This window comes from Flavobacterium agrisoli (assembly GCF_016522065.1).
Classification (GTDB): domain Bacteria; phylum Bacteroidota; class Bacteroidia; order Flavobacteriales; family Flavobacteriaceae; genus Flavobacterium; species Flavobacterium agrisoli.
The window spans coordinates 692,055-749,725 of record NZ_JAEHFV010000001.1 but is presented as its reverse complement, the minus strand read 5'-3'; the positions used below and the strand labels follow the sequence as shown (position 1 = coordinate 749,725).

50 protein-coding genes (2 of these 50 cut by a window edge) are annotated in these 57,671 nt (G+C 33.0%); 35 read left to right on the top strand and 15 right to left on the bottom strand.

Annotated features, from left to right (window positions below; all coding sequences use genetic code 11):
• Positions 1–21, top strand: partial view of a helix-turn-helix domain-containing protein gene (locus I5M07_RS03100; RefSeq protein WP_200104725.1) — the final stretch only. It extends 183 nt beyond the left edge of the window; only the last 21 of its 204 coding nucleotides appear in the window; the start codon falls outside the window, past its left edge; its stop codon occupies positions 19–21.
• Positions 22–125: 104 nt separating this feature from the next.
• Here the strand turns inward: I5M07_RS03100 and I5M07_RS03095 are convergent, their stop codons facing one another.
• The gene (locus tag I5M07_RS03095; RefSeq protein WP_200104724.1) at positions 126–596 is read right to left on the bottom strand and encodes a UpxY family transcription antiterminator; all 471 of its coding nucleotides are present in this window, start codon (positions 594–596) and stop codon (positions 126–128) included.
• A 518-nt stretch (positions 597–1,114) separates the two neighbouring features.
• Here I5M07_RS03095 and I5M07_RS03090 point away from each other — a divergent pair.
• The 24 genes from I5M07_RS03090 (at position 1,115) to I5M07_RS02975 (ending at position 27,197) form a co-directional block, all read left to right on the top strand.
• Positions 1,115–1,540, top strand: a complete 426-nt coding sequence (locus tag I5M07_RS03090) for an adenylyltransferase/cytidyltransferase family protein (protein ID WP_200104723.1) — start codon at positions 1,115–1,117, stop codon at positions 1,538–1,540.
• Between the two features lie 10 nt (positions 1,541–1,550).
• Positions 1,551–2,540 carry a mannose-1-phosphate guanylyltransferase gene (locus tag I5M07_RS03085; protein WP_200104722.1) on the top strand — a complete coding sequence of 330 codons (990 nt, stop codon included), beginning with the start codon at positions 1,551–1,553 and terminating at the stop codon, positions 2,538–2,540.
• Positions 2,541–2,557: 17 nt separating this feature from the next.
• Positions 2,558–3,511 carry a GDP-L-fucose synthase family protein gene (locus I5M07_RS03080; protein WP_200104721.1) on the top strand — a complete coding sequence of 318 codons (954 nt, stop codon included), beginning with the start codon at positions 2,558–2,560 and terminating at the stop codon, positions 3,509–3,511.
• Positions 3,512–3,606: 95 nt separating this feature from the next.
• Positions 3,607–4,731 carry a GDP-mannose 4,6-dehydratase gene (gmd, locus tag I5M07_RS03075; protein WP_200104720.1) on the top strand — a complete coding sequence of 375 codons (1,125 nt, stop codon included), beginning with the start codon at positions 3,607–3,609 and terminating at the stop codon, positions 4,729–4,731.
• Positions 4,732–4,780: 49 nt separating this feature from the next.
• The gene (locus I5M07_RS03070) at positions 4,781–6,226 is read left to right on the top strand and encodes a nucleotide sugar dehydrogenase (protein ID WP_200104719.1); all 1,446 of its coding nucleotides are present in this window, start codon (positions 4,781–4,783) and stop codon (positions 6,224–6,226) included.
• Between the two features lie 18 nt (positions 6,227–6,244).
• The gene (locus tag I5M07_RS03065; protein WP_200104718.1) at positions 6,245–7,177 is read left to right on the top strand and encodes a hypothetical protein; all 933 of its coding nucleotides are present in this window, start codon (positions 6,245–6,247) and stop codon (positions 7,175–7,177) included.
• A 99-nt stretch (positions 7,178–7,276) separates the two neighbouring features.
• Positions 7,277–8,578: an MATE family efflux transporter gene (locus tag I5M07_RS03060; RefSeq protein ID WP_200104717.1), complete on the top strand. Its 1,302-nt coding sequence runs from the start codon at positions 7,277–7,279 to the stop codon at positions 8,576–8,578.
• 121 nt (positions 8,579–8,699) lie between these two features.
• The gene (locus I5M07_RS03055; protein WP_200104716.1) at positions 8,700–9,677 is read left to right on the top strand and encodes an exostosin domain-containing protein; all 978 of its coding nucleotides are present in this window, start codon (positions 8,700–8,702) and stop codon (positions 9,675–9,677) included.
• On the top strand, positions 9,674–10,756 hold the full coding sequence (locus I5M07_RS03050; RefSeq protein WP_200104715.1) for a glycosyltransferase family protein: 1,083 nt from the start codon (positions 9,674–9,676) through the stop codon (positions 10,754–10,756). Before I5M07_RS03055 ends, I5M07_RS03050 begins: the two co-directional genes overlap by 4 nt.
• Positions 10,753–11,991 carry a glycosyltransferase family 4 protein gene (locus tag I5M07_RS03045; protein ID WP_200104714.1) on the top strand — a complete coding sequence of 413 codons (1,239 nt, stop codon included), beginning with the start codon at positions 10,753–10,755 and terminating at the stop codon, positions 11,989–11,991. The genes I5M07_RS03050 and I5M07_RS03045 overlap by 4 nt, the downstream gene beginning before the upstream one ends.
• Before the next feature lie 11 nt (positions 11,992–12,002).
• Positions 12,003–13,310 carry a hypothetical protein gene (locus I5M07_RS03040; protein ID WP_200104713.1) on the top strand — a complete coding sequence of 436 codons (1,308 nt, stop codon included), beginning with the start codon at positions 12,003–12,005 and terminating at the stop codon, positions 13,308–13,310.
• A gap of 69 nt (positions 13,311–13,379) precedes the next feature.
• Positions 13,380–14,543 carry a glycosyltransferase gene (locus tag I5M07_RS03035; protein ID WP_200104712.1) on the top strand — a complete coding sequence of 388 codons (1,164 nt, stop codon included), beginning with the start codon at positions 13,380–13,382 and terminating at the stop codon, positions 14,541–14,543.
• Between the two features lie 52 nt (positions 14,544–14,595).
• Positions 14,596–15,669: a glycosyltransferase gene (locus tag I5M07_RS03030; RefSeq protein ID WP_200104711.1), complete on the top strand. Its 1,074-nt coding sequence runs from the start codon at positions 14,596–14,598 to the stop codon at positions 15,667–15,669.
• Between the two features lie 16 nt (positions 15,670–15,685).
• Positions 15,686–16,237, top strand: coding sequence for an LbetaH domain-containing protein (locus tag I5M07_RS03025; protein ID WP_200104710.1), 552 nt, complete (start codon positions 15,686–15,688; stop codon positions 16,235–16,237).
• 103 nt (positions 16,238–16,340) lie between these two features.
• Positions 16,341–17,234: a glycosyltransferase family 2 protein gene (locus tag I5M07_RS03020; RefSeq protein WP_200104709.1), complete on the top strand. Its 894-nt coding sequence runs from the start codon at positions 16,341–16,343 to the stop codon at positions 17,232–17,234.
• Positions 17,235–17,343: 109 nt separating this feature from the next.
• The gene (locus tag I5M07_RS03015; protein ID WP_200104708.1) at positions 17,344–18,321 is read left to right on the top strand and encodes a UDP-glucuronic acid decarboxylase family protein; all 978 of its coding nucleotides are present in this window, start codon (positions 17,344–17,346) and stop codon (positions 18,319–18,321) included.
• Between the two features lie 412 nt (positions 18,322–18,733).
• Positions 18,734–19,480, top strand: a complete 747-nt coding sequence (locus I5M07_RS03010; protein ID WP_200104707.1) for a glycosyltransferase family 2 protein — start codon at positions 18,734–18,736, stop codon at positions 19,478–19,480.
• A gap of 129 nt (positions 19,481–19,609) precedes the next feature.
• Complete coding sequence (locus tag I5M07_RS03005; protein ID WP_200104706.1) at positions 19,610–20,383, top strand: polysaccharide biosynthesis/export family protein; 774 nt, start codon at positions 19,610–19,612, stop codon at positions 20,381–20,383.
• Between the two features lie 79 nt (positions 20,384–20,462).
• A complete protein-coding gene (locus I5M07_RS03000; RefSeq protein ID WP_200104705.1) occupies positions 20,463–22,793 on the top strand; it encodes a GumC family protein in 2,331 nt (776 codons plus the stop codon).
• Positions 22,794–22,828: 35 nt separating this feature from the next.
• Positions 22,829–23,272 (top strand): VanZ family protein, encoded by a 444-nt coding sequence (locus tag I5M07_RS02995; RefSeq protein ID WP_200104704.1) that lies wholly within the window; start codon positions 22,829–22,831, stop codon positions 23,270–23,272.
• The gene (locus I5M07_RS02990) at positions 23,256–24,656 is read left to right on the top strand and encodes an exopolysaccharide biosynthesis polyprenyl glycosylphosphotransferase (RefSeq protein WP_200104703.1); all 1,401 of its coding nucleotides are present in this window, start codon (positions 23,256–23,258) and stop codon (positions 24,654–24,656) included. The genes I5M07_RS02995 and I5M07_RS02990 overlap by 17 nt, the downstream gene beginning before the upstream one ends.
• An 18-nt stretch (positions 24,657–24,674) precedes the next feature.
• Positions 24,675–24,866, top strand: a complete 192-nt coding sequence (locus I5M07_RS02985) for a hypothetical protein (protein ID WP_200104702.1) — start codon at positions 24,675–24,677, stop codon at positions 24,864–24,866.
• Positions 24,867–25,110: 244 nt separating this feature from the next.
• A complete protein-coding gene (locus I5M07_RS02980) occupies positions 25,111–25,563 on the top strand; it encodes a hypothetical protein (RefSeq protein WP_200104701.1) in 453 nt (150 codons plus the stop codon).
• 350 nt (positions 25,564–25,913) lie between these two features.
• Positions 25,914–27,197 (top strand): esterase-like activity of phytase family protein, encoded by a 1,284-nt coding sequence (locus I5M07_RS02975; RefSeq protein ID WP_200104700.1) that lies wholly within the window; start codon positions 25,914–25,916, stop codon positions 27,195–27,197.
• 113 nt (positions 27,198–27,310) lie between these two features.
• Here I5M07_RS02975 and I5M07_RS02970 read toward each other — a convergent pair whose 3' ends face one another.
• The gene (locus I5M07_RS02970; protein WP_200104699.1) at positions 27,311–28,159 is read right to left on the bottom strand and encodes a DUF4861 family protein; all 849 of its coding nucleotides are present in this window, start codon (positions 28,157–28,159) and stop codon (positions 27,311–27,313) included.
• A 176-nt stretch (positions 28,160–28,335) separates the two neighbouring features.
• On the opposite strand from I5M07_RS02970, the gene I5M07_RS02965 reads away from it, so the two are divergent.
• Positions 28,336–28,695, top strand: coding sequence for a hypothetical protein (locus I5M07_RS02965; protein WP_200104698.1), 360 nt, complete (start codon positions 28,336–28,338; stop codon positions 28,693–28,695).
• Between the two features lie 8 nt (positions 28,696–28,703).
• Here I5M07_RS02965 and I5M07_RS02960 read toward each other — a convergent pair whose 3' ends face one another.
• Entirely contained in the window at positions 28,704–29,306 is a 603-nt protein-coding gene (locus I5M07_RS02960) for an RNA polymerase sigma factor (protein ID WP_200104697.1), read from the bottom strand.
• A gap of 237 nt (positions 29,307–29,543) precedes the next feature.
• On the opposite strand from I5M07_RS02960, the gene I5M07_RS02955 reads away from it, so the two are divergent.
• The 7 genes from I5M07_RS02955 to I5M07_RS02925 all read left to right on the top strand — a co-directional run bounded on the left by I5M07_RS02955 (position 29,544) and on the right by I5M07_RS02925 (position 43,301).
• Complete coding sequence (locus tag I5M07_RS02955; protein ID WP_200104696.1) at positions 29,544–30,710, top strand: FecR family protein; 1,167 nt, start codon at positions 29,544–29,546, stop codon at positions 30,708–30,710.
• 194 nt (positions 30,711–30,904) lie between these two features.
• Entirely contained in the window at positions 30,905–34,414 is a 3,510-nt protein-coding gene (locus I5M07_RS02950; protein ID WP_233621925.1) for a SusC/RagA family TonB-linked outer membrane protein, read from the top strand.
• 18 nt (positions 34,415–34,432) lie between these two features.
• A complete protein-coding gene (locus tag I5M07_RS02945; protein WP_200104694.1) occupies positions 34,433–35,836 on the top strand; it encodes a RagB/SusD family nutrient uptake outer membrane protein in 1,404 nt (467 codons plus the stop codon).
• Between the two features lie 67 nt (positions 35,837–35,903).
• Positions 35,904–37,103, top strand: a complete 1,200-nt coding sequence (locus tag I5M07_RS02940) for a TlpA disulfide reductase family protein (protein ID WP_200104693.1) — start codon at positions 35,904–35,906, stop codon at positions 37,101–37,103.
• A 78-nt stretch (positions 37,104–37,181) separates the two neighbouring features.
• The gene (locus I5M07_RS02935) at positions 37,182–38,315 is read left to right on the top strand and encodes a TlpA disulfide reductase family protein (RefSeq protein WP_200104692.1); all 1,134 of its coding nucleotides are present in this window, start codon (positions 37,182–37,184) and stop codon (positions 38,313–38,315) included.
• Between the two features lie 63 nt (positions 38,316–38,378).
• Positions 38,379–41,168 carry a M16 family metallopeptidase gene (locus I5M07_RS02930; RefSeq protein ID WP_200104691.1) on the top strand — a complete coding sequence of 930 codons (2,790 nt, stop codon included), beginning with the start codon at positions 38,379–38,381 and terminating at the stop codon, positions 41,166–41,168.
• Between the two features lie 111 nt (positions 41,169–41,279).
• Positions 41,280–43,301 (top strand): protein-disulfide reductase DsbD family protein, encoded by a 2,022-nt coding sequence (locus I5M07_RS02925; RefSeq protein WP_200104690.1) that lies wholly within the window; start codon positions 41,280–41,282, stop codon positions 43,299–43,301.
• A 9-nt stretch (positions 43,302–43,310) separates the two neighbouring features.
• Here I5M07_RS02925 and meaB read toward each other — a convergent pair whose 3' ends face one another.
• Complete coding sequence (gene meaB / locus I5M07_RS02920) at positions 43,311–44,387, bottom strand: methylmalonyl Co-A mutase-associated GTPase MeaB (RefSeq protein WP_233621923.1); 1,077 nt, start codon at positions 44,385–44,387, stop codon at positions 43,311–43,313.
• Between the two features lie 154 nt (positions 44,388–44,541).
• Here meaB and I5M07_RS02915 point away from each other — a divergent pair, with 154 nt between their 5' ends.
• On the top strand, positions 44,542–45,453 hold the full coding sequence (locus I5M07_RS02915; protein ID WP_200104689.1) for an AEC family transporter: 912 nt from the start codon (positions 44,542–44,544) through the stop codon (positions 45,451–45,453).
• A gap of 100 nt (positions 45,454–45,553) precedes the next feature.
• Positions 45,554–46,192, top strand: a complete 639-nt coding sequence (locus I5M07_RS02910; RefSeq protein WP_200104688.1) for a peroxiredoxin — start codon at positions 45,554–45,556, stop codon at positions 46,190–46,192.
• Between the two features lie 54 nt (positions 46,193–46,246).
• On the opposite strand, the gene nudK is transcribed toward I5M07_RS02910, so the two are convergent.
• From nudK to I5M07_RS02855, 11 genes are all read right to left on the bottom strand, one after another.
• Entirely contained in the window at positions 46,247–46,825 is a 579-nt protein-coding gene (nudK, locus tag I5M07_RS02905) for a GDP-mannose pyrophosphatase NudK (protein WP_200104687.1), read from the bottom strand.
• Positions 46,826–46,883: 58 nt separating this feature from the next.
• A complete protein-coding gene (locus tag I5M07_RS02900) occupies positions 46,884–48,155 on the bottom strand; it encodes an adenylosuccinate synthase (RefSeq protein ID WP_200104686.1) in 1,272 nt (423 codons plus the stop codon).
• Between the two features lie 69 nt (positions 48,156–48,224).
• Positions 48,225–48,686, bottom strand: coding sequence for a Fur family transcriptional regulator (locus tag I5M07_RS02895; RefSeq protein ID WP_200104685.1), 462 nt, complete (start codon positions 48,684–48,686; stop codon positions 48,225–48,227).
• 87 nt (positions 48,687–48,773) lie between these two features.
• Entirely contained in the window at positions 48,774–50,993 is a 2,220-nt protein-coding gene (locus I5M07_RS02890) for a RelA/SpoT family protein (RefSeq protein ID WP_200104684.1), read from the bottom strand.
• Between the two features lie 146 nt (positions 50,994–51,139).
• A complete protein-coding gene (locus I5M07_RS02885) occupies positions 51,140–51,925 on the bottom strand; it encodes a TrmH family RNA methyltransferase (RefSeq protein ID WP_200104683.1) in 786 nt (261 codons plus the stop codon).
• A gap of 154 nt (positions 51,926–52,079) precedes the next feature.
• The gene (locus tag I5M07_RS02880; protein WP_200104682.1) at positions 52,080–52,715 is read right to left on the bottom strand and encodes an HdeD family acid-resistance protein; all 636 of its coding nucleotides are present in this window, start codon (positions 52,713–52,715) and stop codon (positions 52,080–52,082) included.
• Positions 52,716–53,055: 340 nt separating this feature from the next.
• A complete protein-coding gene (locus tag I5M07_RS02875) occupies positions 53,056–54,387 on the bottom strand; it encodes a DUF58 domain-containing protein (protein ID WP_200104681.1) in 1,332 nt (443 codons plus the stop codon).
• Positions 54,388–54,489: 102 nt separating this feature from the next.
• Positions 54,490–55,497 (bottom strand): AAA family ATPase, encoded by a 1,008-nt coding sequence (locus I5M07_RS02870; protein ID WP_200104680.1) that lies wholly within the window; start codon positions 55,495–55,497, stop codon positions 54,490–54,492.
• Positions 55,498–55,511: 14 nt separating this feature from the next.
• Positions 55,512–56,711, bottom strand: coding sequence for a DUF4350 domain-containing protein (locus tag I5M07_RS02865; protein ID WP_200104679.1), 1,200 nt, complete (start codon positions 56,709–56,711; stop codon positions 55,512–55,514).
• The gene (locus tag I5M07_RS02860) at positions 56,704–57,438 is read right to left on the bottom strand and encodes a DUF4129 domain-containing protein (RefSeq protein WP_200104678.1); all 735 of its coding nucleotides are present in this window, start codon (positions 57,436–57,438) and stop codon (positions 56,704–56,706) included. The genes I5M07_RS02865 and I5M07_RS02860 overlap by 8 nt, the downstream gene beginning before the upstream one ends.
• A protein-coding gene (locus I5M07_RS02855) for a hypothetical protein (RefSeq protein ID WP_200104677.1) crosses the window boundary here: on the bottom strand, positions 57,431–57,671 show its final stretch. The gene runs 707 nt beyond the window's last position; only the last 241 of its 948 coding nucleotides appear in the window; its start codon lies beyond the right edge, outside the window; its stop codon occupies positions 57,431–57,433. The genes I5M07_RS02860 and I5M07_RS02855 overlap by 8 nt, the downstream gene beginning before the upstream one ends.

Sequence of the window (57,671 nt, the reverse complement as noted above, 5' to 3'; positions counted from 1 at the left end):
ATATTTCAACTTGAAAATTAAAAAGAAACAAAATTGTAAACAATTTTAGTAATAGAAGAAGAAAAAACAAAACTCAAAAACAAATAACCAAAGTAAGAAAGTGGGATTTAAAAATCCCACTTTTTTTATGCTTTATGTTTTACTTTTAAAACATAACCTAAGGTTTCTAAAATTAAAACATAGTGGGTTTTGGTTATATCTTTTACGACAGCATTTTGATGGCAAAACGGTCCTGAATTCAAATGAATTCGATCTCCAATTTGATACTGCATAACCGAAATTTCTGAAGCCGTATCGCTAGTATCCAACCATTCTTTTATGGTTTCAATTTCATGGTCTTTTACAATCGCATGTCGGCCAAGCCAAAACAAATAGCGGACAACTCCAGGTGAATGAAATACTTTGTTTCGGTCTTTTTCTGCCAATTGTACAAAAATGTAATGACTAAACAAAGGAACCTCAACTTTCACTTTCCTATCCGAACGTTGTTGCACTTTTTTAATAACTGGGCAATAACAATTAATATTTATTTTACTTAATTGATCTGCCGCTCTTTTTTCCCATTTAGGTTTGGTGTATACAACATACCATTTCATACTCTTATAATTTAATTGTTTGGTAAAATTTAATTTGATTTTTTCTTACATATTATTATTAACTACTGCATCTTTATAATCATAAATATGCTATAATATTATATAGGTATTTAATCATTCAATTTACTTCAGAAAATGGAGCTGCGTTGTGTGTTTTGTAGCTAAAAGTCCTTAATTAGGTTATTTAGTTACTAAATTGAAGGGTTTGACTTAAAGTATTCTTATAATTTTAACATAAATTAACATAGCAGGATAAGTTCTGTTTTTAAGTGTTCGATTTCAATTTTAAGTAGAATAAAAGGAAATCATCTTAATGAAAAAGAGAAGACCTAAAGTTTAATTTCTTACTTTTTTTATTTCTTTTTTGAGTAGTTAAAATGCAACTATTCACGGGGAACCCCTATCCAAATTGCAAAAAAAGCCCTAAAAATAAGCTTAACAAAGTATCATTTTGATACCATTTACAGATTAGTCAATCTTAAATATTAAATCATTTATTAATTTAAAAAAGTAAACAAATGAGAACTGGAATTACCTTTAGCGCTTTTGATTTGCTACATGCAGGTCACGTAAAAATGTTAGAAGAAGCAAAATTACATTGCGATTATTTAATTGTAGGCTTACAAACTGATCCTACTCTTGATCGTCCAAACAAAAACAAGCCAACCCAAACCGTAGTAGAACGATACATACAGTTAAAGGCTTGTAAGTTTGTTGACGAAATTGTTCCTTATGCTACCGAGCAAGATTTAGAAGATATTTTAAAATCATTTGCCATTGATATTCGCATTGTTGGCGATGAATACAAAGACAGAGATTTTACCGGCAGAAGTTATTGTGAAGAAAAAGGTATCGAACTTTATTTTAATAGTAGAGACCACCGTTTTTCGAGCACTAATTTGCGTCACGAAGTGTACCAAAGAGAACTATTAAAAGTAATTTAAAAATAAAGGTATGGTTACTCATGTAGTTTTAACTGGCGGAATAGGAAGTCGTTTGTGGCCACTTTCCCGAAAAAGAATGCCCAAACAATACATTTCGCTTTTTGAAGGCCAATCGCTTTTTGAGAAAACCGTTGCTCGTAATGAAAATCTTGCCGATAAAATGATTGTGGTTGGAAATATTGAAAATTACAAAATGAGTAATACCATTATGTCAAAATTCGATAGACCATTCACGCATATTGTCGAAGCAGTTCCTCGAAATACGGCAGCTGCAATTGCCTTTGCAGCCTTTGCTTCGGATCCCGATGATATTTTACTCATTACACCATCCGATCATATTATTGAAGGGGACGAATTATACGAAGCAGCTTTAAAAAGAGCCATTGCCTTAGCGCAAGATGATTATTTGGTGACTTTTGGCATCAAACCTACAAAGCCCGAAACAGGTTATGGTTATATAGAATTTGAAGAGGAAAATGTAATTGCTTTTCATGAAAAACCCGATTTTAAAACAGCAAGGGAATATCTTTCATCGGGAAATTATTTTTGGAACAGTGGTTTGTTTTGTTTTAAAGCCAGTAAATTTTTAGCCGAATTGCAAGCACAAGAACCGGTAGTTTATGAAACAGCTAAATTGGCTTGGGAATCAAATAAAAACGGCTTTTTGAATTTTGAACTTTCGCTTTTAATTCCTTCTATAAGTATCGATTATGCTGTGATGGAACGAAGTAAAACGATTAAAGTTGTTCCTACCCGTTTTGAATGGTCCGATTTAGGCTCATTCGAGTCGGTTTATGAATATTTAGTGCAAAAAAACCATCCGGTTGATGCCAACAAAAATATTGTTATCGGAACATCGTTACACACCACTTTTATCGGAGTAAAAAATTGCATTCTGATTTATACAGATGATGCCTTAATGGTTTTACAAAAAGAAAATTCGCAAGAAGTCAAAAACGTTTACCAACAATTAGAGGCAATTGCTTCACCATTACTTTAATCTTTAAAATGTATAAAATGATTGATATCAATTCTAAAATTTATATTGCCGGACACAAAGGAATGGTTGGTAGCGCGATATGGAGAACGTTAACAGAAAAAGGATATACCAATTTAATAGGTGCTTCGAGCCAAGAATTGGATTTAAAAGACCAAAAAGCAGTTCAGGATTTTCTAGTAAAAACAAAACCCGATGTCATTATTGATGCGGCAGCCAAAGTGGGTGGAATTTTAGCCAATAACGATTTTCCATATCAATTTTTGATGGAAAACATGCAAATTCAAAATAATTTAATTAGCCAGGCACATCAGTTAGATGTCGAGAAGTTTATTTTTTTAGGAAGTTCTTGCATCTATCCAAAATTAGCACCTCAACCTTTAAAAGAAGAATACCTACTTACATCGGCTTTAGAAACTACTAATGAATGGTATGCGGTTGCCAAAATTACTGGAGTTAAATTATGCGAAGCCATTCGCAAACAATTTCAAAAAGATTTTGTGAGTTTAATGCCAACCAATTTGTACGGCATTCACGATAATTTTGATTTGAGCAGTTCGCATGTTTTACCTGCCATGATTCGAAAATTTCACGAAGCTAAAAACAGTAACAATGCGCCCGTTATTCTTTGGGGCTCTGGTAAACCGATGCGCGAATTTTTATTTGTAGATGATTTGGCGGCTGCGGTGGTTTTTGCTCTTGAAAACGAATTACCAGAGCATTTGTATAATGTGGGTACAGGCGAAGATTTAACTATCAAAGAACTCGCAACAACTATCCAAAAAATTGTGGGGCATACTGGCAATATTATTTGGGATGAAAACAAGCCCGATGGTACGCCACGAAAATTATTAGATGTTTCTAAAATGCACCAAATAGGTTGGAAGCACCAGGTGAATTTAGAAGAAGGAATTCAAAAAACGTACGATTGGTTCCTTAAAAACATCGAAACTTTAAAAGAAAAGAGCTATTAAAATTCATTTGTAGCATCTTTTTAAAAATCAGAAACAACACCAATTTTCAACTTTTGCAATAGTGCAATACAATGCCTTGTGCTAAAACGTATCTTATGAATTCATCAAAAAAAACAGCCTTTATTACAGGAGTAACAGGGCAGGACGGTGCTTATTTAACCGAATTTTTATTAGAAAAAGGTTATACGGTACACGGTCTTAAAAGACGTACTTCTTTATTCAATACCGATCGTATCGATCATTTGTACCAAGATCCTTATGTAGAAGATAGAAACTTTATTTTACATTATGGAGATATGTCCGACAGTACTAATTTGACCCGATTAATTCAGGAAATTCAACCCGATGAAATTTATAATCTAGCGGCTATGAGCCACGTAGCGGTTTCGTTTGAAACACCCGAATATACCGGAAATGTTGATGCTTTAGGAACGCTACGCATTTTAGATGCCGTTCGTTTATTGGGATTGGAAAAAAAGACACGTATTTACCAAGCTTCTACATCCGAATTGTACGGTAAAGTACAAGAAGTGCCGCAATCCGAAACGACACCATTTTATCCACGTTCGCCATACGCAGTTGCCAAAATGTATGCCTATTGGATTACCGTAAATTACCGCGAAGCTTACGGAATGTATGCTTGTAATGGTATTTTATTCAATCATGAATCGCCTATTCGTGGAGAAACTTTTGTAACACGTAAAATTACTAGAGCTGTTTCCAGAATTGCATTGGGATTACAAGAAAAGCTTTATTTAGGAAACCTAGATGCGCGTCGTGATTGGGGTCATGCCAAAGATTATGTACGCATGATGTGGATGATTCTACAAGCTGAAGAACCAGAAGATTGGGTTATTGCTACCGGAAAAACGACACCTGTTCGCGAATTTGTTCGAATGAGTTTTGCCGAAGTTGGAGTTGAACTGGAGTTTGTAGGAGAAGGTGTTGAAGAAAAAGGATATGTGGCTTCTTGCAGCAATCCAGATTACCAACTTTTAATTGGAAAAGAAGTTTTAGCGGTTGATCCTAAGTATTTCAGACCGACCGAGGTTGATTTGTTAATTGGAGATCCAACCAAAGCCAAAACCAAATTAGGTTGGGAATGCCAGTACGAATTAAATGAATTGGTTCAAGAAATGATGGAATCGGATTTGCAATTAATGCGCAAAGAACAACTTTTAAAAGAATCGGGTTTTGCCATTATGAATTATTACGAGTAACAGAATAAAAGTAACTGTTGTCAATTTGTCTTTACTAAAAAATAAGTTTATGAAAATTAAAAATATATGTTGTCTGGGAGCAGGTTATGTTGGTGGTCCAACCATGTCGGTTATTGCCTTAAAATGTCCAGAAATTAAAGTAACAGTAGTTGATTTAAACGAAGCTCGTATTGCGGCTTGGAATGATTCAAATTTAGAAAATTTACCTGTATACGAACCTGGCCTTGCTGAAGTAGTTGAAGAGGCAAGAGGTCGAAATTTATTTTTTTCTACAGACGTAGACAAAGCAATAGAAGAGGCAGAAATGATTTTTATTGCGGTTAACACTCCAACGAAAACCTATGGGGAGGGAAAAGGAATGGCAGCCGATTTAAAATTCGTAGAATTATGCGCTAGACAAATTGCTCGAATTGCTAAAAATGATAAAATAATTGTTGAAAAATCTACGTTGCCGGTACGTACTGCTAAAACCTTACAGACCATTTTAGATCATACAGGAAATGGAGTAAATTTTGAAGTGCTTTCAAATCCTGAGTTTTTGGCAGAAGGAACTGCTATAGAGGATTTACTAAACGCAGACCGAGTTTTAATTGGTGGACAACAAACAAAAAGTGGCAAAAATGCAATCCAGGCATTAGTAGATATTTATGCACATTGGTTATCTCCTAAACAAATTTTGACTACTAACGTTTGGTCTTCTGAGTTATCAAAATTAACAGCCAATGCCTTCTTGGCACAACGCATTTCATCAATCAATGCCTTATCTGCATTATGCGAAGCCACTGAGGCTGATGTTGATGAAGTTGCATCGGCAATAGGAACCGATAGCCGTATAGGTTCAAAATTTTTAAAATCATCGGTTGGGTTTGGTGGATCTTGTTTTCAAAAAGACATTCTAAATTTAGTGTATTTGTGCCGTTATTTTAATTTACCTGAAGTAGCTAATTATTGGGAGCAAGTTATCATTTTGAACGATTATCAAAAATACCGTTTTGCTAAAAACATTATTACGTCTCTTTTTAATACTGTTAGCGGAAAAAAAATCGCATTCTTGGGTTGGGCATTTAAAAAAGACACGAATGATACCCGTGAATCTCCTGCTATTTACGTGGCCGAACATTTAATTGAAGATGGTGCCGAGATTCATATTTATGATCCTAAAGTTTCAGCAAATCAAATAAAAGCAGATATGCGTTATCTTTTTGAATTGAAAGGTTTAAATGAAGTAAAAATTGAAGCTAAATTAAATCAAATTCATGCTTATGATTCATATACTGATGCTGTAAATCAAGCACATGCTATTGCCATATTAACCGAGTGGGATGAATTTAAAGATTACAACTGGGAAGCCATTTATTACAGCATGTACAAGCCAGCTTTTATTTTCGATGGGCGTAATATTTTGAATATTGAAAAATTAACCGCTATCGGTTTCCAAATTAAAGGAATAGGAAAAGGACTTGTTCGCCAATTCTATGAAGAGTCTGTTTTTTAATTTTTAATAATTTATTTTTTGAAAAAAACTATTCTAATTTTATTACTACTTGTATTAATTCTTCTTAGTTCGGAACTTTTTTTAAGGCAATATTTTGGATTTTGCGATACTGTTTTGATGAAAGAAGATCCAGATTTTGAATATATTGCTCAGCCAAATCAACATCGTTTTCGATTTCGAAATAATGTAAATTATAATTCAAAATCCATGCGAAGTGATGAAGTTGATACTAAAGCCAATATTATTTTAGGATTTGGAGATTCGATTATTAATGGTGGCGTGCAAACCGATCAAGATTCCTTAGCGACCACTATTTTATCGGATACGTTGAGCAAGATAGCAGACAAAAAAGTGCAGTTCTTAAACATTTCTGCTGGTAGCTGGGGTCCCGATAATTGTTATGCCTATCTCACTAAAAATGGGAATTTTGGAGCCAAATCTATTTTTCTTTTTGTGAGTTCACACGATGCTTATGACAACATGAATTTTGAAAAAATTGTAGGTATAAACGAAAGTTTTCCTAACAAACAGTATCAATTTGCAGTTGTAGAATTGTTTGATCGTTATATTATACCTCGAATCAAAAAAGCTTTTAGACAAAACTTAGCATTTCAAGATAATTTAGGAATAAACAAGAAAAAAGAGTATAGCACTTTTAATAGCGGTTTTCAATCTTTTTTAATTTATTCCAAATCCAATAATATTCCCCTTACACTATTTCTGCATGCGGAGTTAGCGGAAGTAAAAGCTAGACATTATAATGAACAAGGAAAAGAAATTATTCAATTCGCACATCAAAATAATATTCCCATAATTCTTGATTTAGAAAGGGGTTTGGATGTTGAAGATTTCCGCGATGATATTCATGTTAATGCAAATGGACAAAAAAAAATAGCAAGTGCAGTTTTGTATTACATGAAAAATTCAACCTCAGGCAAAAAAAGGATATAGATTTAATTGTATTGCATTTTTTGAATTTACTACATGAATTAATTTAAACGAAATCGTGTTTTTTAAAAACATACTTTGAAGTAATAGAATTTTAATATAATGATTAAAAAAAATAATTTGGTCACTCAGTTTAAACAACACCCTAAGTATGGAGCTGTATTGAATTTAGGCAAAATGATTTCAATTACTGGGGGTGCTCAAATTATTGTACAAGCATTAGGATTTGCTTCAGGAATTTTAATTATTCGATTACTCCCAGTGGAAGAATATGGATTGTATACTTTGGCCAATACATTAATGGGAGCAATGATGGTTTTAGGGGATGGAGGTCTTTCAACGGGGGTAATGTCACAAGGGGCAAAAGTATGGCAGAATAAAGAAAAGTTAGGGGCAGTTTTAGCCACAGGGCTTGATTTGCGACGCAAGTTTGCAATAGTGAGTTTAACAATTTTTATTCCAATATTGATTTATTTGTTAATACATAACAATGCATCTTGGTTAACTTCTATTCTTATTTCTATTTCTTTAATTCCAGGATTTTACGCAGCATTATCAGATTGTTTGATAGAAATGGTACCTAAATTGCATCAAGATATTATTCCTTTACAAAAGAATCAAATTTCAGTTGGAATTTTTAGATTAATTATTATCGGATTAACGATGTTTATTTTTCCTTGGGCTTTTATAGCGGTTTTAGCTAATGGTATACCCCGAATTTTTGGAAACATTAAATTACAAAAAATAGCTGATAAGTTTATTGATAAAACTACTAAGCCAGATCCAGTTATTCAAAAAGAAATCATTAAAATTGTTCAAAGAATCCTTCCTGGATCTATTTATTTTTGTCTATCTGGGCAGATTACGATTTGGGTAATTTCAATTTTCGGAACCACAGTTGGAGTAGCTCAATTAGGTGCTCTAGGAAGGTTTGCAATGTTATTAAATATATTTACAGTATTAATAAATACTTTGATAATTCCCAGATTTGCAAGATTAGAATTAAGAAAAAAAGTTTTACTTAAAGCGTCATTTTATACAATAAGCATCGTTGTTACTATAAGTGTTTTATTGCTTTTGTTTGTGTCAATATTTTCGAATCAATTACTTTTAATTTTAGGGAATTCTTATAAGGATTTGAAAAATGAGATGTTACTGAGTGTTTTAATCGGTTGTATAAATCTAGGGTCTACGATCTTTTCTTACTTATCGTTATCTAGAGGATGGGTTATAAATCCTATTTTAATGATAATTTTTAATTTGTTCGGTAGTATTTTTCCCTTTTTTTTCGTTGATGTTTCAACCTTAAACGGAGTTTTAATGTTAAGTTTATTCAGTGCACTATGTGGATTTTTACTTAATGGGAGTTACATTTTTTTTAAAATTTTAAGGTTAGTTAAGTAATTTCTTTTTTAAATACAATTACTTATTTCCAATGTGTAATAATTTACATCTACAATTGTAATTATAAATATTAAAAAAGTTTTAGAATAATTATTTAAAAGTTGAATAACAAAGAATATTTATGAAGGTATATATATTATCGGCGTATAATGAAAGCAAAGAAAACTTTGCATTTCAAAATTTAAAAAAATCTAGTTTATATGATCCTTTTAAAAAATATGTATTAGTAGATAATCCTAGAATAGCAGATTTAGTAATTTTTGTAGAACATCATCCAGGCAATGATCCTTACTTTTTTGAAGTTTTAAAGCATCCTACTTACAAATTATATAAAAACAAATGTTATTTATATCATGATCATGATAAAAATTTAACATTAATTCCTACAATTTCACCATCAGTCTGTAATTCAACGTTTAATAAAAAATTACACTATCCTTTTCATTATCTTGAACAAATTTCGGCTAATCCTAATGTTAAATATATTCCTGATAATGATAAACAAAAAAAATATCTATTTTCTTTTATGGGGGCTTCTAGAACCTATCCTTCTGCTCGAAAGGAAATCATCAAGTGTTACAAAGGTGATGAAAATATAAATGACACTGGTGAATCAAATTCATGGGAATTAAACGAAGAAGATCGAAAAAAATATTTTGAGAAATATGCTGATATTTTATTTCAAAGTAAATTTATACTGTGCCCAAGGGGTATCGGACCAAGTTCTTATAGATTATTTGAAAGCATGAAAATTGGAATAGCTCCTGTAATAATATCTGATGATTGGGTTGAAACTAAAGGGGTTGATTGGAAAAGTTGTTCCATACGTATCAAAGAAAAAGATGTTAGTAAAATTGAGCATATTCTGAAAAGTAGAGAAAATGAATATATTGAATTAGGAGTCAACGCAAGGAAGAATTATGAAATGTATATGTCATTTGAAAATCAATTTCACTTTCTTTCAGATGCGGCGGCAACATTACATGCTTCGAGAAATCAACTATCTGTTTTTGATTATATAAATGAATATTTAAGGTTTTTTGAACCATATCATTTTAGGAACTTGTTAAGATATTACAAAAAAAAATACATAAAATGAAGATACTTTTTATTTGTGGTTCCGCCGAACAAGGGAAAGATGGTGTGGGTGATTATACAAGACGTTTATGCGGTAAGTTGATAGGATTAGGTCATGATGCACAAATTTTATCTTTATGTGATAGACATGCTCCAAAATTTATAAATGAAAATCAAGAGATTGAAGGAAATAAAATATTTGTTCACAGAATACCTAAAGAGATTGATCAAAATAGACGTTATAATTGGACACAATGTGTTTTAAGAAAATTTCAACCCGACTGGATTTCATTGCAATATGTCCCGCATAGTTTTAATCCCAAGGGATTGCCTTTTTGGTTGCCATCTTTTTTAAAGAAAATTAATAGAGGATATTATTGGCATGTTATGTTTCATGAAATATGGCTAGGAATAGATGTAGAATCTCCTTTCAAGCATAAATTTATAGGGAAATTGCAACAATGGATTGCCAAAAGAATAATAAAAAATACGAGTTCAAATTCAATTAATACTCAAAATAAACTGTACCAGTTTTTTTTGAATGAGCATAATATTAATGCAAAAATTTTACCAATATACAGCAATATACCGTTAAAAACTGTTGAAAAAGACGCTAAATCCCATACACAGTTCGTACTGTTCGGAAGTATTCATCCTCAGGCACCTTTTGAGTGTTTCATTAAAGATTTATTAAAAATACAATCTGTTTTTTCAAAACCTATAAAATTTGTATTTATTGGGAATAATGGTGTTGAACTTTCAACTTATAAAGAAATATTAAAACAACACCAAATTAAATACGAAGTTTATGGAATTCAATCGGAAGAAATAATTTCTAATGTCCTTTTTAATAGTGATTTTGGAATTTCAACCACTCCATATTTTCAAACGGAAAAAAGCGGTGTTTTTGCAGCATATAAAGAACATTTTTTAACTACCATAAGTGTTTCTCGTCAATGGACACCTACTAGAGGTCAATATATTATTCCTCAAATAATTAAGTATGAAAAGAATAATTTAAAACTTTCTTATTTGAATTTACAAACTAACGAAGTAAATAATCTTGCACAACTATTTATTAATTCAATTTCAATATCATGAAATTATTAGTTTCACACCCTACTTTGAATGCGAATTCAAAAAATTTAATTGAGGGATTATTAAATTATAATTTACTTTTTAAATTATTTACTGCTGTAGCAATATTTCCAAATCAGTTGTTATTTAAATTAGGAAATAATCCAAAATTAAAAGATTTAAAAAGAAGAAGTTTGCATAGCTCATGGCAACCTTATACCAAATCAAAGTCATTTTTTGAATTTGGAAGAATTGTTACTTCTAAGTTTAATTTACTTTTTTTTACAAGACACGAAAGTGGATTTTTTTGTATTGACAAAGTCTATGAAAAGCACGATCAATGGGTTTCAAATAGTTTATATAAAGCTAAAAAAAATGGTTTGTTAGGTATTTATGCTTATGAAGATGGTGCCTTGAAAACCTTTAAAAAAGCAAAAGAATTAGGGATAAAATGTATTTATGATTTACCAATTGGTTATTGGAAGAGTGCTCGAAATTTAATGCAAGATGAAATTGATTATAATCAAGAATGGTCCAATACCTTAACTGGTTTTAATGATTCTGATGAAAAATTACATAAAAAAGATCAAGAATTAGCATTAGCAGATGTAATTTTTGTAGCGAGTAGTTTTACAAAAAAAACTTTGGAAGATTACAAAGGGAATCTTCCGGAAATAAAAGTTGTGCCATATGGTTTTCCGGAGGTAAAAAGCAAAAAGAAATATATTCCGTTAAATAATAGAAAACTTAAGGTTTTGTTTGTAGGTGGATTATCACAAAGAAAGGGGATTTCATATTTATTTGAGGCCGTTAAAGGTTTAGAATCAAAAATAGAACTAACCGTAATAGGAAAAAAATCAGTACCAAATTGTAAGGCTTTAAACCAAGCTTTAACTCAACACAATTGGATACCTTCTTTACCGCATGATCAAGTTTTAAAATGTATGCATGAACATGACGTATTGGTTTTTCCCTCGCTTTTTGAAGGATTTGGGTTAGTTATAACTGAAGCAATGTCGCAAGGAATTCCAGTTATTACTACTGATAGAACAGCCGGTCCTGATTTAATTCAAGATGATGTTGATGGTTGGATAGTTCCTGCAGCTTCATCTAATGCTATAAGGAATGTTTTTGAAAGTATATTTAAAAAACCACAAATCTTAGAAGAGTTTGGAAGCAAAGCTCAAATAAAGGCTAATGAACGTCCGTGGTCTGTGTATGGATTGGAAATGGTAAAAGCACTTTCAGCTTTAAAATAACAAAATAAAATATGGATATTACATTGGAACATGTTGACGCTTCAAAGTATAACTCAATAAAAATAGCCATATGGTTATATTTTTTACTTTGGATTTTTGAGGGTGCTTTACGCAAGTGGATTTTACCAGGATTAGCAACACCTTTGTTGGTGGTTCGAGATCCTATAGCCCTTTTTATCATCTTCAGAGCGATTCAAATGAAGGTGAAATTTATTAATAGCTTTTTGATTTTTAGTTCTTTATTTACCATATTAAGTCTAATTGTAACACTAACATTTGGACATGGTAATCTCTTTGTAGGGATATATGGAGCCCGAATAATGTTAGTTAATTTTCCTTTGATTTTTATAATCGGTTCTGTTTTTAATAAAGAAGATGTTTTAAACATTGGAAAATTTCTCTTAGCTGTCAATATCTTAATGACGATAATAGTGTATTTACAATTTAATTCACCAGAAACTTCTTTTGTTAATGTAGGAGTAGGAGGAGAAGGAACCTCAGGATTTGAAGCGGGTGCAATGGGGCATTATAGACCATCAGGAACATATTCATTTATAAGTGGGTTGACGGGGTTTTATACAGCTGTATCAGTTTTTGTATTTTATTTTTGGATATCCAAAGATTATTGCAATAAGTTTTTACTCTTTACAAGTACATTAGTGTTAATAATAGCACTACCTCTAACTATTAGTAGAGGTACAGTTGTTGCAGTGTTATTAGTAGGATTATTTGCAACAGTAGCTTCAACATCAAATTTTAAGATGTTTTTTAAATTTATTTTTATAGTTGTCTTACTAGTTATAACGTTTCTATATCTTCAAGAATACTCTTCAGTTTTTAGGCTAAGCACGGAAGTTTTTATGGCTCGTGTAGATAACGCAAATAAATCTACTCCAGGAGGAAGTTTGCAAGATTCAATTTTGATGCGAGCACTTGACGATTTAACTAAACCGATACAAGAATTATTTAGTAAATCTTTTTTTGAAGGTAATTTAGGTAAGGGAACAAATGTTGGTTCACAATTACTTGTGGGGAAGTCCACTTTTTTAATTTCAGAAAATGAATTTGGTCGTTTAGCTGGTGAACAAGGAATTATACTTGGAGGAAGTATGATTGTATTGAGAATAGTTTTTGCAATAACATTGGCTATTAAATCTTGGTCATTGCCTAATGAGGAGAGATTGTTACCTTTTACTTTGTGTGGTGCTGCTTGTATTGCAATATTGCAAGGTCAATGGCAATACCCCAGTGTGTTGGCTTTTGGGATCATCATGGCAGGCCTCACAACAGTCCCATTAAGTAAAAAGGAAAATCTTTAGACTTATTTTTTTTTCTCTTAAGTTATATATTACTAAATAATTTTGTCTAATATTCCAAAATTTAAAGCCATGCGTATAGTACTTTTTACTCATCCTTTCTTTTTAAATTCGCAAAGTATGCCTCGGTTTGCAAATATGTTGTCAAATGGTATGCTAGAAAGAGGACATGAGATAATCGTTTGGTCTCCAAAAGCTAGATTTTATAAATTATCTTTTGCTAAATTCTTAAAAAAATGGTTTGGATATATTGACCAATATATAGTATTTCCATTGGAGGTTAAAATCAAACTTCTTAATTGTAAAAAAGATACTCTTTTCGTTTTTGCCGATCAGGCCTTAGGACCTTGGGTACCATTAGTTAAAAACAGAAAACACATAGTTCATTGTCATGATTTTTTAGCTTTAAAATCAGCATTAGATGCAATTCCCGAAAAACAAACTTCATTTACAGGTAAACAATATCAAAATTTTATAAGAAATGGATTTTCAAAAGGAAAATACTTTATAAGTATTTCTAAAAAAACGCAAGAAGATTTACACAATCTCCATCGAGACAAAATTTTAGAATCTTCTGTATGCTACAACGGTTTGAATCGTCCGTTTACTCCTTTACAAAGAGATGTATCAAGAAAACTATTACAACAAAAATTGAATATAGATTTATGCAATGGATATATTATGCATATAGGTGGTAATCAATTCTATAAAAACAGAACTGGAGTAATAGAAATTTACACAACCTGGTGTAGTATGTATAATTTGAATATTCCTTTAATTTTAATTGGAGCAAAACCATCAGAAGAGTTAGAAAAACTTCGCAAAGAATCTCTTTATAAAGAAAATATTCATTTTGTTAGTGGTTTATCGGATGAATATATAAATAGTGCATACTCAGGAGCTAATTGTCTATTATTCCCATCATTAGATGAAGGATTTGGGTGGCCAATTATTGAAGCAATGGCATCTGGATGTCCAGTGATAACCACTAATAAAGCCCCAATGAATGAAATTGGAGAAGAAGCTTCTTTTTATGTTGATAGAAAACCTATTGATATAGATGAAGTACAACAATGGAGAGAAGATTCTGCAAAAATTTTAGGAAAAGTTATAAATCTAAATGCATTAGAAAGAGCAGAAGTGATTGAAAAATCAATTAAACAAGCACATAAATTTACTGCTGACTACTCTTTAAATGCTATTGAAACTTTTTATAAAAAAATATTAGCAGTATAAATATTAAAAAAAAATCACAGAATCATACTACTCATAATAAATCATTGAAATAATGAAAGTATTACATATAACAAACTCAATTGATAAAAGTACTGGAGGTCCTTCTTATTCAGTTCCTACAACTTGTATTGAATTAGCAAATCACGGTATTTTTATTAATTTGATTACGCAAGAAAGTACTAATATGGCTGATGTTAAAGAGAGTACGTATCTATCGGTTCATTTTAAATCAATTTGGGAATTATTTATTTATGGTTCAAGATTATCTAATAAAGAAATAGATTTAATTCATCTTCAACATATTTGGAATCCATATATTCAAGTAATGGCATTTTGGGCTTACCGTAAAAAAATTCCATACATTATTACCCCTAGAGGTATGTTAGAACCTTGGATTATAAACCGTAATCATTGGAAGAAGAAAATAGCATTATTTTTTTATCAAAGAAAAGCCATACAAAGAGCAACTTACATTCATGCAACTGCTGAAATGGAAGCTCAAAATATCAAAGCATTAGGGTTTAAAAATCCTATTTCAATAATTCCAAATGGTATTGATTTAAGCGGATTGAATCTGAAAAAATTAAATTTTGGAAATAAAAAAATCGTTTTTTTGTCTCGTATACACCCAAAAAAAGGTATTGAGGTTCTATTAGAAGCTTGGAGAAATTGTAATACAGGAGATTGGATACTTGAAATTGCAGGCAATGGAGATGAATTTTATATAGAAAGTTTAAAACAAAATGCTAAAAATTTAAAAAATGTACATTTCGTAGGAACAAAATACGATCAGGAAAAATGGGATTTTTTAAGATCTGCGGATGTATTGGTTTTACCTACGTATAGTGAAAATTTTGGGATGGTAGTTGCTGAAGCATTAGCTGTTGGAGTTCCAGTAATTACTACAAAGGGAACTCCTTGGGAAGATTTAGAAAAATTTAATTGTGGATGGTGGATTGATTTATCAGTCGTTAACCTTCAAAACATTCTTATAAAAATTTTAAATATTTCTCCATCCATTTTATTTGAAATGGGAGAAAATGGAAAAAAATTAATTTCTGAAAAATATGATATTAAAACTGTTTCAAATCATATAATAGATTTATATAAAAAAGCACTCAATTAAAAAAAACTATAGTCAAATGGATTTAGCCAACTATGATCATTCTTTTAGTTTTAAAAATAAAATATCAAGATTATTTTGGAATGTAGTATATATATTTTTTTTTAGACCTTTTGCAAGTCGTTTATTTAAAAAATGGAGGATTTTCGTGTTAAAATGCTTTGGAGCAAAAATTTGTTGGTCATCTCATATTTATGCTTCTGTCAAAATTTGGGCACCTTGGAATTTACAGTTAGGAAAGAATTCTACTTTAGGTCCAAAAGTTGACTGTTATAATCAAGGATTTATAAATATTGGAAATAATACTGTGATATCTCAAAAAACATATTTATGTGCTTCAAGCCATGATTATACAAAAAATAATTTTCCATTGATTTTGAAACCAATTTTTATAGGGAGTGAAGTTTGGATTGCAGCTGATGTCTTTATCGGTCCAGGTGTTAAAATTGAAGATAATGTTGTAGTTGCAGCTAGATCAGTAGTTGTCAAAAGCGTAGAAAGAAATTTAATTATAGGTGGTAATCCAGCTAAACAAATATTATTTAAAGACAATAAAATACAGATTGATTAATTTTTTTTATTTACATATACAAAAATCTACATTAACTTAAATTGTTATTTTATTTGAGTATCCATTTCTCGAAAATTAATTTGCTGTTTAAAATACAATATATATGCTGAATATTACAACTATAATTCTTACCTATAACGAAGAAAAACATATCGAACGTTGCGTTAAAAATGCGCTAGAGTTTTCAAAAGAAATTTTTGTAGTCGATTCATTTTCTACCGATACTACGGTAGAAATAGCCGAGCATTTAGGGGCCAAAGTTTTCCAACACAAATGGGAGAATAATTATGCCAAACAGTTCAATTGGGGGTTGCAAAATTTACCGATTACAACCCGTTGGGTAGTACGCCTAGATGCCGATGAATACTTTACTCACGAATTAATCGAAGAAGTAAAAGTCAAATTGCCGAAGTTAGCTCCCCAAGTTTCAGGTATAATTCTAAATCGTAAGCAGTATTGTTTTGGTGCTTGGGTGCACCCCCTTAAATTGCTACGCATTTTTGAATATGGTAAAGGATCCTGTGAACAGCGCTGGATGGACGAGCATATCATTATCAGCGATGGTCAAACAATAGAATTCCAACATCAGTTTTTAGACTATAATCTCAATAATTTTGGCTGGTGGATTGAGAAACATAACGGTTATTCCATTCGTGAAGCCATCGATTTATTGGATGTTGAATTAAATCTAAGTAATAAAGTAGTAGCAACACAAAACATGGGTGCCGAAGCCATAAAAAAAAGAGGCAATAAGCTACGCTATGCTCGCTCACCTTTATTCTTACGTTCCTTTTTATATTTTATGTATCGCTATTTATTCAAATTAGGTTTTCTCAAAGGAAAAGGTTTTTTTTTGTGGGATTTCTTTCAAGGTTGGTGGTATCGTACATTAGTAGATGTTAAAATTTATGAAATAAAAAAAGCCTGTGGCAAAAGTCCTCAAAAAATAAAAGCATTTATTAAATCAAATTACAAAATAGATATTGAAAATGTATAAAGAGATAAATTCGCAATCTAAAATACTAAAACAGCCCTAAAATTTTAATGTTTTTTGAAACAGTATATGGAAAAGTTAATACATTATAAATTTTACTCAAAAAGATAATATGAAACGAATATTAGTAACAGGAGGAGCCGGTTTTGTAGGTTCTCATTTATGTAAAAGGTTATTGAGTGAAGGCAACGAAGTAATTTGTCTTGATAATTATTTCACAGGAACCAAATCAAATATTGTCGATTTGATAGATAATCCTTATTTTGAATTAGTACGTCATGATATCACAGAGCCTTATTTTGCAGAGGTTAGTCAAATTTATAATTTGGCTTGTCCAGCTTCTCCTGTTCATTATCAGTACAATCCCATTAAAACCATTAAAACATCGGTAATGGGAGCAATTAATGTATTGGGTTTAGCCAAACGCGTCAATGCAAAAGTATTGCAAGCCAGTACGAGTGAGGTTTATGGAGACCCATTAGTGCATCCTCAAACCGAAAATTATTGGGGACACGTAAATCCAATTGGTATTCGTTCTTGTTATGATGAAGGAAAACGTTGTGCCGAAACCTTGTTTATGGATTACCACAATCAAAATAATGTAGCCATAAAAATTATCCGAATTTTTAATACCTATGGCCCTAATATGAATCCGGCAGATGGTAGGGTGGTTTCTAACTTTATTGTGCAAGCCTTGCAAGATAAAGATATTACGGTTTTTGGAGACGGAACTCAAACCCGTTCTTTTCAATATGTGGATGATTTGGTAGAAGGTATGGTTAGAATGATGAATTCGGATCCTTCTTTTTTAGGACCCGTAAATTTGGGAAATCCGAATGAATTTACGATGATTGAATTGGCACAAAATATTATTGAACTTACTGGTTCTAAATCCAAAATAATTCATCTCGATTTGCCGCAAGACGATCCAAAGCAAAGACAACCCGATATTACTTTGGCAAAAAAACATTTAAACGGATGGGAACCTAATATACAATTAAAAGAAGGTTTGGTGAGTACAATAAATTATTTTGATGATTTATTAAAAAACCAACCTAAATCCAAATTAAACGGCTATGCTTTTGTATAAAAAAGGAAGTTGGTGTATAACACCTTTTATATCGAACTTTCTTTAGAGGAAACTTAATTTCACTCGCATTTTTAAACCGATTTCAAAACGCAATTCGGTTAAAATTCATCAAAATTGACTCAATCCATTTTGTAAACGCTACAGCAAATTCAAATAGAGTTGCAAAACAGTTTTGCTCACTACTTTTTTACTAAAAAACAAAAAAATACATGGCAAAAAAAGTGATATAATTTCCTACATCAGGACATTTTTTCACTTGTAAAATATTGAAAATCAAGATGTTGATTTAATCGAATTTTGCGGTATTTCATCGAAAAACTTACTCTTTAAAATCCTTTTATTTTACTTTTAACATATAATTGTTAAGGGTAATTACACATAACTAAATGTTTAATTTTTAAAAATTATTGCTATGAGAGTTACTATAATCACGGTTTGTTATAACCGAAAAGCAACAATTGGCAAGGCTATAGAAAGTGTGTTGGAACAAAATTACGATGATATTGAATACATTGTAATAGATGGAAATTCTACGGATGGAACGAAAGAAATTATAGCCTCTTATGGTGACCGAATTGATAAATATATTTCGGAGCCAGATAAAGGAATGTACGATGCTATTAATAAAGGATTGCAAATGGCAACAGGAGATGTTATAGGTTTAATGCATTCGGATGATGAGTTTTATGATAAAAATGTAGTTAGGCAAATTGCAAACCGCTTCAAATTGCAAACCCATATAGAAGGCATTTATGGCAATGGGGTTTATGTTTCAAATGATAGAGAAGAACGCCTGATTAGAAACCGAATTGGAGGTCGGTTTAGTCTCAAACGAATCAAAAAAGGTTGGTTGCCGTTACATCCAACGGTTTATTTGAAAAAATCGGTAATTGATCAAAATGGATTTTATAACCTTGATTTTAAAATTGCTTCGGACACCGAGTTTTTACTTCGTTACCTCTATAAATACAAAATCAAAATGGCTTACATCGATATTTACATTGTCAAAATGAGAATGGGCGGAATGAGCACCAGCGTAAAACGTGCTTTTGAAGTGCTCCACGAGGATTATAAAATTTACAAATATCATGGTTTAACCGCAATGCAAACCGTTTTATTAAAAAAAACATACGCTTTAAAACAGTATTTGGCTCATTAATAATATAAACTCAAATTGGTTTAATGCTAATATAAGCCTTAAAATAAGTAAACCCAAATAGGATAAATACTTTTAAAATTGATCGAATTGATTAATATAAAGGTAATACTAATCAAAACCGCAACTAATATGAACAAAATTTTTCTTTATGCCATCGGATTGTGTTTTTTATTGCTACAATCATGTACAACCAAAAAGCAAATGTTGTATTTGCAAGATGTAGATCAGTTTTCAAATTCTAACATCAATTATGGCTCTACTAAAATTCAACCCAACGATATTTTAAAAATAGAAGTTGGCGATTTAAATCCATTAGTTGCCGCTCCATTTAACATCAATAACGGATTAGAAAATAATCAAAATTCGGTTGAAATGATGAAATTATCGGGCTACTTAGTTTCACCTCAAGGTACTATCATTATGCCTATTTTAAACGAAGTAAAAGTGGTTGGTATGACACCGGCTAATGTAGAAACCTTTATTAAAGGGCGATTAATAAACGAAGGGTATTTGGTTAGTCCAACCGTTCAAGTTAGGGTGCTTAATAATAAATTTACCATACTAGGCGAGGTTAATTCACCAGGCGTAAAACCATTTACAGAAGAATCCATTAGCTTGTTGGATGCTATTGGTATGGGGGGCGATTTAACCTATTCAGCTGTTCGACAAGATATTAAGTTAATACGAGAGGCCGACGGAAAAAGAATGGTGTACCATATTGATATTACCACTGCCTCCTGGATTTCCAACCCAAATTTCCGAATCAGACAAAATGATGTGTTGGTGGTTTCACCAAATAAACTCAAAGCCAATAGTGGTGGTTTGATTAAAGACCCCCTTCAATTGTTAGGTATTACAGCTACTATTGCCACACTTATAGTTTTAATAGTAAATGTAAATTAGATGATAGTGAGCCGCTTTTGTGAGCTTATCGACTAAATTATTACACCCAAAGAAATCGTTTAAAATTAATTTATGTATTATGGATTTAAAAAAAACATTTTTAAAGTATTTTCATTACTGGCCTTGGTTTTTACTTAGCTTCATTGTGTTTCTTACTGCAGCTTATGCTTTTATAAGAATTACGCCACCAACTTATGAGTCTACGGCAGTTCTTTTTATTGATAAATTGAAAGATGATAAATCAAAAATAATTACCATCAACAATGAAATTAAATCAAACGAAGAAAAAGTTGAAAATGAAATTAGACTGATTACTTCTAATGAGTTTTTACTGGATGTTGTCGATCAACTTAATCTAAATATTAATTATTTTGAAAAAGTGTATTTGTTGGATAAAGGAGCGTTTTATCAAGTTCCGTTTGTAATTGAGCCAACGATTTCGGCCGATAAATTTCCAGAAGCTACTTTTGATATTAAAATAAATAAGGACGGATTTTTAGTAACCAATCACAAGACTCAAAAGGAATTTGCTATAAAAGGTTATGAAGGTACTGAAAGTTTAAAAGGACTTCCTTTTACAATTAAATTGGCAGGAAAGGCACGTAAAAATCCTTATATCTATTATGAAAGTGATTATAAAGTGAGTCTAACTCCTACCGCGGTAACATTAAAAAATTTAAAATCATCATTAGAAGTTTTGTCAGATGAAGAGTCGGTAGGAACGATCGAGTTAAATCATGTAAGTAACAATCCAATTCAGTCTCGAAAAATTCTGAATGAAATTATTTTTCTGTTAGATGATAATATTGTAACCAACAAGCAAAAAGTTTTTAAAAACACAGTTACCTTTTTAAACCGTAGAATTAAAGATTTTTCAAAAGAGAAAGATTCTATTAAAAGTGTAAAAGAAAAATACTTGCAAGTAAATGATATTAGTGCTTTGGACAATTATATTGTTGAAAAAACGGCCGATAGAAGTCAAAAGATGGAAAATGCCATGCTTAACGAAAAACAAATTCGATTGACCAATTATGCTATTAACGACATTCAAAAATCGGGTATCACCCAAACTTTAGGAACCGATTACAATTTAGAGATTCCAACCGTAAATCAAATGTTATTACGATATAACGAAAAATTGATGGAAGGTCAAGTTATCTTAGAAAGAGCGCAAACTAATAACCCAGCGTATATCACTTTAATGTCGCAACTTAAAATTCAAAGACAAGAAATTTTAAATACACTAAAAGGGTATTTATCTTTTTTAAACCAAACCAACCGTACCTATAAGCAAGAGCAAAATATTGCCGAGGCCAAAGTACGAAGTATTCCTACCAATGATAAAATTTTAGGGAATATTGATAGTGATTTGAGTTTGAAAGAAGAAACCTATACGACCTTATTGCAAAAAAGAGAAGAAGCAGTGTTGAATGGTGCTATTTTAGACTCCAATATTAAAACATTAAATTCACCTGAAACCAATTATGATGCGGCCATTTTTCCGCAACCTAAATCCTTTATGTTAGGTGCTTTTATGTTGGCGTTTTTATTTCCTTTCGGAATTTTATATGCCGGATTTTATTTAAATACCAAAGTGCATAACGGCGAGGATATTACCGAGGTGGTTTCGAATGTACCTATTTTGGGGCATATTCCTAAAATTAATTCTAGCGAAAAATTAGACAATACCGCAACCTCTCATTCCATTATTGCCGAAGCAACACGTGCATTGGTTTCTAATCTGTACTTTTTAATTCCTCGAAATAAAGATAAGAAAGGAAATGTGGTACTTTTTACCTCTTGTATTCAAGGCGAAGGAAAATCATTTTGTGCTTTTCATACGGCCATTACAATTAGTAATTTGAATAAAAAAGTACTTTTAATCGGAGTCGATTTGCGAAATCCACAGCTTAACGATTATTTCAATACCGATAAAAAAGCTGCAGGATTAACCAACTATTTGGCCAATAAAAATGAAGATTGGAAAGGTTTTGTTCAAAATGATAGTTTGTATTCTAAAAACTTGGATATTTTATTCACAGGTCAAACACCACCTAATCCATCGCAATTAATTAGTAATTCCAATTTTGAAACTCTTATAGAAGAAGCCAGAAGTCTATATGATTTTATAATATTAGATTCGGCGCCCGTTCAAATCGTTTCAGATACGCTCAATTTTAGTCCATTGGCGGATGTTACGGCTTTTGTAGTAAAATTTGATTATACCGATAAAAGCAATTTATCCAACATCAATACTTTCATTAAAAATGGTCAATTGAAAAATGTGGGTATTTTAATTAACGGCGTCAATATGAAAACGGCTTATGGTTATGGCTATGGTGTGAACTATGGTTACAAATACCAAGAAATTCAAGAAAAAAAGCCTTGGTACAAACGGAAACAGAGTTAATTTTTTGCACTATTAACAAACTTAAAAAACGAAATATGCAAACAACTAATTCGATTATCAAAATGCCACAAAAATTCATCACACTTTTATTGCTCTTTGTAATAGCGTTGGTTTTTTACTTTTCGTGGCTATCAGATCCCAATTTTTCTAACGAAAACTATTTGCCACGATGGCTTTTAAATTGGAGTAGTCATTATTATAATTTGCGAACAGCAGTTCCTTTTTTGGCTTTGGGTTTTTTATTAGAAATCAACTCAGAGTATAAAACAGATAAAGATGGACATCATAGTACAAAACCCAACTTTATTCAAAATATCGGCATTGCCGGGATAATTGTTTGCCTTGCCGAAGGAGGACAGTTTTTAATTCAAAGCAGAAGTCCGGATTTAGCGGATGTTTTTTACGGAATCATAGGTAGTGTAGTAGGTGCCCTAATGTACCATTTATTGAAAAAATTGAGACATGCGAAACAGACATAAATTTTCGTTTATTATTTCCTGCGCCATCCTTGATATGTTGGCCATGGTACTTGGAACAGTGTTGTTCTTAGAATTTGCAAATGAAGAGAAAATAGGATTGAGTGATTTGTTATTTGATAAAATGATACCGATCACCATTTTGAGCTGGTTATTTACCGTATCTTATTTTCAATTGTATAAGATTGACGTTCTTTTTAATTTAGATTATTTTTTCCAAAATAGCTGGCGTGCCTTTTTTACACAACGCATTTTATGGCACAGTTATCTTTTTGTCTTTCAGGATAATGTATTGTATTTCTTCGGAAGTAAAGCCAATTTAATTCAGCTAAGTTTTTTGTTTAGTTATTTTTTATTTTCTCGAATTCTTTTTACGATAGTTATTTCACGAATCAAATTTTGGGTTTTTAAGCCTTTTACGGTCGGAATTTGGGGATTTAACAAAACGAGCATTGAATTGGCAGCTCATTTAGAATCGAACTCATACTTTATCGACTTTGTTGGAATTGTCAATGAAAATGAAAATGTAGAGATTGGTAGCATCGAAAAGTTCACAGAAGCACTTTCAGAAGCTATCCATAAAGCTTCCGAAAGTGGAATTAATGAATTGTATATTGTAGCGAAACCCGATTTTATTAACGATTTGAATTATTTCTTTGAATTAGGTGATAAACATTGTATGCGCTTGAAATTTGTACCCGATTTTTCGTCAATTTCTAAAAAACATTTCAATTCAACACACTTAAATAATTTTCACGTAATAAAACCACGTTATGAGCCTTTGCAAAACGCGTATAATCGATTGGCAAAGCGTGTTTTCGACTTGGCATTTAGCTCATTAGTAATCGTTTTTATCTTATCATGGCTTTATCCTTTGTTGGCATTTATCATTAAAAAACAAAGTAAAGGACCGGTTTTGTTTAAACAATTGCGAACAGGTAAAAAAAACGAACCCTTTTGGTGCTACAAGTTTAGAAGTATGTATACTGATATGGGCGATGAAACCGAACAGGCCAAAAGAGGCGATTCGCGTATTACGCCAATTGGTAAATTCATTCGAAGAACCAGTTTAGATGAAATGCCACAGTTTTTTAACGTGTTAATGGGTAAAATGAGTGTGGTTGGACCTCGACCTCATATGATTAAACATACTTCAGATTATAATGGGCATATCAACAATTTTATGGTGCGCCATTTCGTAAAACCCGGTATTACAGGGTTGGCTCAAGTTTCGGGTTTAAGAGGCGAAACGAAAAGAGTGGTCGATATGAAACGCCGGGTAACCACCGATATTGAATATGTGCAACGATGGAGTTTAATCAAAGATTTGAAAATTTGCATCTTAACAGTAGTAATTACTTTAAAAGGAGATAAAAATGCTTTTTAACTATTAAAAATAATAATCATGGACTTTACAAATTACTTTATTGGTTTGCTTACAGGCGTTTCTGTGACGGCCTTTTTTATCGGAAAAGAGTGGTATAAATATTATACCAGATATACCATTCAACAAAAACAATTGGATCGTGTTTTAAAACTAAACGACCGAATTAAAAAATTGAAAAATTTGCAACCTACCGAACATTACCAACTTTAAAACTTTGTTTTAGTTTACTTACCTCAAACAACGTATCTAATCGTATTCAATAAAATTCCGCATTCCCCAAAATCATACTAAGCCCCTATGATAATGCAATTCACAATTCGCTTGTCAAAAAAAGCTCGCTCTTTAATTTGTTGTAAAACAGTATAGGCAGATGTCTATTTGTCATTCGAACTCAATATTTACAAGTTGTTAATTTATAAATACCATAAAAATGACAAATACAAATTCTTGAGCGATGATTAAAAAAGAAACGGTTTTAGTTCGTGATAATAAGGGGATTTTTTTAAAAATGTTCAAAAGAAAGTTCAAAAACGATTTTGAATTTTCGGAAGATTCTTTGGTATTAAAAAATCAGTGTAAACCAGCTGATTTTGATTACGCGGTTTTTGTGGTCTATGATTATACCGAACTAGTTGCTTTTTTTGAATTAGAAGTCATTCATACCAATTTTGTGCTCTGTTTGTTCAGTAAACATCTTTATACCAGTTTAAGAATGATAATTGGGATTAAAGAACTCATGTTAATTGATGCATCCAAAACCAAAAACGAAATATGTGATGACTTAAAAGAATATTTTAGTAGTGCGCCAAACTTCGTTCCGAAATTACCACGAAAGAAATTTTTAAAATTTAAACTCTCAAAAAGTCAACTCGAAATGCTTCACAAAGCATTTTACTATATGATGTAATTTTTGATTTTGAGGTGTATTTTGCTAATAGCAAAGAACTTTTTTAAAATTAATAAATTGAAAACCAAAACAATATGAAGATAACATAATTAAAATAGTTAATTACTCGTGTTTTTATTTAAAAAATGAAGTCTACCCTTTTTAAAACACGCAAAAAGGCCTGCAAATTCAACTATTTGCGGGCCTTTTTTTTGGGTTAAAATTAAAAATTGGCTCTTAGCTTGTTGACTCTTTTGGTTAATTAAAAGAGCAACATTTGAAGTTTAAAATTATAATTTTGTTAATCACTCCTTAACAGCCTTCCTGTTTTTACATGGTTATTTTGTGCCTCTAACAAATAACCCATTTTTATGAAATTTATACATTTTACAGTTTGCATGCTTACGGCTGCTTTTATTTCTTCTTGTGATAATAATGAAGATAATAAAGTAGAAAAATTTGTATTACCAACCATTTCTAATGCAGGAATATCGTTGCCTTACAGTGTTTTAGGTACAGGTAATGGAGTTGAAATTCGAAACGGAGGTTTTGGATCGGCCGCATTTGCGCATCCAACCAATGAAGGTGAATTTTATGCCATGACCGATAGAGGACCCAATGCTGATGCGACGGGAGGAAAGTATTTTCCAATACCCAATTATACACCGCGCATAGGTCATTTTAAATTAAACAACGATGGCACCATAACCAAACTTAATGAAATTCTCTTTAAAACACCTACAGGCACTCCCATTAGCGGTAGACCAAATCCAGCAGGATATGGTGCTACAGGTGAAATTCCGTACGATTTAAACAATACAATTTTGGACACCGATCAATACGGACTTGATTCTGAAGGATTGGTAGCCATGAAAGATGGTTCGTTTTGGGTTTCCGATGAGTATGGTCCACACATTGTGCATTATAGTGATACAGGTGTGGAATTAGAACGAATTAGTCCGGTGGGAATTACTACAGGTTCCCGCAAATTACCAGCTGTTTTTGCTAAAAGATGGGCTAATCGCGGCATGGAAGGTTTGGCTGTTACTCCAGATGAAAAAACCTTAGTGGGTATTATGCAATCTCGTTTGTACAATCCTTCGAATGCGGGAGCCATAAATAAAACGTTAACCCGAATTGTAACTTTTGATATTGCTACTGGAAAAACCAAACAATATTTATACAAACAAGAATTAGATAACAATTCAAATTCGGAAATCTGCGCTCTTAGTGCTACTCAATTTTTGCTTGTAGAACGCGACGGTAATTTTAGTGGAGACGGAGTTGTAATGAAACACATTTATAAAATAGATATTAGTCAAGCTACAGATGTTTCTGGAAATGATTTCAATGCAGAAAACGGTCTTTTGGTTAATGGTAAAGCTTTAGAAGCGAATACTTGGGAAGAATTAGCATTGGCTAATATTAAACCTGTTACCAAGACACTTGCAGTAGATGTTTTTAAATATTTAGGAAATTATCCGCACGATAAACTCGAAGGGATTTGGTTAATTAATTCCAATACAATCGGAATTATAAATGATGATGATTTTGGAATTTGGAGTGATGCGTCTAATAAAATAAAAGCGAAAACCCTTTCACCTAGCACCGGAACAGAAAGAGACGGAAATAGATTGTATATTCTTAAATTTTAATTTTCATTGTTTTGTCTAATAAAACCAACGGAAATTCAAATTAAAAAAACAGTATTATAAAAAAATGCGAGATGTAAAAGTCTCGCATTTTTTGTATTAGAAAAAGCTAAAAATTACTTTATAAAAGCTTCTAATTTAGCTAAGGTATTCAATTCTTGTTCTCTAGCACTTGAAGATATAATAGTGGTTTCAAGTGTTTTTGCAGGTTTTGAAATCAATAAATACTGCGTACCATCATCTTTTTGGTCGGCATAATCTTTCGGATTGTATTTAATAGCGGCACCCACTTCGATAATTTCGGCAGCAACATCTTCGGGATGTTTTCCCCAAACAGCGATATAATTGCTTCCTTTTTTAGTTTGAAAATCTTTAAAGTAGTTGATTCCCGTAACAAATTGAACTTTTTCACCAGTTAAACATTCCGCTTCCACTTTGGCATCTCTTTTTCCTGAAAGCACTGTAACACGAACCAAGATATCTACTTTTTTTCCTTTGTACGGAACGCCTTTCGAAATCATTTCCATCCAAGAAGTATTTTCCGTTTTTCCCACACGAGCCAAACGGTTTGTTACTGGATTCAATGGCACAACCTTGTCTCCATCCCAAAGTCGAATTCCACCCAAACCAACAGTAGCGGCTACTTTATAATAATCGGCTCCCCAACCTTCTTTTTGTTGTTCTGGAGTAGGATACCAATTGGCTTTTTTCAACTCTAAACCGGGTTTAGCTTTTGAGTATACGTCTATAGCTGCTTTTTCGCTAAAGTAAATTCGTAAAGCCATCCATTCGTTTTCAATTGCTGGACCATGATGTCCGATGGTTTTGTATAAATCTCCCGAATCAGACCCAATATCACTTAAATAGGTTATTTTATCCGCTTTCATATACAAGCTGGTATCGGTATTGTTTTGCGCTAAACACGAAAATCCAAGTAGAAGGGCAGGTAGTATTGCTAATTTCATCTTTTGTTTTTAAATAGTTACTTTAATTTCCGTAAAAATAAAACAACCTTTTAATATAACAATGCATTTTAAGATTAAGTGTAGAAAATATACTTATCGTAGTTTACTGAAATAATAGTAAATAAATCGACCTTAAAACAACTAACTTTGTACGATTATTTAAAAGAAAACATAAAATGAATCTTCAAGATTTGGTAGGAAGTTATGCTATTGAAGGCCGTAATCAGGATGAAAACCAACACATAACGTATAAAGGAATTTTAAATTTAGAGCTGGATAAAACCAATAGAATTGTAGCGAAATGGTTTATCAACAACGAACAAATTCAAACGGGGAAAGGTTTTTTTAAAGATAATATTTTGGTAATCAATTTTAAATACCAAGGCGAAGACCGCAAAACGTACAAAGGCGTTGCAGTATACCGTTGTATCACTAAAGATGTAATCGATGGATTTTGGTCGGAAAAAGACGGGAATCCTCTTTATTTAGGAACTGAGTATGGTATGCGACTAAAAAGTGCAGAATTGCATACTTAAATTTGGAATTAGTTTGTTGAGTTGGATTTTAGTTTTCCAAAAAATAAAAACAAAATACTGGTAATTTTGGTTTGCAATGATTTTCTTAAAAGTGAAAGTGCTTTGGTCATTTGCGCTTCAACTGCTTTTATAGAAACATCCAAATGTTCGGCAATTTCAATATTAGTTAATCCTTCTTTTTTGCTCATTATAAAGACTTCTTTGCATTTGGGCGGTAAATTCTGAATTTCAAGATTTACTGCATTAATTGCCTGTTGCAAGGATTCAGCGTCTTCTTCCTGAACAACCGAATTTAAGGCTTCGAAATAATTTTTCTCAAGTTCAAATAAAGATTGATTTTTACGATAAGTATCTATAAACTCATTGTAAACCGATTTATATAAAAAACTTTGCAAAGAAAGTCCCGATTTCAATTTTTCGCGTTGTTCCCAAACTTTAATAAGCACATTTTGAACAATATCTTCGGCACTATAAATATCCTTGAGCAAGCTGTTAGCATAAACACAAAGTTTGTTATAATAGGTTTCAGTAAGGTAAATATAGGCTTGCTCATCTCCATTTCGGAGTGAGTTTATTAAAATTTCATTTTCACTATAATCAAGCCTTTTCATAAAAACAAATATATTAAAGTTTAGTTTTTAGGGTTGTTAAAATTGCTTTTTTTAATTTATAAGAAGCAGCAAAGGTAGTTTTATTGTTTTTAATTCTATAGATAAAGTAGTGTTTGAAATTGCTTTTTTTGATACGAATTATAAGCTCATGAAAAAAATACACTAAAATCAAAAAAACATTATCAAATTGTTAGGGTTTTGTTTTTTTGCTTCGTTATAATAGTAAAAAAAGGAAATATGACCTCTAAAAATGCAGAGCGTTTAATCATGAAATTTGTAACCAATCAAGCCGATTTAGAAGAAATCAGCGAACTTACCTATTGGTTATCCTCAAATGAAGCAAACAAAAAAATATTCGAAGATTTTGTAAAAACGAATTATGTGGCCGATTTTGTAATGGCCGATTACGATGTAGAGTCGGCCAAAAAAGTTTTGTTGCAAAAAATTAGAACGACTCGCCCGATTGCTGGTAAGCGTAACCTTACAGCTTATTATAAGTATGCAGCAGTTTTAGTTGTTGGACTTATGATGGTGTATTGGTATACAGCTTCGCAAAATGATATTCAAACAAGCATTGTACAAACCAATCAATTAGTGCCAAAAGAAGAAGCTATTACGTTAGAAACAGAAGATGGAAAGTTGCAAACTATAAATCTGAATCAAACTCAAAACATTACCAATGTGTCAGGAAAAATAGTAGGTAAACAAAACAAAGGTACTTTGGTATATAACGGGACTGATGTTGGCGAAAAACTGGTCTATAATACCTTAAAAATTCCGTACGGGAAACGTTTTAACTTACAACTTTCTGATGGTACAAAGGTTTATTTGAATGCAGGAACAACTTTGCGTTTTCCAGTACATTTTTTAAAAAATCAAGATAGACAAGTGTTTGTGAGTGGCGAAGCATATTTTGAAGTTGCTAAAGATAAAAAACATCCTTTTACCGTAAAATCAACCAAAATGAATGTGGAGGTTTTTGGAACAAAATTTAACGTAAATGCATATCCTGATGATAGTAAAGCCCAAGTTGTGTTAGTTGAAGGAAAAGTAGGTTTGTATCAAGGAACTAAAGTGGACAACGATATGGTGTTTTTGAAACCTGGTTTTATGGGAACGTCTGCTAATGGGCAAAATGCAATTAATTCGCAAGCGGTTTTTACCGAAACCTATACCTCTTGGATTAACGGCGGTTTGGTTTTTAGAAACACGAGCTTTAATGAGATTATCAAAAAACTAGAACGCCATTACAACGTGACTTTTATTAACAACAACAAAACTTTAGGGAAAGAAGTTTTTAACGCCCGTTTTGATAACGAATCGATAAATGAGGTTTTAAAATACTTAGATGAAAGTTTTGCAATCAAATATAAAATTCAAAATAACAAAGTTATAATTCAATAAAATCATTTGCCTATGAAGTAAACAATGTCTTACTAGCGCTTATCTAAAAAAAAACCGGAAAATGCGCCAACATTTCCCGGATGATAATCGTGATATAAAAAACTACACCACAATTCAAAAAACATTTTAAAAGTATGAAAAAACCAGTTAACCTAAAGAGGTTTAACAAACCTTTATTCAATTTTGATTTAAAGATGAAATTAACAACTTTATTTTTATTAACCACCATTACCGTTATGAGTGCCAGCGGACTCTATTCGCAAAAAAATACGATGTCAATTAACGTGGCTGCAACCCCGGTGGCAAAAGTAATTGAACGAATAGAATACACCACCAATTACCGTTTTGTATACAATGTAAAATCGGTTGATTTAAATCGATTGATTGAAGTGAATGCAAACAACGAAAGTATTGAAGGCGTTTTAACTAAAGTCTTTAAAAATTCAACTACTGATTTTAAAATATCGGGCAATCATATTATTTTAACACCTAAAAAAGAGGTTGCTATCAAAACAAATGTTGTAGAAGCGGCTCCCGATTTTATTGTAAAAGGAAAAGTAACCGACGAAAAAGGAATGCCTTTAGTAGGCGCTGCTATTTCGGATAACGGCTCAGGGAGAGGCGTACAAACTGATTTTAATGGCGAATATCAGATTATTGCCGTAAGTGATAAAACTACTTTAGCTTTTGCCTATTTAGGTTATGTGAGACAGGAAATTAAAGTGGAGGGCAGAAGTCTAATTAATGTGGTTTTGAAAGAAGACACATTTGAACTTGGCGAAGTGGTTTTAACTACAGGTTACCAAAACATTTCGGCTGAACAAGCCACGGGTTCTTTCTCAAAATTAAAATCAGAAGATTTTAAAGAGCAACGTTTAAACAGTTTGGATAAAATTTTAGAAGGTCGTATTGTAGGATACCAAGACGGGAAAATTCGTGGAACTACAACAATGAGGGGAACCACAACTCCTTTATACGTTATAGACGGTTTTCCGATTGAAAACACAAAGTATAATGCAACATTTAATTTAGAAGAAAACCTTCCAAATTTAAACCTAGAAGATATTGAAACGATTACGGTTTTAAAAGATGCTGCAGCTTCCTCTATTTATGGTGCGCGCGCCGCGAATGGTGTTGTGGTTATTACCACCAAAAAGGCTAAAGCAGGAAAAACCAATATCTCGTTTTCTAGTAATTTGACCGTAACACCTTATCGAAATTATACAGATAACCTAACCGATTCTGCCGATATTATTGGTTTAGAAAGAGGTTGGGCTGCTAATAATCCTAATTTACAGGGAGCAAATGCAAGCACTTATGCACAATCTTTACTTAATAATGCTGCTTTTACGAGTTTAGGAATGCAAACTATTTTGAAAGGATATTCAGGTGTTATTTCACAAACAGAGGCTAACAATCAACTGAATCAATTGGCTGCTCAAGGTTACAAATATTATGATGATGTGGCGCGATATGCCAAACGCGATCAGTTTGCTACACAACACAATATCAGTTTAGGAAAAGCATCCGAAAGCAATAGTTTTAATGCTTCTTTAACCTACAAAGACAACAAATTAGAAGATATTTATTCTGAAAACCAAACCGTGGGTCTTAACCTTAAAAATTCAACACAAATCAACAGTTGGTTGTCTTTGGATTTAGGAACCTATATGAATTTTGGCACCAGTGATTTTCAGAATTATAATGCTTTTACCCCAGGATTTAAATTTCAACCTTACAACCAATTGGTAAACAATGATGGTTCGTATTTTACTTCTATTGCAGCTTCACGTTATAACAATTTTACGTTGCAATCTATGCAGAATTATGGTTTATATAATATGGACATCACGCCGATGGAAGAATTGGGCAGAAATGTAAGCAATACTAAAAGTTTCATAAACCGAACTTTTGCAAAATTTAATGTAAAATTCAGTCATGCTTTTAGTTATAATGCCATGTTTCAATACGAGTACGGAGTGGATCGTACCAATTATACAAGAGAAAAAGAATCATATAGTGTAAGAAGTCAGGTAAACGGAATGGTAACCATTGCCAATAATGCAGCCGTTTACAACCTGCCTTATGGTGATATTTTAAAAGAAACGAATCAGTTTACCAATGCGTATAATTTTCGTCAACAGTTAAATTTTGAACAAGTTTTTAACGGAAAACACGATGTTTCTGCTATTGCAGGTATGGAAATCCGTCATAACAAAGTAGAATACCGAGATGATACTCGTTATGGTTGGGACGAACAAACTTTGACTTTTAAACCTGTCAATCAATCAAGTTTACTAGGAGTTTACGGAAATGTTTTTAATGGTTATATGTCAATAAATGATTTTTCTAACGAAAAAGAATTGTTAAACCGTTATGTTTCATTATACAGTACTATTGGATATGTGTATGACAGAAGGTTTTCATTTACTGGAAGTTTGCGTTGGGATCGTTCCAATCTTTGGGGAACCGATAATAAGTACCAAAACAAACCAACATGGTCTGCGGGTGCTGGATGGAATATCAACAACGAATCCTTTTTTGATGTAGATTGGGTTAATACTTTAAAATTACGAGGTTCCTATGGTATTGGTGGTAATGTTGCCAAAAATTCGGCGCCATATCTAACCGCTTATTACAACACAAATAACAATGTTGGTGGAGTACAAGGAACAGTAAGTTCCAGACCAAACCCAGAATTATCTTGGGAGAAAACCACGACAACCAATATTGGTCTGGATTTTGCCATGTTCCAAAACCGTTTAAACGGAACTTTTGATGTCTATAACAAAAAAGGAGATGATTTGTTAGCAAGCAGTACCGGAGTGCCTACAGAAGGTTTTGGATATTCAACTTATACAATAAATAATGGTAAAATGACCAACAAAGGTTTTGAAGTAAGTTTAAGTGGAACTATCATTAAAACACCTTCTTTTGCTTGGGATGCCTCTGTTTTATATGCTTACAACAAAAATAAGGTAGATTATGTAGATGTAGAAGCTCCAGTGTATTATTTACAATTGGATTATCCATCAGCTTATCCAAGAGTAGGTAAAAACTATAATTCTATTTATGGTTACAAATGGGCAGGTTTAAGCAGTACTGGTTTGCCTCAGGTATATGATGCTTCGGGAGAGGCTGTCATTTATAACCCGGCCGATTTAGAAGCTATAGAAGATTACGGAACGACAGTGCCAACACAGAGTGGTTCTTTTCATACTGCTGTAAACTATAAAAACTTCTCGCTTTCGGCTTTGTTTATCTATGAATTAGGTCATAAAATGCGTAACACTTTTTTACCAATGTTGAATAATAATTATAATAGTGCTATGGGTGGTTATGTTACCGATATTACTGTGGTTAATAAAGATATTGCAAATCGTTGGCAGAATCCCGGAGACGAAGCTTTTACAAATATCCCGCGTGCGGTATACGAATATGAAGCAGATTTTAATTATGCTTCTCGTGACATTTACCGCTATGCCGATATCAATATTCTGGATGCTTCAAATGTGAGATTGAGTAATATTTCATTAGCTTATCAAATGCCTAAAAACTTGATAAATAAAGTAAAACTAGATAACGTACGCTTCAATTTAAATGCAGAAAATGTATACACTTGGGCTAAAAGTAGAGATGCCAAATACATGTTGGGCGGATTTCAGTCTCCAAGTTTTGTAATGGGTGTAAATGTTAATTTCTAATTTTAAAAAGACTACAAGATGAAAAAAATATATAAAAATATACTTTGCGTTTTAGCATTAGGAGTAGTTTTTGCCTCTTGCGAGAATTATTTGGATGATGTGCCAAAAGGATCTAAAGTACCAACCACATTAGCCGATTACGAGGCATTTATTCGAGATGAATACGGTAATCAAGTGGTGAATGTTGAGCAGGCTTTAACTTTAATGAATGACCGTTTTCAAACGGTGGCAAATTTAGCCTATTACCGTTTAACAAATGCCAATTATTTTTGGGATGAAACTGCAGATCGTATCGATTTAAATCAGGCTGATGAAACTACATACTACAGAAGTTATGCCGGAATTTCATCTTTCAATTTAATTATCGAAAATGTTTTAACGGCAACTGAAGCTACAGATGCAGAAAAAAGAATTGTTTGGGCAGAGGCTAAAATGTTGCGCGCCATGTCGTACTTTAATTTGGTGAATTTTTATGCCGATACGTATACTACAGGAAATGCGGGCAAACTATCAGTTCCGTTGATTACTAGTGCCAGCATTAATGCGCCAAGCAAACAAGTTACTATTCAGGAAATGTATGATTTCATTTTGAAAGATGTTAACGAAGCCATACCGTTTTTGCCAAAGGTTTCGCAAACGGCTTTGCATCCCAATTTAGGAGCAGGTTACGCTTTTTCGGCTCGTGTTTATTTGCAAATGAATAATTATACAGAAGCTTTAAAATTTGCTGATTTGGCTTTGGCTGAAAATAATAAATTGTACGATTGGGTTGGGTTTTATAATACTAATAAGACCATTATTGATACGCCTAATTCCTATACAACAGTAGCTTCTCCGATGGGATATAACTATACCGAAAATTACACGTTTAGACATGGTTCTAGCTATTCGTTGGGCAGAGAATTAAGTATTCCGGTTGATAGAGCAGCACGCTTTGAAACGGGTGATGTGCGCTTTAAATCACGTTGGAAATTAAGAACTGTTGGTGCCGATACGTATTATTATTCTACTTTATCTGGAATGTATAATTTTGGAGGCATCACTACAGTAGAGGTGTATTTAATTAAAGCCGAATGCTTGGCTCGTGCAGGACAAATAGCTGATGCTTTGACGCTTTTGAACACAGTGCGTAAAACCAGAATTTTACCTGCAAACTATGCCGATATTACTACTACAGATAAAGCAACTGCTTTAAATGCCATTTTCAATACCAAACGGAACGAGCTTATTTTAACCTTAATACCTTTTGCAGACGCACGCCGTTTAAATGCCGAAGGGACTTATCCGTTTAGTTTGTCTAAAGTTGAAGGAGGTACTACGTATACTTTATCGGCAACTTCACACATGTGGACGATGCCTTTCCCACAAGGGGCAACAAAAAATCCGGGTAATGGAACCCTAACACAAAATGTAGATAAATAAAAATCACTAAGCTTCCTAAGTAGGATTTTCGAAAGGGAAGCTTTTTTTATAATATATCAATCAAAAAATGAACACAATTAAATTTAAAATAGTAGGATTGTGCATCTGTTTATTTGTTATTTCAAATAATATTCAGGCACAAAAAACAATCACATCAGTTGCTTCTTCGTATACTCTTGAAGCAACCATAAAGGGGCTTGAAGATGGAATTACTGTAAAATTAACTCCAGGTGCAACGCATTCATCAGATCCTGCTGTGGCAGAAACTATTGTTAAAAATGGGAAATTTGTATTTTCAGGAAGCCTTGCCGAACCACGTTTGTATTATTTGGTTTTTGGCAAAAATCAAGGTTTTATTTCGGTAATGCTCGAAAATTCTAAAATGAATCTTACTTCAAATGCAGAGATGGGATCTGATGAAAATAAAAGAATAACATTCAAAAATACCGTTTTTACAGGTTCTAAATCGGATGCATATTTTAAAAAAGAAACGGCTTATCGAGGTGATTTGGATAAAGCCTACGCTGCTTATCATACCAAAGAATCGGATGAAGTAAGCAAATTAATTGGTGAAGCCAGAAAAGAAAAAGAGACTAAAAAGTTAGACTCCTTGCAAAATCTTCCGGTTTGGAAAAAATTCGAGGCCGATGAAAAAGCTTTTTTTACAAATGTTGAAAAAAGCATGACCGATTTAATTGTACGTCATAAAGATTCTTGGTGGGGACCGTTTTTCATGATGTCTCAATTCTCTTATTTAACGCCACAACAAAAACCTCTTTTTGATCAATTCTCAGAAACAGCTAAAAACAGTTATTACGGAAAATTGGCTGATGCTGAGGTAAATCCAAAATCATTGGTAGGAACGAGTGTAGCCGCATTTGAATTAAAAGATAAAGAAGGAAAATCGGTTTCAATTAAAGATATTGCCAATAGGAAAGAATATATTTTAATTGATTTTTGGGCTTCTTGGTGTGCACCTTGTCGTAAAGAAATTCCAAATCTAAAAAAAGCTTATACTGAATTTGCTGCTAAAGGTTTTGAAATTTTAAGTATTTCTACTGATGACAATCAAAAGGCCTGGAATACTGCTTTGACTAAAGAAAATATGTCTTGGCCAAACTTGTTAGACAACGATGTGGTGAGTAAATCGTTTAATGTGAAAGCCATTCCGGCTACTTTTCTAATGGATAAAAACGGAACAATCATAGCTACTGATTTGCGTGGTGAAGCTTTAGAGGCTAAATTAAAAGAGTTATTAAAATCATAATATTGTTTAAGATTAAAAAATTTAAAAATTGAAAGATTGAAAGATTGAAAATTTGCAAAAAAATATAAAAATAATAACATGAAAAAAACAATTTTACAATCAGGTTTATTGGCTTTAGCGCTTGTAACCACTTTTACTTCCTGCTCAAAAAAAGAAGAAGGGTTTACTATCAACGGTAGCATTCCGGGACAAAAAGAAGGAATGGTTTATTTAGAATTTGTTGATGGTGATAAAAGCGTAGTGAAAGATTCTGCTAAAATCGTTGAAGGTAAATTTACTTTTGCGGGAAAAGTCGAAGAGCCAATGCGATATAGCATCAAACTAAAAGGACAGGAGTACGGAAAAATATTTGTTTTATCTAATGAAACAATTGGATTTACGGCACATAAAGATTCTGTTTATATGGCGAAATTATCAGGAGCAACTCAAGATTCTATTTATAGTTCATATTATAAAAACGAGTTTAAAAAGATACAGAATGTTGCAGGCCCTGTTTACAAACTATCTGATTCCTTAACCCAAAACGGAAAAGTAAAACTTACAGCTGAGCAACAAGCGATGATGGATAAAAAATGGAAAGACTTACAGACCATGGCAGATGATCTGACTTTCAAATTTATTACATCACATAAAGATAAGGTTGCCGCAGCATTGGTTTTAGAAGATCGTTTGGTAACCTACGGAACTCCAGAACAGGTAAAAGAATATTTTGCTATTTTGACTCCTGAGATTCAAAAATCTTATTTCGGTAAAAAAATTAATGAAGGAATCAAATTAAACGAAAAAACAGCTGTTGGCACAACTGCACCTGAATTTTCGCAAACTGATATCAACGGAAAAATCGTAAAATTATCTGATTACAAAGGAAAATACGTTTTGGTTGATTTCTGGGCAAGCTGGTGCGGACCCTGCCGAAAAGAAAATCCGAATGTAGTTTTAGCTTACAAAACCTATCACGATAAAGGTTTTGATGTGTTAGGCGTTTCATTAGATGATAAAAAGAATCTTTGGGAAAAAGCCATCGAAAAAGACGGACTAACTTGGACACACGTTTCGGATTTAAAAGGCTGGAAGAATGAAGTAGCCGTTTTGTATGGAGTAAAATTGGTACCAACCAACTACTTAATTGGACCTGACGGAAAAATCGTCGCCAAAAATCTTAGAGAAGAAGAACTTCAATCAAAACTCAAAGAAATTTTTAGTAAATCATAATAACTTTTATGCCCTTTCAAATCATAATAAAGCTGAAAGGGCTAAAAACCTCAATCATAAAAAATGAAAAAATACATCTTTTTGGGCTATTGCTCACTAGCATTCTGCACGCTTATTTCAGCGCAGAACAAATTAGTTAATTTCAAGAAAATAAAAGAGTTAGGTGGTATAGAAGAATATTTGTACCAACCAAACGGAATGAATATTTTGCTTTTGCAAGACAATGCTTCGCCAGTTGCAACGGTTCAAATTGTGTACAGAGTAGGATCAAAACACGAAGTTTTAGGAAACACAGGATCAACACATCTTTTAGAACATTTAATGTTTAAAGGAACTCCAACATTTATTAAAAGCAACAAAGGATCTATAACCGATGTTTTACAAAATACAGGAGCGCAATTAAATGCAACAACTTGGTACGACCGTACTAATTATTATGAAACATTACCAAGTGATAAAATAGAATTGGCACTGCAAATAGAAGCAGACAGAATGCGAAATTCTTTATTATTGAAAGAAGATAAAGAAGCCGAAATGACGGTAGTTCGCAACGAATTTGAGCGAGGCGAAAATAATCCGAACAGTTTACTTGATAAAGAAATATGGGCTTCAGCTTATATTGCGCATCCGTACCACCATTCTACAATTGGCTGGAAATCGGATATAGAAAATGCACCAATCGAAGTATTACGTAATTTTTACAACACCTATTACTGGCCTGATAATGCGACTTTAACCATTATTGGCGATTTTAAAAAAGAAAATGTTTTAGAGCTGATTGAGAAATATTTTGGTAAAATTACGAAAGCGCCAAATGCAATGCCTCAACCTTATACCGAAGAACCAGAACAATACGGGGCACGTAAAATTGTGGTAAAAAAACCGGGTGAATTAGGTGTGGTCAACAAAGCTTATAAAATTCCGGGAGCACTGCATGAGGATTTACCAGCTTTGAATATTTTGGGGCAAATTATTGGCTCGGGACCTTCGGCAATTTTAAACAAAACTTTTGTAGATACCCAAATGGGAATTTATGCGTATGCCAGTGCTACGAACTTTAAAGAAGTAGGTCTTTTTACCATTGGAGTTGGTTTTCCAACCACTTCAAAACATGAAGATATCGATGCAAAAATTAGCGAAGTAATTGCAAAAATTCAGAAAGAAGGCGTTACTCAAGATGAGGTAAACCTTGTAGTGGCCAAAATTAGCGCGCAGACTATTTTAGGTCGTGACGGTTCTGGCGTTATTGCATCAGAATTAAATGAGGCTATTGCTTCTGGTGATTGGACAGATTTTGTTACTGGAGTTGACCGATTGAAAAAAGTAACACCAGCCAATGTATTGCGTGTAGCTCAAAAATATTTAGTAGAAGATCAAAGTACAACGGGTTATTTTATTCCGAAACAAACCGGTTCGCAAAGTCAAGATGCGACTCAGGTAAATAACTTTATGCCTGAAAAAGAACCGTTTTATTACAGACATCCAGAAGATGAACATTCGCATGAAAAAACTTCTTCTGAAATTTTAACACAAAATAGTAATGCATCAGAAATTACTTTTGACGAAAATGTAATTGAAAAAACAGCATCGGCTTTTAAAAGAGAAAAAGTTGCGGGAATAGATGTAGTTTCAGTAAAAACATCGGCAAAAGATTTTGTGACCGTGGCAGCAAGTATTTCTTTAGGGAATTTTGTAAACGAAACCAAAAATCCAATGATTTCGTCATTAACAGCTTCTATGTTATCCAAAGGAACGACGCTTAATGACAAGTTTAAATTTTCTGAAAAACTGCAAAAATTAGGAGTGAATCTAAGTGTCAATGCTTCAACCACCAAAATTAATATTGGTTTTAAATGTTTGAAAAAAGATTTGGATCAGGTTATTGTTTTATTGGCAGAAGAGTTACGTATGCCTTTATTCGACCAAAAAGAATTTGAAAATCTAAAACAGCAGTTCACCGGAAATATTCAGCAAAGTTTAAATGATCCAGGCGAAAGAGGAGGAATCGCTTTATCTCAGGCCATTTATCCAAAAGGAAATCCAAATTACAGTTTAAGTGTTGAAGAAGATTTGGCGAATATCAAAAATGCCACTTTAGAAGAAGTAAAAGCGTTTCACAAAAAATATTTCGGAACCAACTCGATGCATTTGGTAATTGTAGGAGATACCGAAGGAGCTAATTTGAATGCCTCTTTGAAAAAATCATTCAAAAATTGGAACGGTGGTGTAAATGAAACCATAAAAGCTGAAGAAACTTCAAAAGCTGCTGCAAAAACCGAAGTGATTACCATTGCAGAAAAACCAAGTGCAGAGCTGTTTATCGGACAGTACACCGGTTTAAAAAGAGCCGATGTCGATTATATTCCGTTTTACATTGCCAATTACACTTTAGGAGCCGGATTTGCTGGACGATTGATGCAGACCGTTCGTGATAATGATGGATTAACGTATAGTATTTCTTCTAGAATGGGAGGGAATATTACTACGGGAGGTTACTGGTTTGTAAATGCGTCTTTCAATCCCAATTTATTTCAAAAAGGATTGGATGCCACAATGGTTCAAGTTGATAAATGGGTAAAAGATGGTATTACCGCAACAGAATTGGAGCATAAAAAATCAAATTTGATTGGGAGTTTTAAAGTAGGAATGTCTACTACAAGCGGTATGGCCAGAACTATTTTGAGTTTTGTTGAAAGAGGTCTAGAACCTTCTTATATCGATCAATACCCCAAAGATATCGAAAAAGCAACTTTGCGAGAAGTTAATGATGCTATCAAAAAATACATTCAGTTAGACAAAATGATTATCATCAAATCGGGTTCGTTGGACAAAGAAGGAAATCCATTGAAATAATACTTAATTCGAGTCTTTTCCGAATTTATTTTGAATTAGTAATAAGGTAAAAGGCTGTTAAGGGCTGTCTCATTTTTTGGTTTTGAGGCAGCTTCTTTTTAAAATTAAAATATGAAAAAATATCTTTTAGTGCTACTTCTTTTATGTGGTAGTTTGGTTTCGGGTCAGATGTACAATCCAGTGAAATGGGCTACGTCTGTAGAGAAAATCTCAGATACAGAATTTGTTTTAAAAGCAAAAGCAGAAATACAATCAGGATGGCATTTGTATGGGCAATTTATCGAAGAAGGAGGTCCTGTGCGTACTACTTTTTCCTTCTCAAATTCGGAGAAAAAGTATGAATTAATCGGTAAAACTACCGAAGAAAAAGGGCATGAAGTGGTGGATAAAATTTTCGACATGAAAATTAAATATTTTGAAAAAAAGGCTCTTTTTACCCAAAAAATAAAATTGAAATCCGGAATAGTTGCAACAGTTACAGCCGAAGTAGAGTTTATGGTCTGCGATGATAGCAACTGTCTACCGCCATCTACAGAGGAATTAATTTTTAAACTGCCAAAATCGTCAACAACTGCAGTTATCTCAAAAACACCGGTTGTTAAGAGCGAGACCAAAACAGATTCGGTTTCTGTCGTTGAAACTGTCGTTGAGCCGGAATTACAAAAAGTAGTAACAAAAGTTGAAGAAGTCAAAAGTCCCGTTGAGAAAACAGAATCTAGAGGATTAATAGGCATTTTTATTATTGCTTTTTTATCAGGTTTTGCTGCCTTACTTACTCCTTGTGTTTTTCCAATGATTCCGATGACAGTTAGTTTTTTTACCAAGCAAAGTAAAACCAAAGCAGCTGGAATTAGAAATGCTTTGATTTACGGATTTTCAATCGTAATTATTTATGTTTTATTAGGTTCGATTGTAACAGCCATTTTTGGTGCCGATTCACTAAATGCCTTGTCAACCAACGTTTGGTTCAACTTAATTTTCTTTGTTTTATTAGTTGTTTTTGCCATTTCATTTTTGGGTGCTTTCGAAATTATGCTACCAAATGCGTTGGCAAACAAAGTCGATTTGCAAGCAGATAGGGGAGGATTGATTGGTATTTTTTTCATGGCTTTGGCTTTGGCCATTGTATCATTTTCCTGTACAGGACCTATTGTAGGAACCTTGTTGGTTGAGGCAGCCTCAAAAGGAGGTATTGCACCCATTGTTGGAATGTTAGGATTTTCGATTGCTATTGCGCTGCCATTCTCATTATTTGCTGCTTTTCCGGGTTGGCTCAATGCAGTGCCAAAATCGGGTGGTTGGCTTAATACGGTAAAAGTGGTTTTAGGATTTTTAGAATTGGCTTTGGCTTTCAAATTTTTATCGAATGCCGATTTGGTTTTGCAATTGCACTGGCTGGAAAGAGAAGTTTTCCTTGCCATCTGGATTGCTATTTTTGGAACTTTGGCTTTTTATTTATTCGGAAAAATTACACTTCCACATGATTCGCCGCTAAATCATATTTCTGTTGGAAGATTAGGTTTTGGACTCCTTGTCTTGACTTTTACTATTTACCTTATTCCAGGACTTTGGGGAGCTCCTCTAAAGTTAATTAGTGGTTTTCCCCCGGCAATGCACTACAGCGAATCGCCAAATGGAATTGGTGCAAACACGGAAACAGCAAGTAGCGAAACATTGCCCGAAGGTGCAGCATACGGTCCCCACAATATCATAACCTTTCATGATTATGATAAAGGAATGGAGTTTGCCAAAAAAACAGGAAAACCCGTTTTATTAGATTTTACAGGATATGCCTGCGTGAATTGTAGAAAAATGGAAGAACTGGTTTGGTCTGATTCGGAAGTGCTTCGTGTGTTAAATAATGATTTAGTCTTGATTTCGCTCTATGTCGATGACAAAAAAGAGCTGCTGGAAAACGAACAATATGTTTCGGAAACCACAGGAAAAAAAATCAAAACTATTGGAAACAAATGGAGTGATTTTCAAATTAAAACCTATAAAGCCAATGCTCAACCTTTTTATGTACTCGTAGATCATAATAGTGCTAGTTTAACAGAACCTTCTGCTTATAATCCAGATATAACAGAATATTACAATTGGCTGCAAAGTGGTATTAAGAATTTTAAAAATTAGATTCTTCTTTTACTTTTTATAAATTCGAATTAATTCTAGAGCTGCTTCAAAAGGCGATTTTTCGTTGTTTTGAACAGCTTTTTTATTGATTTCGAGTTGGGTTATAATAGCAGGTTGGTTGTAAAATTGATGTAATAATTCATCGTTTATGGTTTCGTACATCCAATCTAAATTTTGATTTTTTCGGTTTTCTTCAAAAAAATGATTTTTTTTGATCGTTTCAAAGTAGGAGGTAAGGGTTTGCCAAATTTCAGTAATACCTTCTTTATGTAAAGCACTGCAACAACTTACAAAAGGAACCCATTCTGAATCTTTTTTCGGAAAAAGAGAAATTGTTTTTTGAATAGCAGCTTGTAATACTTGGGCATTTTGGCTGTTTTCTCCATCAGCTTTGTTGATGATAACTGCATCTGCCATTTCCATAATGCCTCTTTTTATTCCTTGTAAATCATCACCAGCACCGGTAATTTGTAGTAATAAAAAGAAATCAACCATGCGATGAACGGCAATTTCACTTTGACCTACGCCCACCGTTTCAATAATTATCGTATCAAATCCAGTCGCTTCGCATAGTATAATGGTTTCTCTTGTTTTACGTGCAACACCACCCAGATTGCTGCCCGAAGGACTCGGTCTGATAAAAGCATTGGCATCTTGAGCTAATTCCTCCATTCGGGTTTTATCGCCCAAAATACTTCCACTCGATAAGGCGCTACTCGGGTCTACCGCCAGCACGGCAACTTTTTTTCCAAGACTTGTCAAGTGTATCCCCAAAGCCTCTATAAAAGTACTTTTGCCCACACCGGGTATTCCGGTAATCCCAATTCGAACGGATTGATTGACGTGAGGTAAACAACTTTTAATGATAGAATTGGCCTTTTCAATATGAGTTGGATGCGTACTTTCAATTAGTGTTATGGCTCTACTTAAGGCGGTGCGGTTTTGATTTAAAATGCCGTTAACTAATTCTGAAGTCGAAATTTCTTTTTTTCGAAAATGCTGAATTTGTGCTATTGCATTCGGATTAGTTATTTCTGAAAGAGAAATATTTTGAGATGATTTTTTGTTTGGGTTATTCGCTTTCAAAATGAATCATTTTAATAGTAAAAGTAAGTAAAACGCGTGCAATTGCAAAAACATAAAGTGGACACTCTAGATTAAAATTTTGTTCAGAAGAAAATCCAACACTATTCAGTTGGCTTATCCTGATTATAAACTGTATTTTTGTTTTTTGCACTTCATGAAAAATTTAATTGTCATTTTTGTTTGTTTGCTTTTGGGAATTGCATGCCAATTAATTCCGAATTTCCCTAAAAACAGTTATAAATTTTTAAACAAATTCGTAATTTATTTTTGCTTGCCGGCATTGGCTTTGTATTTCATTCCTAAAATTGATTGGGCTCCCGATTTGTTGTATCCTATTGCTGCGGCTTGGATTAGTTTTGCCTTTTCGATTTTATTTTTTACCATGATGGGCGCTTATTTTAAATGGTCAAAAAAGCTCATCGGTTGTTTGATTATTACGGCCGGATTTAGTAATACGTCTTTTTTAGGTTTTCCTATTATCGAAGCTTTATATGGTAAAAAAGGATTAGAAATTGCCATTTTGGTCGATCAGCCAGGGTGTTTTGTGGTCATTTCTACTTTTGGTGTTTTAGTGGCTATTTTTTATTCGAGAGGTACTACTACTGTTGGAACTATCATGAAAAAAATTCTTTTATTTCCGCCTTTTATAACTTTTTGTATCGCTGCTCTGATGAATTTGCTTCATTTTGATTTTACAGATGAATTGCAAGTGGTTTTTCAACAAATAGGAAGTTTAGTTACTCCCTTAGCGTTATTTTCGATTGGTTTACAGTTGAGTTTTGATAGCAAAAGCAAACATTTTAAATTTTTAACCCTTGGCTTGTTTTTTAAATTAGTGTTAATGCCACTTTTGTTATTCGTTTTGTATTTTTTTGTACTGAATCAAAAAGGATTAAAAATGGAAGTTTCGGTGCTAGAAATGGCAATGGCTCCTATGGTAACGGCTTGTATTTTGGCTTCCAATTACGGCCTAAAACCTAAATTAAGTAGCATGATGATTGGTTTTGGTATTCCGATTTCCTTTCTAACTTTAGGATTTTGGTATTGTATTTTAGAATATTTGTAACATAATTTGAGCGTGTAACTTTTGCTTAATTTTATGAATTGCTTTCGATTGAATTGCGAATTTTTGCTTAATTTTAGAAGAATTTTAAAACAAAAATATCATGGCAACATTACGTTTAGGTGACATTGCACCCGATTTTGAAGCAGAAACTACGTTAGGTAAAATACATTTTCACGAATGGTTAGGCGACTCTTGGGGCGTTTTATTTTCGCATCCAGCCGATTTTACTCCAGTATGTACTACCGAATTGGGTACAGTGGCAAATTATTATCCTGAATTTGAAAAAAGAAATACCAAAGTAATTGCGTTGAGTGTTGATAGTTTACAATCGCATTTAGATTGGATTAAAGATATAAACGAAACTCAAGGTGTTACGCTTAATTACCCGATTATTGCTGATGAAGATAAAAAAGTAGCCAATTTGTATGATATGTTACATCCAAATGCAAGCGACAAATTTACCGTTCGTTCGGTTTTTGTAATTGGCAATGATAAAAAAATCAAATTGATGATTACGTATCCCGCTTCAACAGGAAGAAATTTTGATGAATTATTACGTGTCATCGATAGTTTGCAATTAACAGCTAATTACAGTGTAGCAACTCCGGCAAATTGGAAAGATGGTCAAGATGTGGTTATTTCTCCAGCTATTACCGATGCGGATATTCCGGCTAAATTTCCTAAAGGACATACCCCAATAAAACCTTATTTGCGTATGACTCCACAACCTAATAAATAAGAGAAAATAAAAAACAAAAAACTCCGAATATTTTCTATTTCGGAGTTTTTTGTTTTAGACTAGTCCATTTAATTTGGCATGTTGTAATAAAATAATGGTTTTGGCATCGCAAATTTCACCAGTTCCAATCATTTGAAAGGCTTGCTCGAAAGGAAGTTCTAATACTTCAATATGCTCTTGTTCTTCGTCTAATCCGCCTCCTTCGTGTACTTTCATGCTATCATCGTATTCACCGGTAAACAAATATAAAATTTCGGTTACCGCTCCAGGTGACATGTAGGTTTGGAATACTTTTTCCACTTTTTTTAATCGATATCCGGTTTCTTCTTCCGTTTCTCGTATGATGCATGCTTCAGGGTTATCTTTATCTAATAAACCTGCGCAAACTTCAATCATCATGCCGTTATTATTACCATTTAGGTAGGTCGGTAATCGAAATTGACGTGTTAAAATAACTGTTTTTTTGGTCGAATTATAAAGTAAAATAGCGGCTCCATTTCCTCGATCGTAAACCTCTCGAACATGAACTTCTTGTTTTTCGTTTTGATTGTAATTAAAAGTGACTTTGTTTAATACATACCAATTATCCGAAAGGAGTTCGGTTTTGGTAATTTTTATTTCTGGATTATTCATTTGTTTAGTTGCTTTTTTTGAATAAAAAAAAACGCCCATAAGAGCGTTTTAGTTGTTATTATTTTAAGATTGTTTGCTTTCGGTCTGGACCAACCGAAACAATTTTAATAGGCACTTCTAATTCTTTTTCAATGAATTCGATGTATTCTTTTAATTCAACAGGTAATTGCTCATAAGTAGTCATTCCGGTTAAATCTTGTTTCCACCCTTTGAATTCTTTGTAAATTGGTGTTACATTTTCTTCTTCGATATTATAAGGGAAATGCGAAATTGGAGTTCCTTTGTAATTGTATTCGGTACAAACTTTTAGTGTTTCAAAACCAGATAAAACATCACCTTTCATCATCATCAATTGCGTTACCCCATTTACATGTACGGCATATTTAAGAGCCACTAAATCCAACCATCCACAACGTCTTTGTCTACCGGTTACCGATCCAAATTCGTTACCAACTTTAGCCATTGTAGCTCCAACTTCATCAAAAAGTTCAGTTGGGAACGGTCCGCTTCCAACACGAGTTACGTATGCTTTAAAAATTCCGTACACTTCTTTGATTTTGTTTGGTGCAATTCCTAAACCAGTACAAGCTCCAGCTGCCGTGGTGTTAGAAGAAGTTACAAAAGGGTACGTTCCAAAATCAACATCTAACAAAGAGCCTTGTGCGCCTTCGCATAAAATGGATTTTCCTGCTTTTTGAGCTTGGTGCATGTATTCTTCGCTATCAATAAAATCAAGTTTTTTTAATTCTTCTATTGCTTCGAAAAATTCTTTTTCAAGTTCGGCTAAATTATACTGAATGTTTACATCGTAAAATGCAATCATCGCTTCGTGTTTGTCGGCTAATGCACGGTATCTTTCTTTAAAATCAACCAACTCAATATCGCCAACGCGTAGACCATTTCGACCTGTTTTATCCATGTAAGTTGGTCCAATTCCTTTTAAAGTAGAACCAATTTTAGCTTTTCCTTTTGATGCTTCCGAAGCCGCATCTAATAAACGGTGCGTTGGTAAAATTAAATGTGCTTTTCTAGAAATAATTAATTTGGATTTGATGTCTAAATTGAATTTTTCTAAACCTTCAATTTCTTTTTGAAAAACTACTGGGTCAATAACTACTCCGTTACCAATAACGTTTACAGAGTTTTTATGGAAAATTCCAGAAGGAATTGTTCTTAAAACGTGTTTTATTCCGTCAAATTCTAAAGTATGACCAGCATTTGGTCCTCCTTGAAAACGTGCGATAATATCGTAATTAGAAGTTAAAACATCTACAATTTTTCCTTTTCCTTCATCTCCCCACTGCAAGCCTAGTAATAAATCTACGGTCATTCTTTTTTTTAATTTATTTTCGAGACAAGTTGGCTTGTCTGTACTGTTAGTTTATGTTGTGTTTGAATATTATTGTTGATCTTGTTTTTTAGTAGCATAGAAATACAACGAATGGTTGTTGATTTCGATGTTAAAAATTTCTTCGATGGTTTTTTTGATAGTTTGAATTCTGGGATCACAAAATTCGATAACTTCGCCAGTATCGGTCATGATAATATGGTCGTGTTGCTTATCAAAATACGATTTTTCGTAGTAAGCTTGGTTTTGACCAAATTGGTGTTTACGAACCAAAGCACAATCTAAAAGTAATTCGATTGTATTGTAAAGCGTGGCTCTGCTGACACGATAGTTTTTGTTTTTCATTTTGATGTACAAGTTTTCGATATCAAAATGCTCCTCACTATCGTAAATTTCTTGTAATATAGCGTAGCGCTCCGGCGTCTTACGGTGCCCTTTTTGCTCAAGATACATTGTAAAAACATTTTTTACAATTTCTTGATTTTTCGAATTGTCAGTTGAAATCAGTGTCATATCTGGCAAAGATAATTTATTATTTTTAATCAATAAAAGTTTCCTGTTTAAAGTTTTACGTTCAAAATCAGAATTAAAACTTAAAAATTAATTGCTGTAAACCCGTGTTACTTTGTCGACACCATCAATTTTTTTAATATTTTGAATCATTTTCTTTAAAATACTGTTATTTCTCACAATAACCGAAACTTGTCCGTGAAAAATGCCCGCATCGGTACTCAAAGATATACTTTGAATATTCACGTTCATGTTGTTAGATATCACTTTTGTAAGTTGATTTGTTAAACCTAAAACATCCATTCCGGTAATGTTGATGGTGGCTTTAAATTCTTCTTGCGAAGAATCAATCCATTTGGCCGACATAATGCGATAAGCATAATTGGATTGCATACCGATGGCGTTAGGACAATCTTTTTTATGTACTTTAATTCCTTCGTTAACGGTAAGAAAACCAAAAACATCATCGCCAGGAATAGGGTTGCAGCAAGGCGAAAGTTTGTAGTCTAATTTGTCGTGCTCTGTCCCAAAAACTAGCATGTCGTAATTGCTATTGATTTCGGGTTTATGAATATCCGCATCGGCCGTTTGTGGCGTTCTTTTGATTTTATTTTTGAAGAAATTAAAAAACGTATTGTTTTTTTGCGAAGCGTAATCCTTTAACTTTTGGTTGTCGATGGATCCCATACCCACACGATAAAATAAATCCAAACTGGTTTTTAATTTGAAAAAATTAACCAATTCGTTAATAACCTGTTCGTTAACGGTTATTTTGAGGTGTTTTAATTTACGTTTTAAAAGTTCTTTTCCGTCTTCGGCAATGCGTTTGGTGTTTTCATTTAGCACATTTTTGATTTTAGTTCTAGCTCTCGAAGTTGTTACATATTCCAACCAGTTGGCTGTTGGTTTTTGATATTGCGAAGTGATTACTTCCACCTGGTCACCACTTCTAAGTTCGTGGTTTAAGGGTACCAATTTACCATTTACGCGAGTTCCGAGGGTTTTGATCCCAATTTCGGAGTGAATGCTAAAAGCAAAATCTAAAGAAGTGGCTCCTTTGGGCAATGATTTTATTTCTCCTTTTGGCGTAAAAACAAAGATTTCTTTTGAATATAAATTCATTTTAAAATCTTCAACAAAATCAACCGCATTGGTTTCGGCATTTTCTAAAGCTTCTCGAAGTAAATTGAGCCAAACATCAAGTCCGCTTTCTTCGGTAGCACCGTTTTTATATTTGTAATGCGCCGCGTAACCTTTTTCGGCAATTTCATCCATACGCTCGCTTCGCACCTGAATTTCGACCCAACGCCCTTTTGGCCCCATGACGGTAATATGCAAAGCTTCGTATCCGGTTGATTTGGGTGATGAAATCCAATCGCGTAATCGGCTAGGGCTAGGACGATAATGGTCGGTAACAATCGAATAGATTTTCCAAGCCAGAAATTTTTCGTCGTGGGCATTCGATTTGTATACGATTCGCAAGGCAAATTTGTCGTACACTTCATCAAAACTTACATTTTGCGCTCGCATTTTTCGACGAATCGAATAAATGGATTTGGGTCTGCCTTTTATGATGTAATCAATATTTTCCTCGTCTAACGATTTTTTAAGTACTTCCGAAATGGTAGCAATATAAGCATCTTGCTCTTCTTTGGTTTCTCTAATTTTGCTAACAATATCATTATACACTTCGGGTTCGGTGTATTTTAAACCCAAATCCTCGAGTTTGGTTTTGATATTATACAAACCCAAACGATGTGCTAAAGGCGCATAAATATACAAGGTTTCCGAAGCAATTTTTGTCTGTTTGTAATCAACCATCGACTCCATAGTTTGCATGTTGTGCAAACGGTCGGCCAATTTGATTAAAATTACGCGCACATCATCATTCAGCGTCAAAATCATTTTTCTGAAATTTTCGGCTTGTAAAGAGGCGTTTAAATCTTTTTGAACTTTTGAAATTTTGGTAAGACCATCTACCAATTGCGCAACTTTTGAATTGAATAAGCGTTCAATATCTTCTACCGTAATAGGTGTATCTTCTACTACATCATGCAACAAAGCGGCTGCAATAGAGGTAGCGCCTAATCCAATTTCGGAAGCCACAATTTTAGCGACTGCGATAGGATGAAAAATATAGGCTTCGCCCGATTTTCGACGTTGGTCTTTGTGTGCTTCTACAGCAACATCAAATGCTTTCCGAATTAACTTTTTGTCTTCTTCAGTTAAGGTTTGGTAACTAATCCGAAGTAACTCTTTGTATTCTTGGGCAATCGCTTTGTTTTCTTTTTCAATTTCTAACTCAGTCATAATTTTGTGGGATCTTCTTTACTCTAAAAGTACGCAATAGCCCACAAATATACAATAGTTTAAAGTGCTTTGACGGTTTTTGTAAGTGGTAAAAACGTTGTCAAAACTAACTAATGGCAAAATTTTGTTAGAAATATTAAAGGATATTAAAAACCACGTTGGCGTTTGGCTTCAAAAATTAAAATAGCCGCAGCGACGGAAACATTCATGCTGTCAATTTCACCTTGCATCGGGATGATGATATTTTGTTTAGCAGCCTCTCGCCATTCCTCGGTTAAACCAGTAGCTTCGGTTCCCACTACAAGTGCAGTAGGTGAGGTGAAATCTTGTGTGTGATAGGAAGTTGAATTTTGTAAAGTAGCCGCATAAAACTGAATGTTTTTTTCTTTTAGAAAAGCAATAATTTCGGAAGTAGATCCTGTAGCAATTTGACGTGTAAACAAACAGCCCACGCTAGAACGCACAATATTTGGATTGTACAAATCACTTTTTGGATTGGCAATAATCACCGCATCTAAATTGGCTGCATCGGCTGTACGTAATAAGGCTCCGATATTTCCGGGTTTTTCGGGTGCTTCGGCAACTAAAATGAGTGGGTTTTTAGATAACTTTAGATCCGAAAGCTGTAGGGACTTACTTTTTGCAACAGCTAAAATTCCTTCGGTCGTATCGCGATAAGCGAGTTTTTGGTATATTTCTTTTGTAATTTCAATACGATTTAAAGATTGAAAATCAGAAATAGAAAACGATTTTTCGATTAATTCAGGAACAAACAAGATGCATTCCAATTCATATCCGCCTTTTAAAGCAATTTCAATTTCTCGTTGTCCTTCAATTAAAAAAGTACCCGTTTGCTTGCGCGCTTTGGCTTTTTCTTGTAAGAGTACTAACGATTTGATAAACGGATTTTGAACAGATGTAATTTGTTTCATTTGGTAGTAGTGTCAAAGCAACAAATGTAGGAAGTTTTTTTGAAAAAGGAGAAGCAATTAAAAGCTTGTAAGTCAGTTTTTGGTTTCCTTTTTAATCATAAAAAAACCTCGCTTATACGCATAAACGAGGTGTTGAACTTTGTAATAAAAAATATTATCGTTTTAGATGCTCCTTCATTTCTTCTTCTAGATTATCGTAACGGTCTTTTAGCTCGTCAGAAATTTTATTAGGTAAGTCATGAATTTTTTTCAGTTTTATAGCTAAATAAATGCTAAACACACCACTTGTCACTAAAGCTAAACCGGTCCAAAAAACAATGGTCATTCCTGCAAAAACAGGATTCCATAAGAGTAAAAATGAAAATACAATTCCTAAAATTCCTAAAATCAATAAATTATTAGCGTCTTTTATACCGTAATTTTTCAAATCAATAGCATAACTTACTGCTGCAATGGAACGGAATAAAACTAAAAAACCAATGTATAAAGGCAAAGTAACTATAGAAATTTCAGGACGGTTTATTAACAGTAATCCAACTAAAAAAGTAAATATTCCAAAAGTTAAGGTCCAACCCCAATTATCGAGTTCTTTTCGGTTGGATATGGCAAAAATAATTTCGGCACCACCTCCAAACAAAAACGAAAGACTAAAAAATAGCGAAAGAGCTAAATAGGAGGCTAGGGGCGACATAAAAGTATAAATACCAACGGCAATAAAAATAATGCCAACAATTAAAGGCACATACCAATACTTAACTGAATTTTTTACTTTTTTGAAAAAATTACTCATAACAATATCATTTTAAATTTTTGCCTACTCTATTAGGTTTTCGGCTCGTCCTAGAAATTTTTATTTTATAGTAACCAATTTAGGTTGCTTTGTATCTAATTTTTGGAAAATCAAAACAGATTATTTTGACTTGTTTCTTTTTAAAGAAAACCACACGAATGTAAGAAAATAATTCCTAATTATTGGTTTGTTTATATTATTGTTTTTGAGTTTTTTTTGGTTTAATCTATTGATTATGATGTGATTTATTTATAGTGAGTTAATTCATTTAATGAATCCTTTTTCAATTCTCTTGTAATAGAATAAGATTACTTTTTTTGAATCATTTCACTTATCATAATTATAAAATTCCTCGTGCTTTTATTTCGAGGTATTTGTTGATAGAGTCAATAGTTAAATTTTCGGGTTGGGTAAGAAGAGAATGGATACCGTATTTTTTGAGCTCGGCCACAATTAATCGCTTTTCAAAAATGAATTTCTCTGCAATTATTTTATCGTAAATTTCTTGAACTGTTTCACTTTTTTTATAAATAATATTATCGAGTTCGGTATTGGTGAAAAATACCACGATTAGCAAATGGCTTTTGGCAATGGCTTTTAAATAAGGAAGTTGGCGATGCAAACCATCCATCGTTTCAAAATTGGTATATAAAATAAGCAAACTTCTTTGGTTGATGTTTTTTTTGATATCGGCATACAATCGACTGTAATCGCTTTCAAAAAAGTTGGTTTTTACATTGTATAAGGTCTCCAAAATGAGTTGCATCTGTGAGCCCCTTTTATCGGCCACAACTCTGTTTTCGACTTTTTTAGAGAAGGTAAAAAGTCCCGCTTTGTCGTGTTTTTTCAAAATTACGTTGGATAAAACCAAACTCGCATTAATGGCATAATCCAGCAAACTAAGTCCGTTAAAAGGCATTTTCATTACCCTTCCTTTATCAATCATCATGTACACCGACTGCGATTTTTCGTCTTGAAATTGATTAATCATCAAGCTGTTTTTCTTCGCGGTGGCTTTCCAATTGAGAGTTCTAATATCGTCGCCGGGAACGTATTCTTTGATTTGTTCAAATTCCATCGTATGTCCAATGCGACGAATTTTTTTTATTCCGTATTGAAACAAATGATTGGAAAAAGCCATCAAATCATACTTGCGTAACTGAATATACGAAGGATAAGTTGGAACCATTGCTTCGTTTCCAAAAGTATAACGCTTGGCAATAAGTTGCAGTGGCGAAGAAACATACAGGTTTAAATTACCAAAAAAGTATTCGCCTCGTTGGGTAGGGCGGAGTTCATACTGAATTTCATCTTTGCTTGACGATTTTATGCGGCGGTTAATCTTGAAATTTCGGATTTGAAATTGAAACGGAATTTCATCTATAATTCGAACCTGAACTGGAAATGTATAAAGGTTTTCAATATGAATTTCAATAGTATTCAAATCGCCATTGGATAGCTTTTCCGGCGTAATTCGTTGCGCTTCAATTCCAGTTTTATTCGTATACAAAATCAGTATATCGAGCGATAAAAAACCAAATAAAATCAGTACCAAAAACCAAACAGCCGTGTATAAATTCGGAAAAATAAAGGCGCATACAAATAATCCTATAATGCCCAAAAGCAAATAGAAAAATAGGTTGTTAAGGTACAGACTTTTTAGGGTTTTCATTTTTGTAATTTATTCAAATTTGATGTTTTATCTTGTGTCTTCTGTCTTGTGTCTTCTGTCTTGTGTCTTTTTTCTATTCTCTTTTTTCTATTTTCTTTTTTTTTACCTCGGAATTTCTACTGTTTCCAAAATTTGTTTGATAATTTGTTGGCTGTTAATCCCTTCCATTTCGCGTTCGGGTGTTACAATTACACGGTGTTGTAATACGGGAACCGCGGCCTCTTTAATGTCTTCGGGGGTTACAAAATCACGACCTCGAATTGCAGCAAAACCCTTGGCAGCATTTAAAATAGCAATAGAGGCGCGGGGAGAAGCACCTAAATATAAAAAGGCATTTTCGCGTGTATTTACTACAATTCGGGCAATGTATTCCAACAAGTTTTGTTCTACAATTATGGATTTAACCAAGTTTTGGTATTGGATGATTTCGGTAGCAGAAAGTAAACTTTTAATGTTTTCGAGTTTACCGTGATTTTGCAAAGCATGCTCTCTTTGAATAATAGCAATTTCCTCATCTAATTTAGGATAATCAATATTTATTTTGAATAAAAAACGATCCAATTGCGCTTCGGGCAAACGATAAGTTCCCTCTTGTTCTACCGGATTTTGCGTCGCTATGACCAAAAAAGGAGCCTCTAAAATATATTGATGACCATCAATGGTAATTTGGCGTTCTTCCATTACTTCAAACAAGGCTGCTTGCGTTTTGGCTGGCGCACGGTTTATTTCGTCAATCAAAACTAAATTTGAAAAAATAGGTCCTTTTTTAAATTCAAATTCAGAATTTTTTACATTAAAAACAGAAGTTCCTAATATGTCCGAAGGCATCAAATCGGGTGTAAATTGGATTCGACTAAAATCAATATGTAATGTTTTGGCTAATAATTTTGCCGTGATGGTTTTGGCCACACCAGGAACTCCTTCTAATAAAATATGACCGTTGGATAAAATGGCAACTAATAATTGATCAATCATTTTGGTTTGCCCTACAATAACCGTTGCCAATTCTTCTTTTATAGCATTAACGTGCTGCAAAAGAGGTTGTAAATCAAGACGATTTTGAAAATTAAAATCGGAACTAGGATTTTCTAAAGCGTTGTTTTCTTCCATTTTTGGGTTGTTTTTTATAAAATTATTTTCTCGATAGCATTGTTGATTTTGATCAAATCCGATTCAACGCTTCCATGATTCTTTTTTCTGAATTGGGTAATTAAGCTGATAACCGCTTGAATATCGGATTCGCTTTTACCTGATTTTTGATGTAATTTTTGAACAAAATCGTCATCTAACTTTTGAGTATCGATTAAATATTGGTTTCTGATTTTTTCTAAAAAATAAATAATCTTTTTTTCGATGATATTATCGTGGTCGCCTTCTTGGTAATACAAATTCCCGATGGTTTTCGTAAAATCAACCGTTGAATTGGTCAGCGGAGAAATAATCGGAACCACTCGTTGTTTTCGTTTGGCATTAAAAAACATAAAAATTATAATTCCAATTAAACTAAAATACCAAGCCCACTTAAGCGACGGTTGACTTAAAACATAGCGCAAAGGCGAATTGGAAATGGCTTCTTCCGGATTTGATTTTAAAAACCAATACAGGTTTCCTTCTGGGATGTAACTCACCACTTTTTCGGCATATTGATAGTGATTGTTTTTGAGTAAATGAAAGTTGGTAAAGGCCGCGGGTTGTAAGTGCAGAATAAATTGACCGCTTCTAAATTTTGTTCGAATAAAATTAACATGCGTTGTATCCGATTCTAAAAATCCCAAAACTTGAGTATTCATAGTGTCTATAGAAGTAAAAAAAGAAGTGTTTAAATCTTCTTCCAACTGGTATTTTTGTGTGCCTAAATTTGGATTAAAAACCCCATTATACGTTTTATTGACATAATCAAAATAAGCGTCGGTTTCAACATTCAAACTATCCGAAAAAATTTGAGGAAAATTGGTAGCACTAATAAAGGCAGTATTTCCGTGACTTACAAAATAAAAAATTTCTTTCCACGATTCGGCATCTATCGGAATGTTTTTTCCAATAGACATCACGGTTCCGGTTATTTTGTATTTACCTAAGATGGTATCGGGCACAAATTGACTGTCTAAAAATTCGTATGGTGTTTTGGTAATTTTAAAAATAGAATCGTTTTTTAAAATCTTTTTTGACTCGTGATCAAAAACATACAAACCAAACGGAATTTTATCGTTTACGTTATAAGTCGGGCGCCAATCAATTGGTTTTGGTCGGTTGTAATCAATTACCAAAATAGCTAGGAGAATAACAACCAATAGGGCAATATATATTTTTATGGTTTTATTCATTGCTAAAAGTGCTTAGTGCTTTTTTAAAACGATTTTCGGCTGTTTGAAAAGTAGTTTCGTTAATGTCAAATTCGCCGTACCAAATATAATTGTATAAGTAGGATAAATAGGCAAACTCTTCTTTATGCTTGGGCAGTTGTAATTCGGCCAAATAATCTGAATTGGTTTTTTCGATATCCCATTTAATAAAATAATGTTGCGCCATGGTTTTTAAAAGCCATAAGTAATAGTACCGAATAATGAGCCTCTTTTGGCCATTTTGACGACTAGTTTGAATTAATTTTTCAAAATCGACTAAATGAATATTTTTTTCAAGATCCGAATAGTGTATGTTTTTTTTATGCGAATCTTTTCCGAAAATCCATTGTCCTTCTTTGTTAATGATAGCTTTTACAATCCTGTAAATTACAAAAAGAACTATGGCTGCAGCTAGGATTTTGAGTATTATTCCCGTTAATTCCGAGGAAGAAGCTTTGTTGCCAACGCCAAATAATTTTTCTAATAATTGATTAATCCAATCTACAAATCGGTCCCAAGTATTTTTTTCGTTGGTAAGGGGATCGTATTTAAAATCGCGTTCCGTATAATTCGATTTGAAATTTTTATCGAACGTTTTTTTTGCAATTGTAGCGGTATCAACCTGAATTTTAAGTGTATCTAAACTTTCTTGTGCTTTTACCACAAAAGACGCAAATAGAAAAAAGATGAAATAAAGAAATTTATTCATCGTGCGTTCCTATTAAATCAATATCCTGTAATAAGGTCACGCCCGTATTTTCTTCGCATAAACTGTAATACATAATACCTTGATTGATTAAAATCAGGTTATTAGAAAAATAACTAAATAAAATACCTAAAATCATGATAACGGTTGCAAAAAGTCCCAAAGAAGTCATCGGATTTCCGTCTTGTGTTGCGACCGAATTGTTTGCCGACGTGAAAAAATAGACCATTCCAATG

Bases quoted from the DNA above. Each gene is read 5' to 3' on its own strand.
- I5M07_RS03095 (WP_200104724.1), bottom strand. From the start codon at position 596: ATGAAATGGTATGTTGTATACACCAAACCTAAATGGGAAAAAAGAGCG.
- I5M07_RS03090 (WP_200104723.1), top strand. From the start codon at position 1,115: ATGAGAACTGGAATTACCTTTAGCGCTTTTGATTTGCTACATGCAGGT.
- I5M07_RS03085 (WP_200104722.1), top strand. From the start codon at position 1,551: ATGGTTACTCATGTAGTTTTAACTGGCGGAATAGGAAGTCGTTTGTGG.
- I5M07_RS03080 (WP_200104721.1), top strand. From the start codon at position 2,558: ATGATTGATATCAATTCTAAAATTTATATTGCCGGACACAAAGGAATG.
- gmd (WP_200104720.1), top strand. From the start codon at position 3,607: ATGAATTCATCAAAAAAAACAGCCTTTATTACAGGAGTAACAGGGCAG.
- I5M07_RS03070 (WP_200104719.1), top strand. From the start codon at position 4,781: ATGAAAATTAAAAATATATGTTGTCTGGGAGCAGGTTATGTTGGTGGT.
- I5M07_RS03060 (WP_200104717.1), top strand. From the start codon at position 7,277: ATGATTAAAAAAAATAATTTGGTCACTCAGTTTAAACAACACCCTAAG.
- I5M07_RS03055 (WP_200104716.1), top strand. From the start codon at position 8,700: ATGAAGGTATATATATTATCGGCGTATAATGAAAGCAAAGAAAACTTT.
- I5M07_RS03050 (WP_200104715.1), top strand. From the start codon at position 9,674: ATGAAGATACTTTTTATTTGTGGTTCCGCCGAACAAGGGAAAGATGGT.
- I5M07_RS03045 (WP_200104714.1), top strand. From the start codon at position 10,753: ATGAAATTATTAGTTTCACACCCTACTTTGAATGCGAATTCAAAAAAT.
- I5M07_RS03040 (WP_200104713.1), top strand. From the start codon at position 12,003: ATGGATATTACATTGGAACATGTTGACGCTTCAAAGTATAACTCAATA.
- I5M07_RS03035 (WP_200104712.1), top strand. From the start codon at position 13,380: ATGCGTATAGTACTTTTTACTCATCCTTTCTTTTTAAATTCGCAAAGT.
- I5M07_RS03030 (WP_200104711.1), top strand. From the start codon at position 14,596: ATGAAAGTATTACATATAACAAACTCAATTGATAAAAGTACTGGAGGT.
- I5M07_RS03025 (WP_200104710.1), top strand. From the start codon at position 15,686: ATGGATTTAGCCAACTATGATCATTCTTTTAGTTTTAAAAATAAAATA.
- I5M07_RS03020 (WP_200104709.1), top strand. From the start codon at position 16,341: ATGCTGAATATTACAACTATAATTCTTACCTATAACGAAGAAAAACAT.
- I5M07_RS03015 (WP_200104708.1), top strand. From the start codon at position 17,344: ATGAAACGAATATTAGTAACAGGAGGAGCCGGTTTTGTAGGTTCTCAT.
- I5M07_RS03010 (WP_200104707.1), top strand. From the start codon at position 18,734: ATGAGAGTTACTATAATCACGGTTTGTTATAACCGAAAAGCAACAATT.
- I5M07_RS03005 (WP_200104706.1), top strand. From the start codon at position 19,610: ATGAACAAAATTTTTCTTTATGCCATCGGATTGTGTTTTTTATTGCTA.
- I5M07_RS03000 (WP_200104705.1), top strand. From the start codon at position 20,463: ATGGATTTAAAAAAAACATTTTTAAAGTATTTTCATTACTGGCCTTGG.
- I5M07_RS02995 (WP_200104704.1), top strand. From the start codon at position 22,829: ATGCAAACAACTAATTCGATTATCAAAATGCCACAAAAATTCATCACA.
- I5M07_RS02990 (WP_200104703.1), top strand. From the start codon at position 23,256: ATGCGAAACAGACATAAATTTTCGTTTATTATTTCCTGCGCCATCCTT.
- I5M07_RS02985 (WP_200104702.1), top strand. From the start codon at position 24,675: ATGGACTTTACAAATTACTTTATTGGTTTGCTTACAGGCGTTTCTGTG.
- I5M07_RS02980 (WP_200104701.1), top strand. From the start codon at position 25,111: ATGATTAAAAAAGAAACGGTTTTAGTTCGTGATAATAAGGGGATTTTT.
- I5M07_RS02975 (WP_200104700.1), top strand. From the start codon at position 25,914: ATGAAATTTATACATTTTACAGTTTGCATGCTTACGGCTGCTTTTATT.
- I5M07_RS02970 (WP_200104699.1), bottom strand. From the start codon at position 28,159: ATGAAATTAGCAATACTACCTGCCCTTCTACTTGGATTTTCGTGTTTA.
- I5M07_RS02965 (WP_200104698.1), top strand. From the start codon at position 28,336: ATGAATCTTCAAGATTTGGTAGGAAGTTATGCTATTGAAGGCCGTAAT.
- I5M07_RS02960 (WP_200104697.1), bottom strand. From the start codon at position 29,306: ATGAAAAGGCTTGATTATAGTGAAAATGAAATTTTAATAAACTCACTC.
- I5M07_RS02955 (WP_200104696.1), top strand. From the start codon at position 29,544: ATGACCTCTAAAAATGCAGAGCGTTTAATCATGAAATTTGTAACCAAT.
- I5M07_RS02950 (WP_233621925.1), top strand. From the start codon at position 30,905: ATGAAATTAACAACTTTATTTTTATTAACCACCATTACCGTTATGAGT.
- I5M07_RS02945 (WP_200104694.1), top strand. From the start codon at position 34,433: ATGAAAAAAATATATAAAAATATACTTTGCGTTTTAGCATTAGGAGTA.
- I5M07_RS02940 (WP_200104693.1), top strand. From the start codon at position 35,904: ATGAACACAATTAAATTTAAAATAGTAGGATTGTGCATCTGTTTATTT.
- I5M07_RS02935 (WP_200104692.1), top strand. From the start codon at position 37,182: ATGAAAAAAACAATTTTACAATCAGGTTTATTGGCTTTAGCGCTTGTA.
- I5M07_RS02930 (WP_200104691.1), top strand. From the start codon at position 38,379: ATGAAAAAATACATCTTTTTGGGCTATTGCTCACTAGCATTCTGCACG.
- I5M07_RS02925 (WP_200104690.1), top strand. From the start codon at position 41,280: ATGAAAAAATATCTTTTAGTGCTACTTCTTTTATGTGGTAGTTTGGTT.
- I5M07_RS02915 (WP_200104689.1), top strand. From the start codon at position 44,542: ATGAAAAATTTAATTGTCATTTTTGTTTGTTTGCTTTTGGGAATTGCA.
- I5M07_RS02910 (WP_200104688.1), top strand. From the start codon at position 45,554: ATGGCAACATTACGTTTAGGTGACATTGCACCCGATTTTGAAGCAGAA.
- nudK (WP_200104687.1), bottom strand. From the start codon at position 46,825: ATGAATAATCCAGAAATAAAAATTACCAAAACCGAACTCCTTTCGGAT.
- I5M07_RS02900 (WP_200104686.1), bottom strand. From the start codon at position 48,155: ATGACCGTAGATTTATTACTAGGCTTGCAGTGGGGAGATGAAGGAAAA.
- I5M07_RS02895 (WP_200104685.1), bottom strand. From the start codon at position 48,686: ATGACACTGATTTCAACTGACAATTCGAAAAATCAAGAAATTGTAAAA.
- I5M07_RS02890 (WP_200104684.1), bottom strand. From the start codon at position 50,993: ATGACTGAGTTAGAAATTGAAAAAGAAAACAAAGCGATTGCCCAAGAA.
- I5M07_RS02885 (WP_200104683.1), bottom strand. From the start codon at position 51,925: ATGAAACAAATTACATCTGTTCAAAATCCGTTTATCAAATCGTTAGTA.
- I5M07_RS02880 (WP_200104682.1), bottom strand. From the start codon at position 52,715: ATGAGTAATTTTTTCAAAAAAGTAAAAAATTCAGTTAAGTATTGGTAT.
- I5M07_RS02875 (WP_200104681.1), bottom strand. From the start codon at position 54,387: ATGAAAACCCTAAAAAGTCTGTACCTTAACAACCTATTTTTCTATTTG.
- I5M07_RS02870 (WP_200104680.1), bottom strand. From the start codon at position 55,497: ATGGAAGAAAACAACGCTTTAGAAAATCCTAGTTCCGATTTTAATTTT.
- I5M07_RS02865 (WP_200104679.1), bottom strand. From the start codon at position 56,711: ATGAATAAAACCATAAAAATATATATTGCCCTATTGGTTGTTATTCTC.
- I5M07_RS02860 (WP_200104678.1), bottom strand. From the start codon at position 57,438: ATGAATAAATTTCTTTATTTCATCTTTTTTCTATTTGCGTCTTTTGTG.